The sequence below is a fragment of the Deefgea sp. CFH1-16 genome (assembly GCF_016881365.1).
In the GTDB taxonomy this organism is placed as follows: Bacteria; Pseudomonadota; Gammaproteobacteria; order Burkholderiales; family Chitinibacteraceae; genus Deefgea.
In genome coordinates, this window is the sequence record NZ_WLYT01000001.1 from 1,484,356 (window position 1) to 1,540,193 (window position 55,838).

66 protein-coding genes and 4 pseudogenes (2 of these 70 only partly in view) are annotated in these 55,838 nt (G+C 49.0%); 25 read left to right on the plus strand and 45 right to left on the minus strand.

The genetic code is table 11. From position 1 onward, the window contains the following. From GKO28_RS08190 to GKO28_RS08210, 5 genes are all read right to left on the minus strand, one after another. Positions 1 to 212 carry the 5' portion of a PilX N-terminal domain-containing pilus assembly protein gene (locus GKO28_RS08190; RefSeq protein WP_182075936.1) on the minus strand. Its footprint begins 274 nt before the window's first position, so the window shows 212 of its 486 coding nt (coding positions 1-212); it begins with the start codon at positions 210 to 212; the stop codon falls past the left edge of the window. A gap of 11 nt (positions 213 to 223) precedes the next feature. Beyond that, positions 224 to 1,141, minus strand: coding sequence for a PilW family protein (locus GKO28_RS08195; protein ID WP_182077434.1), 918 nt, complete (start codon positions 1,139 to 1,141; stop codon positions 224 to 226). Then, positions 1,141 to 1,650 carry a type IV pilus modification protein PilV gene (gene pilV / locus GKO28_RS08200; RefSeq protein WP_182075937.1) on the minus strand — a complete coding sequence of 170 codons (510 nt, stop codon included), beginning with the start codon at positions 1,648 to 1,650 and terminating at the stop codon, positions 1,141 to 1,143. Before pilV ends, GKO28_RS08195 begins: the two co-directional genes overlap by 1 nt. A gap of 82 nt (positions 1,651 to 1,732) precedes the next feature. Further along, positions 1,733 to 2,233: a GspH/FimT family pseudopilin gene (locus GKO28_RS08205; RefSeq protein ID WP_182077435.1), complete on the minus strand. Its 501-nt coding sequence runs from the start codon at positions 2,231 to 2,233 to the stop codon at positions 1,733 to 1,735. Further along, positions 2,233 to 5,457, minus strand: coding sequence for a pilus assembly protein (locus GKO28_RS08210; protein WP_182075938.1), 3,225 nt, complete (start codon positions 5,455 to 5,457; stop codon positions 2,233 to 2,235). Before GKO28_RS08210 ends, GKO28_RS08205 begins: the two co-directional genes overlap by 1 nt. Positions 5,458 to 5,750: 293 nt before the next feature. Here GKO28_RS08210 and GKO28_RS08215 point away from each other — a divergent pair, with 293 nt between their 5' ends. The 3 genes from GKO28_RS08215 to GKO28_RS08225 are packed head-to-tail and all read left to right on the plus strand — an operon-like array spanning position 5,751 to position 7,278. Beyond that, complete coding sequence (locus tag GKO28_RS08215) at positions 5,751 to 6,509, plus strand: threonine/serine exporter ThrE family protein (protein WP_182075939.1); 759 nt, start codon at positions 5,751 to 5,753, stop codon at positions 6,507 to 6,509. Between the two features lie 2 nt (positions 6,510 to 6,511). Then, on the plus strand, positions 6,512 to 6,970 hold the full coding sequence (locus GKO28_RS08220) for a threonine/serine exporter family protein (protein WP_182075940.1): 459 nt from the start codon (positions 6,512 to 6,514) through the stop codon (positions 6,968 to 6,970). Further along, positions 6,967 to 7,278: a DUF2845 domain-containing protein gene (locus tag GKO28_RS08225; protein WP_182075941.1), complete on the plus strand. Its 312-nt coding sequence runs from the start codon at positions 6,967 to 6,969 to the stop codon at positions 7,276 to 7,278. Before GKO28_RS08220 ends, GKO28_RS08225 begins: the two co-directional genes overlap by 4 nt. 108 nt (positions 7,279 to 7,386) lie before the next feature. Here the strand turns inward: GKO28_RS08225 and GKO28_RS08230 are convergent, their stop codons facing one another. From GKO28_RS08230 to GKO28_RS08335, 23 genes and pseudogenes are all read right to left on the minus strand, one after another. Further along, on the minus strand, positions 7,387 to 8,172 hold the full coding sequence (locus GKO28_RS08230; RefSeq protein ID WP_182075942.1) for a 5'-methylthioadenosine/adenosylhomocysteine nucleosidase: 786 nt from the start codon (positions 8,170 to 8,172) through the stop codon (positions 7,387 to 7,389). Positions 8,173 to 8,215: 43 nt separating this feature from the next. Next, positions 8,216 to 8,902, minus strand: coding sequence for a 7-cyano-7-deazaguanine synthase QueC (queC, locus tag GKO28_RS08235; protein ID WP_247646437.1), 687 nt, complete (start codon positions 8,900 to 8,902; stop codon positions 8,216 to 8,218). Then, on the minus strand, positions 8,817 to 10,232 hold the full coding sequence (locus tag GKO28_RS08240) for a chloride channel protein (RefSeq protein WP_182075944.1): 1,416 nt from the start codon (positions 10,230 to 10,232) through the stop codon (positions 8,817 to 8,819). The genes queC and GKO28_RS08240 overlap by 86 nt, the downstream gene beginning before the upstream one ends. Before the next feature lie 51 nt (positions 10,233 to 10,283). Then, a complete protein-coding gene (queE, locus tag GKO28_RS08245; protein WP_182075945.1) occupies positions 10,284 to 10,928 on the minus strand; it encodes a 7-carboxy-7-deazaguanine synthase QueE in 645 nt (214 codons plus the stop codon). A 126-nt stretch (positions 10,929 to 11,054) separates the two neighbouring features. Beyond that, on the minus strand, positions 11,055 to 11,798 hold the full coding sequence (gene ybgF / locus GKO28_RS08250; RefSeq protein ID WP_182075946.1) for a tol-pal system protein YbgF: 744 nt from the start codon (positions 11,796 to 11,798) through the stop codon (positions 11,055 to 11,057). Between the two features lie 71 nt (positions 11,799 to 11,869). After that, positions 11,870 to 12,406 carry a peptidoglycan-associated lipoprotein Pal gene (gene pal / locus GKO28_RS08255; protein ID WP_182075947.1) on the minus strand — a complete coding sequence of 179 codons (537 nt, stop codon included), beginning with the start codon at positions 12,404 to 12,406 and terminating at the stop codon, positions 11,870 to 11,872. 178 nt (positions 12,407 to 12,584) lie between these two features. Beyond that, positions 12,585 to 13,859, minus strand: coding sequence for a Tol-Pal system beta propeller repeat protein TolB (gene tolB, locus GKO28_RS08260; protein WP_182075948.1), 1,275 nt, complete (start codon positions 13,857 to 13,859; stop codon positions 12,585 to 12,587). 17 nt (positions 13,860 to 13,876) lie between these two features. Continuing rightward, the gene (tolA, locus tag GKO28_RS21310; RefSeq protein ID WP_182075949.1) at positions 13,877 to 14,773 is read right to left on the minus strand and encodes a cell envelope integrity protein TolA; all 897 of its coding nucleotides are present in this window, start codon (positions 14,771 to 14,773) and stop codon (positions 13,877 to 13,879) included. Next, the gene (locus tag GKO28_RS08270; protein WP_173532718.1) at positions 14,773 to 15,186 is read right to left on the minus strand and encodes a biopolymer transporter ExbD; all 414 of its coding nucleotides are present in this window, start codon (positions 15,184 to 15,186) and stop codon (positions 14,773 to 14,775) included. The genes tolA and GKO28_RS08270 overlap by 1 nt, the downstream gene beginning before the upstream one ends. Positions 15,187 to 15,322: 136 nt before the next feature. Further along, positions 15,323 to 15,982, minus strand: coding sequence for a protein TolQ (gene tolQ, locus GKO28_RS08275; RefSeq protein WP_373281557.1), 660 nt, complete (start codon positions 15,980 to 15,982; stop codon positions 15,323 to 15,325). 328 nt (positions 15,983 to 16,310) lie between these two features. Continuing rightward, a pseudogene (gene ruvB, locus GKO28_RS08280) lies at positions 16,311 to 17,352 on the minus strand (Holliday junction branch migration DNA helicase RuvB). A 37-nt stretch (positions 17,353 to 17,389) separates the two neighbouring features. Then, a complete protein-coding gene (locus GKO28_RS08285; protein WP_182075950.1) occupies positions 17,390 to 17,620 on the minus strand; it encodes a hypothetical protein in 231 nt (76 codons plus the stop codon). Further along, positions 17,617 to 17,838: a hypothetical protein gene (locus tag GKO28_RS08290; RefSeq protein ID WP_182075951.1), complete on the minus strand. Its 222-nt coding sequence runs from the start codon at positions 17,836 to 17,838 to the stop codon at positions 17,617 to 17,619. The genes GKO28_RS08285 and GKO28_RS08290 overlap by 4 nt, the downstream gene beginning before the upstream one ends. A 174-nt stretch (positions 17,839 to 18,012) precedes the next feature. Next, complete coding sequence (locus GKO28_RS08295; RefSeq protein WP_182075952.1) at positions 18,013 to 19,236, minus strand: AAA family ATPase; 1,224 nt, start codon at positions 19,234 to 19,236, stop codon at positions 18,013 to 18,015. A 115-nt stretch (positions 19,237 to 19,351) separates the two neighbouring features. Continuing rightward, the gene (gene ruvA / locus GKO28_RS08300) at positions 19,352 to 19,945 is read right to left on the minus strand and encodes a Holliday junction branch migration protein RuvA (RefSeq protein WP_173532721.1); all 594 of its coding nucleotides are present in this window, start codon (positions 19,943 to 19,945) and stop codon (positions 19,352 to 19,354) included. Between the two features lie 169 nt (positions 19,946 to 20,114). Beyond that, positions 20,115 to 20,264, minus strand: coding sequence for a phosphatase PAP2 family protein (locus tag GKO28_RS22760; RefSeq protein WP_247646736.1), 150 nt, complete (start codon positions 20,262 to 20,264; stop codon positions 20,115 to 20,117). Then, the gene (locus GKO28_RS22765) at positions 20,200 to 20,553 is read right to left on the minus strand and encodes a phosphatase PAP2 family protein (RefSeq protein WP_374220719.1); all 354 of its coding nucleotides are present in this window, start codon (positions 20,551 to 20,553) and stop codon (positions 20,200 to 20,202) included. Before GKO28_RS22765 ends, GKO28_RS22760 begins: the two co-directional genes overlap by 65 nt. Next, entirely contained in the window at positions 20,543 to 20,752 is a 210-nt protein-coding gene (locus GKO28_RS08310; RefSeq protein ID WP_182075954.1) for a hypothetical protein, read from the minus strand. Before GKO28_RS08310 ends, GKO28_RS22765 begins: the two co-directional genes overlap by 11 nt. Positions 20,753 to 20,856: 104 nt before the next feature. Next, a complete protein-coding gene (locus GKO28_RS08315) occupies positions 20,857 to 21,246 on the minus strand; it encodes a hypothetical protein (RefSeq protein WP_182075955.1) in 390 nt (129 codons plus the stop codon). Positions 21,247 to 21,266: 20 nt separating this feature from the next. Further along, positions 21,267 to 21,797, minus strand: a complete 531-nt coding sequence (locus GKO28_RS08320; RefSeq protein ID WP_307839092.1) for a LysE family translocator — start codon at positions 21,795 to 21,797, stop codon at positions 21,267 to 21,269. Between the two features lie 168 nt (positions 21,798 to 21,965). Next, positions 21,966 to 22,487: a crossover junction endodeoxyribonuclease RuvC gene (ruvC, locus tag GKO28_RS08325; protein ID WP_173532724.1), complete on the minus strand. Its 522-nt coding sequence runs from the start codon at positions 22,485 to 22,487 to the stop codon at positions 21,966 to 21,968. Beyond that, complete coding sequence (locus tag GKO28_RS08330) at positions 22,487 to 23,116, minus strand: energy transducer TonB (RefSeq protein WP_203564029.1); 630 nt, start codon at positions 23,114 to 23,116, stop codon at positions 22,487 to 22,489. Before GKO28_RS08330 ends, ruvC begins: the two co-directional genes overlap by 1 nt. A 34-nt stretch (positions 23,117 to 23,150) precedes the next feature. Next, complete coding sequence (locus GKO28_RS08335) at positions 23,151 to 23,354, minus strand: hypothetical protein (protein WP_203564030.1); 204 nt, start codon at positions 23,352 to 23,354, stop codon at positions 23,151 to 23,153. Positions 23,355 to 23,486: 132 nt separating this feature from the next. Between GKO28_RS08335 and GKO28_RS08340 the strand changes: the two genes are divergently transcribed. The 7 genes and pseudogenes from GKO28_RS08340 to GKO28_RS08370 all read left to right on the plus strand — a co-directional run bounded on the left by GKO28_RS08340 (position 23,487) and on the right by GKO28_RS08370 (position 28,159). After that, positions 23,487 to 23,792, plus strand: coding sequence for a c-type cytochrome (locus GKO28_RS08340; RefSeq protein ID WP_173532726.1), 306 nt, complete (start codon positions 23,487 to 23,489; stop codon positions 23,790 to 23,792). 154 nt (positions 23,793 to 23,946) lie between these two features. Further along, positions 23,947 to 24,364 (plus strand): annotated as a pseudogene (gene dksA / locus GKO28_RS08345) (RNA polymerase-binding protein DksA). Between the two features lies 1 nt (position 24,365). Then, positions 24,366 to 24,779 carry a Fur family transcriptional regulator gene (locus GKO28_RS08350; protein ID WP_173532728.1) on the plus strand — a complete coding sequence of 138 codons (414 nt, stop codon included), beginning with the start codon at positions 24,366 to 24,368 and terminating at the stop codon, positions 24,777 to 24,779. 358 nt (positions 24,780 to 25,137) lie between these two features. Beyond that, positions 25,138 to 26,196: a 3-deoxy-7-phosphoheptulonate synthase AroG gene (gene aroG / locus GKO28_RS08355; protein WP_182075958.1), complete on the plus strand. Its 1,059-nt coding sequence runs from the start codon at positions 25,138 to 25,140 to the stop codon at positions 26,194 to 26,196. 232 nt (positions 26,197 to 26,428) lie between these two features. Continuing rightward, positions 26,429 to 27,098: pseudogene (locus GKO28_RS08360) on the plus strand (CsgG/HfaB family protein). Further along, a complete protein-coding gene (locus GKO28_RS08365; RefSeq protein ID WP_203564031.1) occupies positions 27,080 to 27,490 on the plus strand; it encodes a DUF4810 domain-containing protein in 411 nt (136 codons plus the stop codon). The pseudogene GKO28_RS08360 and the gene GKO28_RS08365 overlap by 19 nt, the downstream one beginning before the upstream one ends. 12 nt (positions 27,491 to 27,502) lie before the next feature. Next, positions 27,503 to 28,159, plus strand: a complete 657-nt coding sequence (locus GKO28_RS08370; protein WP_182075959.1) for a DUF799 domain-containing protein — start codon at positions 27,503 to 27,505, stop codon at positions 28,157 to 28,159. Between the two features lie 100 nt (positions 28,160 to 28,259). On the opposite strand, the gene GKO28_RS08375 is transcribed toward GKO28_RS08370, so the two are convergent. Further along, on the minus strand, positions 28,260 to 29,327 hold the full coding sequence (locus GKO28_RS08375) for an MATE family efflux transporter (protein ID WP_182075960.1): 1,068 nt from the start codon (positions 29,325 to 29,327) through the stop codon (positions 28,260 to 28,262). Then, positions 29,227 to 29,613, minus strand: a complete 387-nt coding sequence (locus GKO28_RS08380) for an MATE family efflux transporter (RefSeq protein WP_182075961.1) — start codon at positions 29,611 to 29,613, stop codon at positions 29,227 to 29,229. The genes GKO28_RS08375 and GKO28_RS08380 overlap by 101 nt, the downstream gene beginning before the upstream one ends. 174 nt (positions 29,614 to 29,787) lie before the next feature. Between GKO28_RS08380 and GKO28_RS08385 the strand changes: the two genes are divergently transcribed. Then, positions 29,788 to 30,378 (plus strand): TetR family transcriptional regulator, encoded by a 591-nt coding sequence (locus GKO28_RS08385; RefSeq protein WP_307839093.1) that lies wholly within the window; start codon positions 29,788 to 29,790, stop codon positions 30,376 to 30,378. Between the two features lie 481 nt (positions 30,379 to 30,859). On the opposite strand, the gene corA is transcribed toward GKO28_RS08385, so the two are convergent. Continuing rightward, on the minus strand, positions 30,860 to 31,915 hold the full coding sequence (gene corA, locus GKO28_RS08390) for a magnesium/cobalt transporter CorA (RefSeq protein WP_247646439.1): 1,056 nt from the start codon (positions 31,913 to 31,915) through the stop codon (positions 30,860 to 30,862). 146 nt (positions 31,916 to 32,061) lie between these two features. Continuing rightward, positions 32,062 to 32,247, minus strand: coding sequence for a hypothetical protein (locus tag GKO28_RS08395; RefSeq protein ID WP_182075962.1), 186 nt, complete (start codon positions 32,245 to 32,247; stop codon positions 32,062 to 32,064). On the opposite strand from GKO28_RS08395, the gene GKO28_RS08400 reads away from it, so the two are divergent. Next, a complete protein-coding gene (locus tag GKO28_RS08400) occupies positions 32,242 to 33,522 on the plus strand; it encodes a ferric reductase-like transmembrane domain-containing protein (RefSeq protein ID WP_182075963.1) in 1,281 nt (426 codons plus the stop codon). The genes GKO28_RS08395 and GKO28_RS08400 overlap by 6 nt on opposite strands. Positions 33,523 to 33,582: 60 nt before the next feature. Here GKO28_RS08400 and GKO28_RS08405 read toward each other — a convergent pair whose 3' ends face one another. Continuing rightward, entirely contained in the window at positions 33,583 to 33,906 is a 324-nt protein-coding gene (locus tag GKO28_RS08405) for a hypothetical protein (protein ID WP_182075964.1), read from the minus strand. 383 nt (positions 33,907 to 34,289) lie between these two features. Between GKO28_RS08405 and GKO28_RS08410 the strand changes: the two genes are divergently transcribed. The 5 genes from GKO28_RS08410 to GKO28_RS08430 all read left to right on the plus strand — a co-directional run bounded on the left by GKO28_RS08410 (position 34,290) and on the right by GKO28_RS08430 (position 37,648). Then, positions 34,290 to 35,186 carry a cation diffusion facilitator family transporter gene (locus GKO28_RS08410; protein ID WP_203564032.1) on the plus strand — a complete coding sequence of 299 codons (897 nt, stop codon included), beginning with the start codon at positions 34,290 to 34,292 and terminating at the stop codon, positions 35,184 to 35,186. Between the two features lie 308 nt (positions 35,187 to 35,494). Continuing rightward, positions 35,495 to 35,926, plus strand: coding sequence for a cupin domain-containing protein (locus tag GKO28_RS08415; protein ID WP_182075966.1), 432 nt, complete (start codon positions 35,495 to 35,497; stop codon positions 35,924 to 35,926). 145 nt (positions 35,927 to 36,071) lie between these two features. After that, complete coding sequence (locus tag GKO28_RS08420) at positions 36,072 to 36,839, plus strand: sporulation protein (RefSeq protein ID WP_182075967.1); 768 nt, start codon at positions 36,072 to 36,074, stop codon at positions 36,837 to 36,839. Positions 36,840 to 36,849: 10 nt separating this feature from the next. Next, a complete protein-coding gene (locus GKO28_RS08425; protein WP_203564033.1) occupies positions 36,850 to 36,990 on the plus strand; it encodes a hypothetical protein in 141 nt (46 codons plus the stop codon). A gap of 307 nt (positions 36,991 to 37,297) precedes the next feature. Next, positions 37,298 to 37,648, plus strand: coding sequence for a DUF1428 domain-containing protein (locus GKO28_RS08430; RefSeq protein ID WP_182075968.1), 351 nt, complete (start codon positions 37,298 to 37,300; stop codon positions 37,646 to 37,648). An 829-nt stretch (positions 37,649 to 38,477) separates the two neighbouring features. Here GKO28_RS08430 and GKO28_RS08435 read toward each other — a convergent pair. From GKO28_RS08435 to GKO28_RS08450, 4 genes are all read right to left on the minus strand, one after another. Continuing rightward, positions 38,478 to 38,930: a hypothetical protein gene (locus GKO28_RS08435; protein WP_182075969.1), complete on the minus strand. Its 453-nt coding sequence runs from the start codon at positions 38,928 to 38,930 to the stop codon at positions 38,478 to 38,480. Beyond that, positions 38,927 to 39,571 (minus strand): NACHT domain-containing NTPase, encoded by a 645-nt coding sequence (locus GKO28_RS08440; RefSeq protein WP_182075970.1) that lies wholly within the window; start codon positions 39,569 to 39,571, stop codon positions 38,927 to 38,929. Before GKO28_RS08440 ends, GKO28_RS08435 begins: the two co-directional genes overlap by 4 nt. Further along, positions 39,549 to 40,274: an NACHT domain-containing NTPase gene (locus GKO28_RS08445; protein WP_182075971.1), complete on the minus strand. Its 726-nt coding sequence runs from the start codon at positions 40,272 to 40,274 to the stop codon at positions 39,549 to 39,551. The genes GKO28_RS08440 and GKO28_RS08445 overlap by 23 nt, the downstream gene beginning before the upstream one ends. Positions 40,275 to 40,349: 75 nt before the next feature. Next, complete coding sequence (locus GKO28_RS08450) at positions 40,350 to 41,261, minus strand: LysR family transcriptional regulator (protein WP_182075972.1); 912 nt, start codon at positions 41,259 to 41,261, stop codon at positions 40,350 to 40,352. A 410-nt stretch (positions 41,262 to 41,671) separates the two neighbouring features. Here GKO28_RS08450 and GKO28_RS08455 point away from each other — a divergent pair, with 410 nt between their 5' ends. From GKO28_RS08455 to GKO28_RS08465, 3 genes are all read left to right on the plus strand, one after another. Then, positions 41,672 to 42,013, plus strand: coding sequence for an EamA family transporter (locus GKO28_RS08455; protein WP_203564034.1), 342 nt, complete (start codon positions 41,672 to 41,674; stop codon positions 42,011 to 42,013). Next, positions 42,001 to 42,459 (plus strand): DMT family transporter, encoded by a 459-nt coding sequence (locus GKO28_RS08460; RefSeq protein ID WP_203564035.1) that lies wholly within the window; start codon positions 42,001 to 42,003, stop codon positions 42,457 to 42,459. Before GKO28_RS08455 ends, GKO28_RS08460 begins: the two co-directional genes overlap by 13 nt. A gap of 137 nt (positions 42,460 to 42,596) precedes the next feature. Then, positions 42,597 to 43,055, plus strand: coding sequence for a DUF4234 domain-containing protein (locus tag GKO28_RS08465; protein WP_182075973.1), 459 nt, complete (start codon positions 42,597 to 42,599; stop codon positions 43,053 to 43,055). Positions 43,056 to 43,649: 594 nt separating this feature from the next. Here GKO28_RS08465 and cls read toward each other — a convergent pair. After that, positions 43,650 to 45,074, minus strand: coding sequence for a cardiolipin synthase (gene cls / locus GKO28_RS08470; RefSeq protein ID WP_182075974.1), 1,425 nt, complete (start codon positions 45,072 to 45,074; stop codon positions 43,650 to 43,652). A 458-nt stretch (positions 45,075 to 45,532) separates the two neighbouring features. Here cls and mgtE point away from each other — a divergent pair. The 5 genes and pseudogenes from mgtE (at position 45,533) to GKO28_RS08495 (ending at position 50,809) form a co-directional block, all read left to right on the plus strand. Then, positions 45,533 to 46,972, plus strand: a pseudogene (gene mgtE / locus GKO28_RS08475) (magnesium transporter). Between the two features lie 15 nt (positions 46,973 to 46,987). Beyond that, positions 46,988 to 47,794 (plus strand): peptide chain release factor N(5)-glutamine methyltransferase, encoded by an 807-nt coding sequence (gene prmC, locus GKO28_RS08480; RefSeq protein WP_182075975.1) that lies wholly within the window; start codon positions 46,988 to 46,990, stop codon positions 47,792 to 47,794. Between the two features lie 83 nt (positions 47,795 to 47,877). Beyond that, complete coding sequence (gene grxD / locus GKO28_RS08485) at positions 47,878 to 48,198, plus strand: Grx4 family monothiol glutaredoxin (protein WP_182075976.1); 321 nt, start codon at positions 47,878 to 47,880, stop codon at positions 48,196 to 48,198. Between the two features lie 392 nt (positions 48,199 to 48,590). Further along, complete coding sequence (locus tag GKO28_RS08490) at positions 48,591 to 50,027, plus strand: catalase (protein ID WP_182075977.1); 1,437 nt, start codon at positions 48,591 to 48,593, stop codon at positions 50,025 to 50,027. A 113-nt stretch (positions 50,028 to 50,140) separates the two neighbouring features. Beyond that, positions 50,141 to 50,809 (plus strand): alpha/beta hydrolase, encoded by a 669-nt coding sequence (locus GKO28_RS08495; protein ID WP_182075978.1) that lies wholly within the window; start codon positions 50,141 to 50,143, stop codon positions 50,807 to 50,809. A 185-nt stretch (positions 50,810 to 50,994) separates the two neighbouring features. Here GKO28_RS08495 and GKO28_RS08500 read toward each other — a convergent pair whose 3' ends face one another. The 7 genes from GKO28_RS08500 to GKO28_RS08530 form a co-directional block, all read right to left on the minus strand. Continuing rightward, complete coding sequence (locus tag GKO28_RS08500) at positions 50,995 to 51,738, minus strand: S9 family peptidase (protein ID WP_182075979.1); 744 nt, start codon at positions 51,736 to 51,738, stop codon at positions 50,995 to 50,997. Between the two features lie 9 nt (positions 51,739 to 51,747). Further along, entirely contained in the window at positions 51,748 to 53,001 is a 1,254-nt protein-coding gene (gene hemL / locus GKO28_RS08505) for a glutamate-1-semialdehyde 2,1-aminomutase (protein WP_247646440.1), read from the minus strand. A gap of 835 nt (positions 53,002 to 53,836) precedes the next feature. Then, positions 53,837 to 54,253 (minus strand): GFA family protein, encoded by a 417-nt coding sequence (locus GKO28_RS08510; RefSeq protein WP_182075981.1) that lies wholly within the window; start codon positions 54,251 to 54,253, stop codon positions 53,837 to 53,839. Positions 54,254 to 54,392: 139 nt separating this feature from the next. Next, positions 54,393 to 54,860 (minus strand): CYTH domain-containing protein, encoded by a 468-nt coding sequence (locus tag GKO28_RS08515; RefSeq protein WP_182075982.1) that lies wholly within the window; start codon positions 54,858 to 54,860, stop codon positions 54,393 to 54,395. After that, a complete protein-coding gene (locus GKO28_RS08520) occupies positions 54,860 to 55,252 on the minus strand; it encodes a DVU_2496 family lipoprotein (RefSeq protein ID WP_182075983.1) in 393 nt (130 codons plus the stop codon). Before GKO28_RS08520 ends, GKO28_RS08515 begins: the two co-directional genes overlap by 1 nt. A 56-nt stretch (positions 55,253 to 55,308) precedes the next feature. Beyond that, a complete protein-coding gene (locus GKO28_RS08525; RefSeq protein ID WP_182075984.1) occupies positions 55,309 to 55,731 on the minus strand; it encodes a CopD family protein in 423 nt (140 codons plus the stop codon). Positions 55,732 to 55,772: 41 nt separating this feature from the next. Continuing rightward, positions 55,773 to 55,838 carry the end of a M48 family metallopeptidase gene (locus GKO28_RS08530; protein ID WP_182075985.1) on the minus strand. Its footprint extends 801 nt past the window's final position, so 66 of the gene's 867 nt are visible here — the last part of the coding sequence; its start codon lies off the right edge, out of view; its stop codon occupies positions 55,773 to 55,775.

A 55,838-nucleotide genomic window follows, 5' to 3' on the forward strand; every position in this document is an offset into this window, starting at 1 on the left:
GCACAGGTCTCTGCATTGGCTTGCAATAAAGCACTCCCTTGGCGCAGCCCCTGCTCTGCCGCCTGGTAGGCGCGATTGCGTTCCATGTAATTACCCGCCATTTTTTCATTCATCGTCGTGCCGCGCATGCCATTGACCACCAGGATGGTAACCACCGCCAACATCACTAATGCAATAATCAAGATAAAACCACTTTGCTTATTTTTTCGCATCTTAGTCACCCCTAATTATTTTTGACACGAATAGTAGTGCGAAACATTCGATACAAATGGTGATCATCTTTAGTACCGGTAAACTCAGCCCCATTACAATTTTTGATGTTTTCAGCTTTCTCAATCGACGAATCAGTTTTTTCTGAACGCAAAATCAAACACACTTTGACGGAGACGATTTGTGCTGCACTAACATTTGTCAGCAATGCAATCGGCGAAGGTATCGGTGATGGTGATGGAACGGGAACGGGGGTTGGTGCAGGCGATGGTGCGGGTGCCGGTGGCACATACCGATCAGCAACACAATCTATGGGTTTGCTAGTGTCACAGCGAAACTCAGGCGCGAGGCTGGAACTTGGTGGGCTAGCAGAAGGATTGGGAGTGGCTATCGCATCATCAATACCATATTGAATTTGAAAATCGACCAGCTCGGTGCTGGTGCCAGAACTAGGGGCAATCCAATCGGCACAATCAGGGCAAGGGTTAGGAGTAGCGAGCGGATCCGGAGCGCAGCGCAATATATTATTCACTTTAGCAATCACTAAAGTACGCGGAGTAGGCGTCGGGTTAGGGAACACTGGCGTAGGCGTAGGCGCAAGCCCGCCATCACACGCAATTTGGCTTTCACCGTCGGGCGTAAAAATCACCCCGATCGCCTCACTCGACATCGCAATAATTCGCCCGGGTGTTGGGCTAGGGCCTAGTTGCAATGTAACTCTGGGATCTGGGCGATACCCTGCCTGGCTAACCACTCTTTGCAGCATCGAAATCGCAAAACGACCGTCTTCTGAAAGCTGATTTTGTATTCTTTGCAGATTCGACGTTTGCCGAGTGTTGCTGTACAGCGTGGTCAAAGCCAATAAAGCCACTAATGAAATCGCCATCGCGATCATTAATTCGATCAAAGAAATGCCGTATTGCTTAAACATTATTCAATCACCGTCGTATAGGTGCTCGACAGGCCATCGACAGCAGTCGTTTTCGAGCGGTTATCCAGCCAGCTAATCGACAATGTATACCGATAATAATCGGCAGACTGAGCCGGTGCGGACACCAAGACATACGTTGCTCCAGGCAATTGTGAACGTAAATATTGATTCCAACTGGCCATTTCAGAGGCCACCATATACGGCTGTTTACCGCCTTGATCCGCGCAATCCACCGCATCGTTATTGCTCGTATTCTGCACGCACAGTGAAAAATCAGGCGGCAATGGCATCCCCGATTCGGCATCACTACTCGCCAAAAAAGGACTGCGATTGACACGAATTCGGTCGCCTAAATCGGCTGCGAGGTCGACGGCAATGCTACGATAATAAGCACTTTGATTCATCGCTACCGAGCGCGCTTGCAAAGCGGCCAGCCCCAATAAACCCAGCCCCAAGATTATGACCGACACCATCACCTCGATCAGCGATAAACCCAATTGTTTGTGCATGCTTATGCTCCTGGTGCTGCAACCGGCCGCGGCGACTCGGTAGGCTAAGCCCGCCCTACACCGTATATTCATTAAGACAGGCTTAGCTGCACACCGTGCTGCTAATGCTTTTACTAATGTGACCCGAGAGTGAAACAGTAATGATTTGCTGTTTGCGCCCTGTTGAGCACAGCGTAAAGCTGGCTGCGGCAGTGCTGCTGCCTAGCGTGGAGTTAAACACCACACCCGTATTGAGCATGCTCACGACGACGTCTTTTTGCACTACAAAGCGCTGCAAAACCGTCGTCCCCTGCATGATGATCCAGCCCTTAGACCAATTGCTTGAAGCTGTCGAGCACGCGGTGGCCGTATTGGCATTGTCCACAGGGCATAAAGTGACATCTTGTTTTTGCTTAATCGCTTCCAAACGTGCGCTATTTAAACTGGTGACTAATAAATCACTTTGCGATGACAGGCGTGAATCGCGATATAAACTAATCATATCGGGCGCAGCAATCGCCAATAAAATACTCAAAATGGCGACTGAAATCATCAATTCAATTAAACTCATCCCCACAGCCAACCATGGTTTATTTTTTATCATTATTTAATCTCACGCCAAAGCGTAGTTTCTATTTTAAATCCAGTCGCTTTAGTTAATAATTTGGTTTTTTCTACCTTATCATTACCGATGGTGCCACTGTATAAAGTGCCTTTCCCGGTTGAAGCGGGTTTTGGGATAGGTTTAAATATAGTGATAGGTTTAGTTGACGTGAGTTTTGACGCCGTATACACCGCCATATAATTAGATTCGCGCTGTGCGATTGCCGCACCAGGATTGCCAAGCGCATTACTCTCATCCGTTGGCGTAATTAATTTAGCATCCTCAGCAACATAAGTTAGCTCAGTGGGAATACCGTCTTTTTCAAAACCGCTTACAAATTCTTTGCCACTGCTAAAATCAACTTGATCGGCATAGGTCGATTTGTCATCGAGTGCAATATCGGTGAAACTAGTTTTTTGTGGGCGAGTCTTGCTCTTGTTGGTCGTCACCGATCCGGTATACGGATTCAAACCCATAATCCAGCCTTTGCCGCCGGGCAAGCATTTTTCACTCGCCAGTGGAATACCAGTACCAAAGACCACTTTATCGTCAAAGATCATCGGCGAGGTGACGATGCGCTCGCTACTCACCGGCAAATTAACAAACCAGCCTAATTTACTACTGCTATCGATGCGTAAATCCAACGTATTGCTTGATATTTTGCGGTACACACCGCCACGAATTGCGGGCGTTGTCGCCGTCGCCGTTGCGGCTGAGACGCTCTTAGTTTCAACAATGGTTTGCACTTGCAGATTGGATTCAACAATCGTGTTTGGGCTATCTGCCATTTTATCGAGTACGGCATAAAATGATTGCTGGGTGACATCGCTTTTATCCGCATCACTGAGTAATTTACCGGTACCAAACAGCACTAAATTTCCAATCGGCTTGCCATCGGAGTTCTTAACTTCCAGCACCGCTGGCCGCATTACAATTGGCTTATTTGGCCCCGCATCGTAAATGGGCTTGGTAATGACTTTAAAATTGCTCGGATTATCATCGCTTAAATCAAAGCGCCATAATTTGCCATTGATATCCCCAGCATACACATAGTCCAATACGCCATCTTGCCCAACATCCACGCCAGCAGGCGACGATAATCCAGCCCCACCGGGAACATCAATTTGTTTTAATAATGCGCCGGTATCGGCATTGACAATATATAAAGACGAGCTATTCGCCAGTTGTGGCGAAGCCCCTTTAACCCAATTATTTTCATAGCCATTACTTAAAATAACGGCGGGAACCGCCGTGCTAGCACTGGTATGCACATTGTAAATAACCGGTGCGCCAAAGGCATAACCCATGGTATTGGTGCTAACATCAGTCCATTCCCATTTAATACTGCTATTACTACCTAAGGTCGATTCTGATGTGGCATCAACGGCAAAAAATCCTTTACCGCCTTGCCCTAAGCCGCCAACGAGGATAGTTTTCCAATTCGATCCTATTTTCACATCGGCCTGCCGCAAGCTCCCATTCACATGATATTCATGTGGCGTGCCACCACTTTGGCCGTAATCTGTAGCAGTGAGCGCTTTTAGATTGCCGTACACTGGAGATGGAATATAGCCCATCAGTTCAGTCATATTACTAATGCTAAAAGCGTGCAACATGCCGTCATTAGCACCGATAAAGACGATATTTCTAGCTGAATTACTCGTTTTATAAGCCTCGTAGGCGCTATCGGTGGTCGACCCTGCAGGCTTGCTCACCACAATCGGCTGGCTATCAATAATGTCGCCCAATACGCCATTGGGCCGAGTTCGAAAGCCGGTAATTCCCTCTGTGCCACGCAAAAAATTAACGACATTGCTGCGATCCGTCGTCGCCGTACCCAGAGCCGCCAATTGCGCAGCGGTCATGGCGCCTAAATTGGCGGCTGTAAAATCAAAGCTAGTAGTGGTACTGCCGACGACTTTAGACGTATAAATTTTACGGCTAGCAGCACTCGGAAAAATCGCTTTAGCATTGGGAGTGCATTGTGACGTTGCCGGATTAAAATCACCTGCGGAATCAAGATTTAAGCAACGCAATTCACCATACCAACCACTGGGATTAAATACCGGCTGAAAAACTTTATTGCCCGAGCTAGTGACGTCGGCCTGCGTTGCCACACCACCGGCATTCGAAATAGAAGCCACAATATCATTGACCGCACTGGTTAAAGCGCTAGTGAGTTGTGCTTCATTACCGGCGTTATAATATTTCCCCCCGCCAACCGATGCGGCTGCCGGTAATACATTATTGAGTACCGCAAAACCAACGGTATAGGTTTGCATATTTTGTTTTTTGAATTTCTCATCATCAAATGATTTGCCATCTAAATCATTCAATGGCGTTGCTGTGGTGGATACTCGCATATCTAAATCATTGGCATACTTGGCCACATCACGTAATGCCCTGGGTCGGTTGCTGGTATCGCCAAATGTAGGATTGGTATCTGCTGCGCCCTCTAAAGTCGCCGGGCAATCCGATCCTGAAGCAGTGGTGCAAACATTAAACGTTTTGGCTACCGCAACATTCGATGAATTAATGGAGGTGTAATTAATCGTCGGAAATGTTTCATCATTACTGGCATCACCATCGGTAATGACAATAGTAAAGTTTTTTTGGCAGCGATATTGAATCGGGCTAGTGTAATTACCCAGCCCATTGAGTGATGCTTTACCTTGGAAATATTGGGTTATTTCTAATAGCGCCTCGCCCAATGGCGTCGCAGTTCGACCCACTAAAGAATCAATCCCGCTAATCACATTGCTGCTACTACTGCCAATGGTAGTGACAATTCTTGACCCTGCGCTACGTTCAGAGCCACCAATCCCATTGGGATCATTAACCCGAAATGAAGCCACCCCCCAACGCAGGGTTGAATTATTACTGACTAAGTTTTTAGCCACTCGCTTAGCAACATTCATTTTGGTATTCGGATTGCTGCTATCACTATCAATCCACGTGCGGTAACCATCGGTGTTATTAACGAGGCAGCCGATCCAAATCTCACCCGGAGTGTCGCAACTGGATCCTTTGGCAATCCAATTATTGTTTTGATCTTGCACCATACTGCCGGAGTTATCGATCAGCAGCATGACATTGGGGGTCACCGAGGTGGATAATGTCGGCGGTAACGCGGGATAATATCCGCCAGCAAAGGCCAAATCTTGAAGGGCTAATGCCAATGTTAGCCAAATATAAATCGGCTTTACTTTGAATGAATTATTCATTGCACACCTCAAGCTTTGCTTTTACACCACTAAAAAATTACACACTCACCCAATAAATATATAGTAAAAACCATACGACTAACTTGGTAATTTGCTTGAAAAAGCTTACCTCTTGCTTCGTTCAATTCAGCCATTGGCCTAATATAAGCGCTGTGCCTCACATTTACTGTATCGCCTGATAGTTGGTTATATTTGCTAGTTCAATGGCAGCTGGCGGTATTTGACTGTGGGTTTATGGCGACTTTTTGATCGATCCCAAGATCGATAAGGCGGCTTTGTTTATCATGGTTAACATGAAACCAAGCCAATCTCTCGCGTCCGTACTCACCATCGCTTTACAAGCGGGTTTGCTCGCGCATCAATCGGGGGCGGGAACGCACCGCACTTCTTTAATTATTCAGCGCACAGCCAAAGCACTTGGCGCTGCGCGGGTTGAAGTGATTATTTCTTCCACCAATATTGGCGCCACCATCGAATGGGGGAGTGAGCGCGAGACGGGGTTTCGCAAAGCGCCGCATATGGGAGCCAATTTTGCTTTGCTCACCACGCTGAATCAGTGGCTCTGTGCCGTCGAGCAAGGCGAAGCGAATCCCGAATTAGCGCAGCAAGCACTAGATGACATGGCGCAAAAGCCAGTTCACTATCCGCGTTGGCTGATCATTATCTTGGTGGGTCTATCTTGCGGCAGCTTTGCGGCCTTGTTTGGCGGTGATAGCGCGGCCATCATGATCACCACACTCGGTGCAACGCTGGGCATGATGGTGCGTTTTTACTATGTATTGCGTCATTTCAAACCATCGGTGTTTGCCACTGCCGCCAGTTTTGTCGCACTACTTAGTACCGGACTACTCAGCCATTGGACGCAAACGCCTGAGGCGGCATTAGCGGCCTCAGTCTTGTTTTTAATTCCTGGCGTACCCCTCATTAATGGCGCAGCCGATTTACTCAATGCCAATTATCTTAACGGTATGGTGCGCTTTGCGATGAGTGGCGTGATTGTGCTGGGAATTGCCATTGGGGTGAGCTTAGCATTGCGAATCTTGGGGATATAAAGATGCACACTTGGCTTTTAGAATTATGGGCAGCCCCAGCGGCTTTGGGCTTTGCGCTGTTATTTAATGTGCCACCACGCGCTTTATGGCTGTGCGCTGGCTTGGCGGTTTTGGGGCATGCGGCCAGAAAATGGGTGGTGCTATTACAGGGTGATATCGTTTTTGCCACCTTAGCCGCAGCGATCTTAATCGGCTTAATTGCCGAATGGTGGTCGACTCGGCGCAATGAACCCGCCATTATCTATGCCATCAGCGCCGCAATTCCAATGGTGCCTGGCACGTATATGTATAAATCGGTGCAAGCTTTATTGGGCATTGCCAGCCTACCTGCGACGGAAACCGGTCAAGCATTACTCGTTACTGCGGGAGTGAGTGGTGTAAAAGCCGTGATGATAGTCCTAGCGCTGGCATTTGGCATTGCTGCGCCACTCTTATTGTGGCCAAAGAGGAATTCAACATGAAATACGCCATGATGTTATGCGCTTGTTTAGTCAGCCCAATGGTGGCTGCCAGTTTGCGTTGCAATCAAGCATTAATCGATGTTGGTGACTCAATGCACCGAGTTGAACAATATTGCGGCCAACCCACTGAAGCGCAGCAATACACCATGCCGTTAACGTATATCGATTCTCGCGGCTATCGCCGCAATGGTGGCGAGCAGGTCTATACCGAATGGATTTACAATTTTGGCCCCAATCGCTTTATGGCCAAAGTCCGCTTTATTGCGGGTGATGTAACGCAAATTAATGAATTGGGTTATGGCTACTAAAACCATAGGTATCTAAATATAGCCCTTGTAATTCATAGTATTAATTTAGATACCCATAAAAAAAAAGCCATTCAACAATGAATGGCTTTTTCTTTTCACTCGCTGCAATTAGCGATTGGCATGTGTCCATTGCGCGCAAAACTGGCGCAAAATACCGATGCTGTATTGCGCCGCGACTTCGTCAATAAACAATTTAAAATCCAGCGGTGCGCTGTCATTGGCTTCGTCAGAAATCGTGCGCATAATCGCAAATGGGATTTGGTAATCATCACAAACCTGAGCAATTGCTGCGCCTTCCATTTCAACCGCCAATAAATCCGGCAGTTCAAGCTTTAAGCCCGCCAATACTTTCATATCATTAATAAATTGATCACCACTGCCAATCAAACCATTGACGATATTGACGCGATTTAAAGCAAATTGCTGCTGCGACTCACTGCTAATTTTTATCGCAAATTCATTAGCCAAGAAATGCTCGGCAGCGCTACGCAATTGTGTACTTAAATCAGAGCAGCTATCAAAACGGCTCTTGCCAGTACGGGGAATTTCAAACTTCGGTAGCATTGGCGATACATTCATATCGTGCTGAATCAGCTGATCGGCAATCACAATATCACCAACGCTCAAGCCGTGATCCGCCGCACCCGCCACACCGCTCAACACAATGTGCGACACGCCAAATTGCTGAATCAAGCTAGTTACGGTACTCGATGCCGCCACCTTACCAATCCCCGATAAGACGCAAACACAAGGCACGCCCCATAAAGTACCGGTGATGTATTCACGATTACCCACAGTTTGCGTGTGTGCATCTTGCAAATACTGAGTTAGACCTTGCTGCTCTTCGACCATGGCAAAAACCAAACCAAGGCGACGTTGAATCGAATTTGACATAAAAACCAATATAAAGAGTGGCCATCATCGGCCGAAAAAAAATTTAAGCTGCGTAGCGCGTCGGATCAGCCATATTTGCCGCAGCAAAACCCGCTGCGCGCAAACGACAAGCATCACACACACCACACGCCTCACCTTGATCATTGGCCTGATAACAAGTCACCGTCAAACTGTAATCAACGCCCAATTTTTGGCCTTCAGTGACGATTTCAGCTTTTGACCAACGAATCAGTGGTGTATGAATATTCAGTGAAGAGCCTTCAACGCCCACTTTAGTCGCCAAACGCGCCATTGCTTGAAAGGCCGAAATATACTCTGGACGGCAATCTGGGTAACCCGAATAATCCACCGCATTCACACCAATAAAAATATCATCCGCTTTCAGCACTTCGGACCAAGCCAAAGCAAACGACAGTAACACGGTATTGCGTGCTGGCACGTAGGTTACTGGAATTTCGTTTTCCACTTCAATACCATCGACCGGCATCGCAATATTCGCGTCAGTCAGCGCCGAGCCACCAAAGCCCGCCAAATCAATCTTAATCACCCGATGCTCAATGGCACCTAAAGCTTTTGCCACCCGCGCAGCGGCTTGCAATTCGGCATTATGCCGTTGGCCATAATCAAACGACAATGCATAGCAATCAAAGCCTTTGGCTTTGGCAATCGCCAAGCACGTTGCTGAATCCAAACCACCCGACAATAAAATAACTGCTTTTTTCTTCATCATTTTGACTTCTCTGTTTGACTCGACGCTGCGCGCTTGCCGTTTTACTCAATCCGGCCAGCACTTGTTCAGCGAGATCATGATATAAATTCGTTTTATAAATTCGGGCCACGCTCGAAGCGATCATGGCCGAGATCATGATGGAAATCACCATATCGTGGCCATCGGTCATTTCCATCAAAATAATCGCCGACGTTAGCGGCGCTCGGGTAATGGCTGCCAGTGCCGCCACCATGCCCAAGGCAATCAACTTAATTTTGAGCTCGGGATCAAAAAATGGCACAAACCAACTGCCAATCCCTGCGCCCAAACTCAATGACGGCGCAAAAATGCCACCCGGCAAACCGGTTAAAAACGTGCCTAATTGCCCAATAAATTTAAGCGGCAAAAAGTACCACGCCAACTCAGTATGCCCCGCAATCACTTCGCTGGTAATTTCAGCGCCGCTGCCATAAATCGGCGCGATCAAACCACAGATCCCAATTAAAAATCCGCAAGCAGCAATAAAATAATAGGGATGGTATTGCCGGTAATCCTTTATCTTTGGTGGCATCCAAGTCGATACGTTCACACAAAGCCAAGAAAAAGCCCCGCCAATTAAGCCCGCCAATAGCGCAATCAGCACCAAAGGTAGCAAAATAGAATAACTAAACGGCGGCACATGAATCTTGCCAAAATAAACGTAATCACCTTGCAAAGCCAAAGAGACCAAACCGGCCAAAATCACCGCGCCGAGCAATTTACCCGAGGTTTTTTCTTCTACCGAGCGCGCCAGCTCTTCAAAAGCAAACACAATCCCCGCCAACGGGGTATTAAATGCCGCTGCAATCCCCGCTGCGCCGCCGGCCAAAATCAATTGCCGGCGAAAAACCGGATCATCAATCGGCAAAAGCTTGCGGCAAGCAAACATAATACTGGCGCCGATTTGCACCGTTGGCCCTTCGCGGCCCAACACAAAGCCACTACCAAGCCCCAACACAATGCCGATAAATTTAGCGACAGCAATCCGTAGCGACAATAAACGTTCGATCTGCCCTACATCATGATTGAGCTGCAAAGCGGCTTGCGCCTGCGGAATCCCGCTGCCCTGAGCGCCAGAACCAATGTGCTCCATAATCCAGCGAATCGCCATCCCACCCAATGGCAGCGACAACAAAGGCCACCACCACCATTTTTGCTGCATCGCGCTAAAACCAGCAAAAGCCCAATTGGCTGCGCTCGCCAGCAAAAAAGCCACTAGCCCGACTAGGGCAGCCCCCAACCACAAAGCAATCGTCGTTCGACTGCGGCTAGGTAAATGATAAAGTTTGACCAATACACGCTTAAAGACCATCGGATATCCTAGGTATATTCAGCTAAATTACTATTATCTTGGCTTGCTAGCCTATACCCCTGGCTTGTCACCCCAGAGGATTTTATGCAATTGCACTTGAACCCGCACCGGCAAGCGATCATCAATCACCCATTGCGCCAAATCAGCGGGCTTGAGGCTTTCCCAAACCGGAGAGAAAATCACTGGCGCACGTAGCTCGAGTTGTTCGGCACGCACTTTATCGCGCGCCCATTCATAATCGGCGCGATCGACTAAAACAAATTTGATTTCATCATTTTGATTAACGGCAGCAACATTGGGCCAATGCATATTGTGCATCTCGCCAGAACCCGGCGTTTTGATATCCAACACCCGTGACACACGTGGATCCACCGTATCAATCGGCTGACCACCGCCGGTTTCAACGCTAACGTCAAAACCTTCATCACACAGTTGTTGAAATAAAAGATGCACCGCTTTTTGCGCCAAAGGCTCGCCGCCAGTGACACATATCGTTTTACAGCCAAAATCGCGGATTTGCTGCATGATGACGTCGATTTCTAGCGTTTTGCCGCCGGTAAACGCATAAGCGCTATCGCAATAACCGCAGCGCATAGGGCAGCCAGTTAGGCGAACAAACACCGTCGGTAAACCCATACGGCGAGTTTCGCCTTGCAGCGAATGGAATATTTCAGTGATTCTAAGGGTCGTACGCATTACCAATCTCCTAGCCGGAATACAGTCCGGGGGAATAAAAAACGGCATCGATGATCGATGCCGAGGTGCTATTTTATACCGAAATCATGTTTACAGCAGGTAACAATTCCCCATGAGCATGACGGCTTAATTCGGAGCCATCAAGGCTTTTTTGGCGCGCACTGCCGCATCCGATTGCGGATATTGCTCAATAATCGTAATGAGGTAATTACGCGAGGTCTTTTTATCATTCATGGCTGCAGCTACCGACGCCAAACCCAGCAAAGCATCGGCTGCTTTGGGGTCCGTTGGCGCGTTTTCTACCACATTTTTAAATGCGCTAGTCGCTGATTTATAATCTTTACTCATTGCGTAACTCGTACCCAGCCAATATTGCGCCGCGGGCAGTTTGTCACTTTTAGGAAATTCAGCCACAAATTTATTTAAAGCGGCGCTCGCGTCTTTGAATTTTTTGGCTTGCACCAAGGCCACAGCGGCATCAAAGCTGTCTTGCTCACTGGCTTGTTGGCCGGCTTTAATCTCGGCTTTACCTTGTTCAATCGCGCGTAAACGATTATCCAAATCGATATACAAATCTTTTTGGCGCTGAATCGCTTCATTTAAATTAAATTGCAGCACTTCATTTTGGCCATTGAGTTTAGCCAATTCATCTTTTTGCAGTTCAATTTGGCGTACCAAATTGAGAATTTGTTTATTTCCGGCTTCCAATTGATCAATTCGCATTTGATTTTGCTGCTGCAAAGTCTGCACTTTATTGGTTAAATCAAGTACTTGCTGGCGAGCCACATTGTCATCAAATAAACCGGCCTGTGAATGCGCGCTCCAAGCCAATAATGCCAAAGCAATCAGACTTTTTTTGAAGTGGGTCATAAGTTAATCCGTATTCTTATAAAAAGCACAAACCCCGACCGGCGGGGCTTGTGCGGATGACGCTAGCTGAATCAATCGCCAACTCGCAGTCGATTACTGGCTTTGCTCACCAGCGTAAACGATATCTGCCGACGATTACGCGACCATGCTTCATCAGTATCACCGTTTTCTAGCGGACGCTCTTCACCAAAGCTCACCGCTTCGATTTGGCCAGCCGGTACGCCCAAAGCTTTCAGCATCGAGTTCACGGCTTCAGCGCGCTTTTGACCTAAAGCCAAATTGTATTCAGCGGTACCGCGGTTATCGGTATTGCCTTGCAAGATGATTTTAACGTCTTTGTGGTTCAACAAAAACTTAGCGTGCGCTTGCACCATTTCATTAAAATCTGGGCGAACCACATACGAATCGTAATCAAAATAAACCCGACGTTGTGACAAAACATTGTTTGGATCAGTCAATTCAGGATACATCGACTTACCGCTGGTTTTGCTGGTATCCACGGTTTTGATTTCGCTGCCATTGCCGTCTTTGCCCGCATTACCCGCTGCAGGATCAACAATCGCTGCCGGTGGTGTGGTTGAACAAGCGCCTAACAAGGCGGCCATCATGATACTTAGAGCGATTTTTTCATTTGTAGTTCTCCAATAAAAAATAAAAAACTCACCACAGAGGCACTAAGGCACAAATTCACCACCAAATCCGACGCCTAAGCGCGAATGAAGATGGTTATTTTTAGTTGTCTCTATGCCTCTGTGGTGATCGATTTTGACCTGCTGGTGGATAATATTAGCGCAGCATCGGCCCCCAAGCAGGCTGACGAACTTCACCGTTAGGCGACTTCAAGCGCTGCTTCACTTTGCCATCGCTAGAAACAATCGCCAATGTGCCACGGCGACCAATATCAGTTTCGTACAAAATCATTGCGCTATTGGGCGCAAACGACGGAGAGTCGTCCATATTGCTCGACGTTAAGGTATTGCTACGCCGCGTATTCAAATCCATGACAGCAACACGATACCCGTTATCACGGGTAATGTAAGTCATATATTTACCATCGGGTGAGACTTTGGCGCTGGCATTGTAAGCGCCAGAAAAAGTCAGTCGCTCGGCATTGCCGCCGTTCACGCTCGAGCGATAAATTTGCGGGCTACCGCCACGATCCGATGTAAATAAAATGCTTCGACCATCGGCAGTGAACGTCGGTTCCGTATTAATTTCACCACCTTGGCTGATGCGGCGCGGATTAGTGCCGTCGACATTCACCAAAAAGATTTGGCTGCCGCCATCTTTAGTCAAGACCACCGCCAATTGACGACCATCAGGCGACCAAGCTGGCGCTGAATTACTGCCTTTAAAATTAGCCGCAGTCCAACGCTTACCCGTCGCTAATTCATGCACATACACCACTGGTTTTTCTAATTCAAACGACACATACGCCAACTTGCCACCGTCGGGTGACCATTTTGGCGACATAATCGGCATTCTGGATTTCAATACCGTTTGTGCACCATAGCCATCGGCATCGGCCACTTGCAATTGATAGCTCTTGCCGTTTTTCAACACATAAGCAATTCGCGAAGCAAAAGCGCCTGGGTTGCCAGTGATTTTGGCGTAAATCATATCGGCGATTTGATGACTAATCCGGCGTAATTGATTCGGGCTACCGCGTTTTTCAAACGCAATCAGCTCTTGCTTGCTAGCCACATCAATCAGCCAAAATTTAACCAGTATCTGCCCGCCATCATTGAGCAACTGCCCAATCACCGCATATTGCGCGCCACCGGCTTGCAGCGCTGAATAATTCAGTGCCGAAGGGGTATAAGCCTGCAAGCTAGGATCATTAAAGTTCAGCACTTTAAACACCCCACTGGTATTTAAATCACTGGCAATCACTGGGGTGACCGACTGGCGATCGAGCTGCTCATTTTGAAACGGCAAAATCGCAATCGGATACTGCTGGCTACCGACGCCAACGACTTCGATGGTCATATCCGCTTGCGCCACACTGCTGCTGGCGAGCAAGAGTAAAAAGGTCAACTGACGGAATACACGTTGCAGCACACTATTCTCCTAAGTCATTACTCTTTGGGGGCAAATTCCCAGCGAATATCACGGTAATCATTAAATGTTGCGCCAGCTGGCGGTTTTGGGAATGGCGCATACAACTGAATTGCGCGCTTCACCGCTTCATCCCATTTCGGGTCGCCACTGGCCTTGATTAACTCAATCTGGCGAATCTCACCGCTTGGCAATAAATGAATCTTATACGTCACGCGTGGATTTTGATTGCTTGGGGTATAAACAATCTTCTGTTTAATATCTTGCCCCACGCCACGTGCATAGCCTTCACCCACGCCCGAACCCTTGCCTTTACCCGCGCCACCCGTAGCACCAACGGTGTCGCCAGTGCCACCGACTTTACCGCCGGCTTTAGCGTTCGGATTAGGTTTACTCTGCGTATCGGCACCTAATAAATTATCAAAGCCCAATGCGCTTTCTAATTCGCTCTTCGGTTTTTTCACTTCGGCTTTTTTCGGCGCGGCGCTGGCTTTCGCTGGCGGCACCACCACGCTTGGCTTAGCTGTCGCCACTGGGGTCGGCTTCACGGTAGGCTTGGCGCTCGGTTTAGCGCTTGGCGTTGGCGTCGGTTTGACCGTCGGCGTCGGCGTTGGTTTCACGGTGGCGGTTGGCTTAGCTTTGATTTTTTCTGTCACCACATCCGGCGCTTTGACTGGATCAATTTGCGGCTCAACTTTGGCCACCACTTTACGCTCCGGTTTAGCTTCAACCATAGGCTGGCGTACCGGTGCTGGCGGCGGCGCGCCCCACAATTCGACCACCACCGGATCGGGCTGCTTGGTTTTCCATTGCACAGAAAACAGCAATAATCCGAGCAACAGCAAATGCATCGCAATGGCTAAAACCAGCGCTAGGCCTTGATGTTCAGACGGATAATTGGATTGATTTGGCTTCATTACTGCTGTGAGACCTGTAAAGCAACTCGGGGAATTTCGGCCATGCGTAGCGCATCGGTGGTTTGCATCACTGCGTCGTAGCGCACATTTTTATCCGCAGCAATCACCACTGGGCGCTCGGTACCGGCGGCAGCATCCACTTTGATTTTAATCGCCGCAGCGAGCGCCTTGGCGTCGGGATAAGACGTGACTTCTTGACCGTCTTTGAGCGTAATGGCGCCATCTTTATCAATATCCACCGTCATGGGATTGCCGGTCACTTGCTGGCTCGATTTGCCAGCTGAAGGCAGCTCGACCAAACCCGAAGGCATTCCCGGTGCGGCCACCATAAAGATCACCAGCAACACCAACATCACGTCAACATAGGGCACAACATTAATTTCATTCTTAGCACGGCGAGGGCGACGAGCCATAAGATCAATCCTTAGAATATGGCGGCAATTTAAAGCCACGTCTTAAACCACCAAGACACCGAGGCACGGAGAAATTCAAAATCGAAGCGGTTTTTCTCTGCGCCTCTGCGCCGCTGTGGTTCAATATTTTTTATACTTAGCGCCCAATTTGGCGTTGCAATACATTCGAGAATTCTTCAATAAACGTATCAAAACGACCGGCTAAACGATCTACGTCATGCGCAAAGCGGTTGTACGCTACCACGGCAGGAATCGCGGCAAACAAACCAATCGCCGTAGCCACCAAAGCCTCGGCAATATGCGGTGCCACGGTGGCTAAAGTCGCTTGGCCCACATTACCCAAGCCTTTAAACGCATACATAATGCCCCACACCGTGCCAAACAAACCAATATACGGGCTGACTGAACCGACCGAGGCCAAAAACGAGGTGTGCTTATCTAAATAATCCAGTTCACGCTGGCAAGACGCTCGCATCGCGCGGCGGGTGCCTTCCATCACATCGGATAACTCCATGCCCGATTTTTGGCGCAATTTTAAAAACTCGCTAAAACCGGCCATAAAGATTTTTTCCATGCCGATATTGTTGCGGCTGTGTTTTACCTGTTCATACAAGGCGTTCAAATCCGAGCCGCCCCAAAAGCGATCTTCAAATTCATCAGTATGTTTTTTGGCGGTACTGATGGTGAAATGCTTGGTAAAAATATGCCACCACGACATAAACGACAGCGCCAGCAATAACACCATTACCATCTGAACGACAAAGCTCGCTTGCAACACCAAGCTAATAATCGACATATCTTCAACAGGTGCCATGTAGCAAAACTCCAAATAGGGCTCAGCAAACTCGAGTAACGACTCGATTTCGCATAAAAGTAGAAAAATTGATTGGCAAACGAAGAACGAACAGCGCTAGCACGCGCAGCATTCCAATGCGCAGACTTCGCCGCGCGGTGGTTTCAGCCCAAGCGCCACCACCACAATTAGATTCGATGGCACCGACCAAGCTCTTTAAGAGTGAGCTTGGCGTAAAAAGTTTACTTATTTTACGGGATTTATCATCGGCAAATCGATGAAGTTTTAATGGAATGGCATAAATTGCGTAATATTTACGCGAAGATGTCTGTTATTCGGTTTTTGGCGCTTCCAGACCAAAATGCAAATAGGCACTTAAAGTCGCCATTCGACCCACGCGGCGTGCGCTGCAAAAAGCCTTGTTGAATTAAATACGGCTCAATCACTTCTTCGATGGTGTCGGACGATTCACCAATCGCCGCCGCCACATTGTCTAGCCCCACTGGGCCACCGGCAAATTTATCCAAAATCGCGCGTAACACTTTTCTATCCATCACATCCCAACCGGCATGATCGACGTCGAGCATTTGCAGCGCCGCATCCGCCACTTCGCGCGTGACTTTGCCATCGTGCTTCACTTCAGCAAAATCGCGCACTCGCCGCAATAATCGATTGGCAATCCGCGGCGTGCCGCGCGAGCGCCGCGCCACTTCAAACGCACCCGCTTCGTCCATCTCCACCTGCATCAAGCTAGCCGAACGCGTGACGATGCGGGTTAGCTCTTCCGGCGTATAAAACTCTAAACGCGCCACAATACCAAAGCGATCCCGCAGTGGATTGGTCAACATCCCAGCGCGCGTGGTCGCGCCAATCAAGGTAAACGGTGGCAGATCGAGTTTGACTGAACGCGCCGCAGGGCCTTCGCCAATCATAATATCGAGCTGAAAGTCTTCGAGTGCTGGGTAGAGGATTTCTTCCACCACCGGCGAGAGTCGATGAATTTCATCAATAAACAACACGTCATGCGGCTCAAGATTGGTCAGCAATGCCGCCAAATCGCCAGCACGTTCCAACACCGGTCCCGACGTTTGCCGCAAATTCACCCCCAATTCGCGGGAGATAATATGCGCCAGCGTCGTCTTACCCAAACCCGGCGGGCCAAACAACAGCACATGATCCAGCGCTTCGCCGCGCTTTTTCGCCGCTTCAATAAAAATCTCCAACTGGCCGCGTGCCTTCATTTGCCCGACGTATTCGTCGAGCAATTTAGGCCGTAAAGCACGCTCTTGCGCGTCTTCATTACTGGAAATCTTTTGCGCCGCAATCAATCGATCGGGCGGCGGAGCTGAAAACAGCGAGTCAGTTTCGATCATGAAATTAAAAAAACCATTAAAAATAAATTCAACATCACTATCGAATTTGTTGTTGAATATCTTGAATTAGCGCATTGAGGCTGGGAGAACATGGATTGTCGAAATTTAAATGTGGTGCGATTGCCTTCGCCCATGTGTATTTGTCTGGCCCCGCCACCTCAGTACGTTTAACGCCAATTGCATCTGCCAAAACTTCCCAAGCTCCGATAATGGCGTCTGGTTCAATATTTCTCAGTCTTTGTATCTTCGCCTTTGGATAGGCTTTCAAAACAGCATTTTCATCCGCAATATAAACCAGCTTTCGGTTTCTTCTATCGCTAAACCGAACAGCACCCGATTAGGTCGTTTCGGGAGGCGTTCCAGCATAGCATTTAAATCATGTTGTAATTGACCTGATGGTGTGTCATCGACATCAACTACAACGATGACACAAGCATCATCAGAAAGATAAGAAAACCCCCGCAATTTTGCGGGTAATTGATCCAATAAGCCCTGATGTTTCGGATTTGGCGGACCAAGTAAATCGTCAGGTAATTTTCCACGCCCTTTATGAGCGTGAATTCGAAAGTGAGAAATTTTCCTCTAAGCCGAATTTTCGAGTCAATATTTCACAAAGAGTCGGTACATCTGAACCACCCTCAACTAAAACCTCAAAATAACTCATGGGTTGCCAATTCCAAAGTGGTTGCTATACCAGAGACTTCCCATTGGAATTCCTTCATCAAACATCGCCCGTACTCCCTCAATGTCAGCAGCATTTGTCAGCTGGCTATATCCATCTAGCCCCTTACTTAAAATCCATACTTCTTCCGGTGCCAATGCATCAACGAAATTTGGGGCATGAGTTGTTATGAGTAACTGTGGACCACGAGATTTACGAGCAAAGCTTTTGAACTCACTAGCCAGATCGCCTAGTAATTGATGGTGCAAGCCATTTTCAGGTTCTTCAATTCCAACTAAGGGAGAAGGATCGGGGTCTTCCATAAGTAGCATATAGGCCAGCATTTTTAATGTGCCATCTGACATATCTTGCTGATAGAAAGGCTCTTCATATCCACTCGCTTGAAATGCAAGAAGCAAACGTTTGTCTGGAGCAATCACGGGCTCAATTCTTGTAATACCAGGAATCTTAATGGCGATGCGATCCAGCATCTGTCTAAAGCCATGAGGATTGGCACGTGAAATAAACTGCAAATATTTAGCTAAATTTTCACCCGTTCGATCCAAGTGGGGCTCAGCTCCTGCAATAGGTTGAGTACGTGCAAGCTGTGGAACAAAATATGACAGATACCAACCCGATAAGAAGTTTCGGAATAAGGCTATACGAGGATGATCGGCCAAAGTTCCTAAGGTTGAAATACCTAAAACTTGCCGGTCGCTCATTTTTACTTCAATACGAGCATTTCCTTCCGTGTCCACTGTACCTTCTCCAGACCAAACCGTACCAACACCGTCTGTAGTCTCAAAAAAGGAATGGGGCTGACCGTGAGTTTGCCCTTTTCTTCGTTGTCGCAACCGCTCATGTACAACGACTGGGCGGCCATATTTGTCACAATTAATATGCAATGAATAGCTAATAGGTCGGGCATCGGTATTCTCGCGATACCTAATCTCAAACTTAATTGACTCATCAATACCTTGAGTACGCATCCGCTCAAAGCCGCCACGATGAGGTTTGTCGCACGCGGCTTGAACGCCTTCTTGCAAGCAATCGCCGATAAAGCCTAAAGCATCCATCAAACTGGATTTTCCAACACCATTCGGACCAATCACCGTAATGAAACGCGGCAATACTTTATTTTTACTATCAATTGTAGGCTTACCTAAGGTCACATCGCGTAGAGCGCGAAAATTCTGTATCTGAATGCCTTCCAGAATTGCCATAACTTAGTTCCTAATTTTCGCTGAGTATCTATAGATGATTACAGATAAATTGGGTTTGTTGCACGACTTTAATTATTTACGCGACTTATTTAATCACAAAAAAGCTCGGAGTCAATTAGCCTTTAGCCAGTGATTTGAGCGCCATGCGAATGCCAGTTGAAACATCCGCATCCAGCGGCAGCGTTTTCATCGCCATATTAGCTTCGCGCTCGTTGTAACCTAAGGCCAGCAAGGCGTTGAGAATATCACTTCGATCATCCGGCGTGGTGGCGAATGGCAGACCGCCTGGCGTACTGGTTAAGCTGCTGGTCGCCAACTTGCCGCGTAATTCGAGCACCAAACGCTCGGCGGTTTTTTTGCCGATGCCGGGGATGGTCGATAGGCGCTTAATGTCTTCGGCCGCTACTGCGCTGGCCAATTCGTCAGCACCCATGCCCGATAAAATCGCCAAGGCAATTTTGGCGCCAATGCCCGAGACTTTAATTAAGGTACGAAAGCTATTGCGCTCGTCTTTACTGGCAAAACCGTAGAGTAATTGCGCGTCTTCGCGCACCAATAAATGCGTAAACAGCGTGGTTTTTTCACCCAAATGCGGCAGCACATAAAATGTGCTCATCGGCACATCCACTTCATAACCAACGCCATTGACGTCAATCACAATATGCGGCGGCTGTTTTTCGAGAATAAGGCCAGTAAGACGTCCGATCATGCGCTGATTTCCTTAAAGTGGAGCAAAAGCGTCGCCAACTCATAATCACGACAGTCGGCAACACGGAGCTCTAGCCTGCGGCCGAGCCATCAATGCGCTCAATTGTAACAGCGAATACTGGACGTTCGTTCACTTTGAAATCAGCGCGCTGCAAATAAGCCGCTATCGGCTAAAAATCCCGCATTGATTTGGCGTAGCGCATGACAAAAAGCGCCACAATCAACGTGGCCGCAGCAAAGCCCGCCAGCACATCGCTAAAATAATGCACGCCTAAAACCACGCGCGATAGACCACACACCACGGCGAAAAGCAGCGCCAAGCAATAAAAAAGGCTTTGTCGCTCGGGATAACGCTGCGCAAAAAATAAACGCCAGCCCCATCGACAGCGTCCACGCCGCCATCGAGTGGCCACTGGGAAACGAGGGCGAACTGGCGTGCGCCAAATGTAAAATTTCCGGTCGGGGTCTTTGCACGGTGTATTTAATTGCTGCTGCCAAAGCCCAACATGCACCGATGCTCAACGGTAAACCGATTGCCGCCAGCCGATCAGTTCGCCAAAAGTAGGCTGCCAACACGAAGGCCAGTAACAGCGAACCGCTAAAACTCATCAGCGCAGCCAAGATTTGGCTCAAGCGAACGGGTCCGTTTATACAGCGCTTGGCTCATCGTCACGTCGAGGGTATTTAAGTAAGGATGATCCAGCGCCAAGATGAGTAGTAGCAATAGTGCCATCCCCGCCAGCGCCAGCCATTGAAAACGCCGCACGGCCTGGGTGCGAGGATGTTGCCGTAAGCTAAAAGAGCGCATTTAATTATTCCAAATCAATTTTGCGCGATTCTAACTGAGCTGAAAATGACAATGTAGGTAATAAGTCATACGCATTTAAAACCAAGCGCCGCCATGCGCCCCCACTACGCCAGCACCAACGGTGAGCAAACTGAGCGCGAGTAAAGCGTAATGCAATCGCTGCAACAAGCGCATCGTTTTGCCGCTGAATCAAGCTGTGCTTTGCGCTTTAACCAGCCATGTATCAGCCACGGTTCCAGCACAAACAACATCAACGTGAAGATACCCCACGTGACAATCATCGCCCATAGCCACCAGGTATCGGCCAAGCGCGACCAAGCATTGCTGAGATACAGCATCGCCAAGCCCGAAATCAGCACAATTTGCGTACTGAATTTGGCCTGCAAACCAAAACGATGTTCGAGCTTCTCAAACAAAGCATAATCATTACCGCTGCGGCGCAGCGCTGGAATCAGAATAGTCGTCACAAAGGCCATGCCACAGCGCGTAATCATTGATCGTCATAGGTTTGGCCTTAAGGATGAATAATGAGTTTGAGTCCCAAGGCGATAAAAATCGACCCCGCAATTCGGTCTAACCACGTACCGGCCTTGGCATTGCGACTAAACCATTGCCCAATATGCCCAGCAAAAAAACCCAGCACAGCAAATAGCACCATCGCTTGCACCGTGAATATCGCGCCCAATTGGACAATCTGCCATGCGGCATCACCGCGAGCAGTGATCACAAATTGCGGTAAAAAAGCCAGAAAAAACAGCACTACTTTGGGGTTGATTGAATTGGCGATGACACCGCGTATAAATAATGTCCGCGTACTTTCTTGATGATGATTGCTGGTGATTTTTGAGCCACCTCGACGCTGTAGCGTCTGCCAGCCTAAATAAATGAGGTAGACGCCACCGGCGATTTTGAGCGCGGTAAATGCAATCGGCGAAGCCGCAATCAAGGCGCTCACGCCCAATGCCGCGAGTAAGGTATGACTTAAAACAACCCAGCGCACAGCCAAGACCAAATGCCATCCCACGCAATCGACCTCGCGTTGCACCAATGCTAAGTACCATTAAATTATCTGGGCCGGGCGAGAGCGTAACCAGCAATGCGGCACTCAAAAATGCAATAAATTGTTCTGGTGCAAGCAGCATGAAACCCTCACTTACTCATAGGTATCTTATTACAAATATTAATTACCATGCCTCAGCGAGCAATACCCACACTACGCCATGCGGCCGCGTTTCATTGAGAGTTGATATTCCATCAACTTTTTGGCAATACCGCCGCTGTGTTGGGCGTGAGTGAGAGCGACGCCGAGCGCGTCGGCGGCGTCGGCTTGCGGTACGCCCGATAGGCGCAAATGCCGCTGCACCATCAGGCCAACTTGTTCTTTATCGGCGTGGCCATTGCCGACCACCGCTTGTTTGACTTGCAGCGCGGTGTAGTCGGCCACTGGCAAGTTAGCCAACACCAGGGCCGCCACCGCAGCGCCGCGTGCTTGGCCGAGCATCAACGTGGCGGCAGGGTTGACGTTGACGAACACTTGTTCCACCGCCGATTCATCGGGCTGATAGGTGCGGATAATTTCGGCGATGCCGTCGAGGATAATTTTAATCCGCTCAGGCAGCGGGCCGCCTTGGGTTTTGATACAGCCCGATGCCACATAAATACGATTTTGCCCCACCACATCAATCACACCAAAACCAGTGGTGCGCGAGCCAGGGTCGATGCCAAGGATACGCATCAGTTAATCGATGTCGCTTGGCGCTCAAACGTCCACGTGCGGGTAATCACGAGAATTTGAGCGGGTTTACCAGCGGCGTCGAGCATATCGGGCGGCAGTTTTTTAAACGGCGATGACATTTTTAAAATCCGCACCGCCGCAGCGTCTAATTGCGAATTGCCCGAGGATTTATCAATCTCGGTATGCAGCAATCGACCATCAGCGGCAATTTCTACCGTGACGCGTAGCTGGCCATAGATTTTATTACCATGGCTATCGACCGGATAAGCCAGCGTGCCGACTTTCTCGATTCTTTGCCGCCAATCGTCAGCCCATATTGCTACGCTACTTTGCTTTGCTTGTGGACCAATAAATGTTTTTCGTGGTTTAGTTTGATAAGCATGATTATTCTTTGCGATTTCTGCAGCAAGGCTCGCCATTTTTAGATCTTGTTGCTTGCGGGTTTCTGCCGCCTGTCCCTGACCTTGCTGCTGATCTGGGCTATTTTTGCCGGCGTTACTCAAGCTAGGATTATTTTTTAGCTGGGTTAATAGCTGCTCTGCACGCGCTTCCAGCTGCTTTTGCTGCGATTCGATTTGCTCTAATTCAGGTGATGGCACACGGCTATCAGCAGGCAACGGTGATTTCACCCGATGATTAGCAGCATCAGTATTGCCCCCGCCATCAGAATCTGCCTGAGCTTCGACTTGCGCTTTTTGCGGCTTGCTTGCTCTTAGTTTTTTGATTCACCAGCACAATATCCAAGGGCTGTTGCGATACAAACTGCCGTGGATCGGGCATCACAAATTTGATGCCAAAAATTGGAAAGGCATGCGCAATGATTGAAAAACCAATGGCCATTGCCATAAAACGCTCCCGCCGATCCATTTTCTATTCCTAATCTAAACCCAAGCTTTAACCGCGCGAGTGTAGCACAGCCAACACTCGGCTTACGCAGCACCCTAGGTTTAGAGGAAGCGGAGTAGAATAAAGGAAACACTTATTTCTTTAAGGGATTCGATGATGTTGCGACTGATATTAATTTCTGCCTTACTGGCTACGCCCGCACTTGCGGCTGATGATGGTGCAAAAGTGGCGGCAAAATACAACTGTTTGGCATGTCATTCAATCGATAAAAAGATTGTTGGTCCATCGTATAAAGAGGTCGCTGCCAAGTACAAAGGGCAAAAAGGCGCCGAAGAAATGTTGATGGCCGAAGTCCGCAAAGGCTTGCCAGGCGGCAAATGGGGACCGATTCCGATGCCAGCACAGCAAATTGATGATAAAGATTTACGCACTATCATTCGCTGGGTTTTAGCGCAATAAGACAAAAGATTAACAAAAGTGTGATAAATGGTGTATTGCATAACAATGCGTTGTTGATTAAGCTGCTTCCCCATTTACTGTTTCATCATATGTAAGCGCTGATCAGCAGCGATTACCTCAGTAATGGTTTACAGATATAAGCGAGAAGAGAAACATGGCCAAGCTCACAGAACAAGACATCATCAACTGGAAAGGTTCAGAAGATGATTATATGAATGCGGACCAACTCGAGTTTTTTTCGCGAGCGTTTGGTGCAAATGAAGGAAGAATTGGTCGCCAACGCGACACAAACCACCAATCATTTGCAAGAACAAGAAGCCACCCCTGATCCGGCGGACCGCGCAACACTCGAAGAAGAATACGCACTTGAACTGCGTACCCGTGATCGTGAACGCAAATTGCTGTTGAAAATCGACTCAACGCTGCGCAATATTGACGCCAACAACTACGGTTTTTGTGAAGACACTGGCGAACCAATCGGTTTATTGCGTCTCTTGGCTCGTCCAACAGCGTCTTTAACCGTTGAAGCGCAAGAGCGCCGCGAACGCCAGAAAAAGCAATACGCAGACTAAAATGAATAAGACAGCGCAAGCGCAAGCGAGCGAACTGATCAAACAAACCCGCGCGCGCGTCACCGCAGCGCGGGTTAATATTTTGGCCGTTCTACTCACCGCCCAACGCCCGTTGTCACACCAAGATGTATTAACCACGCTCGACCCCGATGCCGATCGGGTGACGGTGTATCGCGTACTCGATTGGCTAACCGACATGGCTTTGGCGCATAAACTCGCCGGCGACGATCGCGTTTGGCGTTTTTCGGTCGCCTCCAAACCCCATCAACACGCGCATTTTCAATGCACCCGCTGCGGGCGTTTTTACTGCCTTGAGCATGTCAGCACCGATTTATCCCTCACCGTTCCAGCGCAATTTTTAATCGACGCGGTTGAAATCACCGTCAAAGGCGTCTGCGCCAGCTGTTTAAAATAAGCCCGCCCTCTGCCGATTGCCGCGCCCGACTGATTCGTATTGCCCTCTTTGATACTACCTATGGTTTTGTAGCGCGCACCTTGGCGTACACAGTGGCGATGATTTGGCGCAAGTCGAGGCCGATGAATTAGCGATGGTATCCGCGTGCGCAAACCCTAAGGCTTGGCACACCCTGCACATTTGATGAAGCAACACCTTTGCAGGCTTTAATGGATATTTCCTTGAACTGACTAGCATTAGTCTTTAATCTAGGGCCTGTTGACGCTTGGTTTACCCGCAAAAAATTCAACGTCAACAGGCCCTAGGCCTTTTCTAAGAATAAATGCCGTCATGGCAGCCGCTGGCAGGGAAAGATCACATGCAATACCAAACCGACGACGTCCGTATCCGCGAAATTAAAGAATTACTACCGCCAGTGGCTGTGATTGAAAAATATCCAGTCAACGAGCTGGCTTCAACTGCGGTGTTTGAAACGCGCCAAGCGATTCATCACATGCTCACTGGCAAAGATGACCGCCTGTTAGTCATCATCGGCCCATGCTCGATTCACGATCCAAAATCGGCGATTGAATATGGTCAGCGCTTAGTCAAACTGCGTGAACAATATAAAGATCACCTTGAAATTGTCATGCGCGTTTACTTTGAAAAGCCGCGCACCACCGTCGGCTGGAAAGGACTGATTAACGATCCATTCCTTAATGGCAGCTTCAATATCAATGAAGGCCTACGCATTGCGCGTAAATTATTGGTCGATTTAAACAACCTCGGTCTACCGACTGCCGGTGAATTTCTCGACATGATCACGCCGCAATACGTGGCTGATTTAATGAGCTGGGGCGCGATTGGCGCGCGCACTACCGAATCACAAGTGCATCGCGAACTGGCATCGGGCTTGTCTTGCCCAGTTGGCTTTAAAAACGGCACCGATGGCAATCTTAAAATTGCTTTTGACGCCATTAAATCAGCCGGTCAACCGCATCATTTCTTGTCGGTTACCAAATACGGTCATTCAGCGATTGTTGGCACCGGCGGTAATCCGGATTGCCACGTGATTTTGCGCGGCGGCAAAACGCCTAATTACGAAGAAAGCCATGTGCGCGCTGCCGCTGAAGAACTCAGCAAAGCCGGTTTAACCCCTAAAATCATGATCGACTTTAGCCACGGCAATAGCAGCAAAGACTATCGCCGCCAAAGCGTGGTTTGCGCTGACACCTGCGCCCAAATCGCCGCCGGCAGTGCCGCGATTTTTGGCGTGATGGTCGAAAGCCATTTGATTGAAGGTCGCCAAGACGATGGCGCAGATAAAGAGCTCACTTACGGTCAATCAATTACCGATGCCTGTATCGGCTGGGACACCACCGAAACGGTACTGAGCGATCTAGCCCAAGCCGTTGCCCAGCGCCGCGCTTTGGCTTAATTGACGTTGATTTAATCGAAAACTCCGCAAATTTTAAATACACCCCACAAATTGGAGCAATCCATATTTCTGGGGTGTATTTATATCCAAATAAGCAATGCAATTCAGATTTATTCAACGTAATTCAATCAATATTGCAAAAAATATGACGCGGTACTATTCCAAGCAAAAAACAAAGCTAAATGTTAGAATCTCGTAAGTTGGATTCTTATCAAAATGTTTTGGAAAAAAAATGAATTATCGCTCAATGTCATATGTAGTAATCCTTTTGGCCGCATTCAGCGGATGTGCTACTGAACAGTCGCGCAATTTACCTATTACACAAGTAACCAGCGCAAATACGGTTTATTCCGGCCAGCGCGCACCAATTGCAGTAGGAAAATTTGATAATCGTTCCAGCTATATGCGCGGTGTCTTTGCTGGAAAGATTGACCAACTTGGTAGCCAAGCTAAAACAATTTTAATTACTCATTTACAACAAACTGGACGATTTACAGTTCTTGAGCGAGAAAATCTCGCAGAATTAGAGCAGGAGACTAATTTTTAAAAACAAGAAACAGAAATTAAAAGGGGCTGATTATATTGTCACTGGTGATGTCACCGAATTTGGTCGAAAAGAAATTGGTGACATGCAGCTTTTTGGTTTACTCGGTCGAGGTAAATCTCAAATTGCCTATGCAAAAGTAAATTTAAATATCGTTAATACAGAAACGGCTGAAGTTGTTTATTCAGCACAAGGCGCTGGTGAATATGAACTTAACAATCGTGAAGTCCTTGGTTTTGGTGGCACAGCTAGTTATGACTCAACGTTGAACGGTAAGGTGCTTGATTTAGCCATTCGTGAGTCAGTCAACAATTTGGTAAAAGGCATTGAATCAGGTGCTTGGCAGCCAAACAAATAATTTTTGATCAAGGTACAAACACGATGAAAACCATGGTATTCAAACGCGTCACATGCTGGTGTAGTGTGCTTATTTTAGGTTTCTTAATGGGTTGCGCTGCACCACAAAAACCACTCTATAGCTGGGGCAGCTATCAAAAAGAGATTTATGCTTATTTTAAAAATACGCAGTCCAGCCCAACTGAGCAAATCATTGCATTAGAACAGCAAGAGCAAAAAGCCAAAGCGCAAGGTTTGGCAGTTCCTCCCGGCTTTCATGCACATTTAGGTATGCTTTACGCTAATTCAGGTCAAATCGATAAAGTGCAGCAACAATTTGAAATAGAAAAACAGCTTTATCCTGAATCAACAACCTATATGGATTTTTTACTTCTCAATCTAAATAAAAAATAATTGGATACAGTGATGAAGAGAATGATCAAGCTCGCATTAACCCTGCTAATTGCCTTATTGGCAACTGCATGTGCTCATCAACCCTTACCTTATGACTACACGGCGCTAAAAAAAAATAAGCCTAAATCAATTTTAGTTTTACCTCCGGTAAATTCATCACCAGATATAAATGCTAGTTATAGTTTACTGTCGCATCTAACTTTGCCATTAGCTGAATCGGGCTACTACGTTTATCCCGTCGCCGTCGTAAACGAAACCTTTAAACAAAATGGTTTGGTTCACCCAAGTGAGATTCAATCTGTTGAAGCAGCTAAGTTAGTAGAGATATTTGGTGCTGACACAGCACTGTATATCGACGTAGTAAAATATGGCACCAGCTATAACATTATCAGCAGCGATGTCGTCGTTTCTGCCAATGCCAAACTGATGGATTTACGCACAGGAGAGATGCTTTGGAACGGTAGTGCCACGGCCTCTAGCGCAGAAAACCAAGCGGCAAGTAGCAGTCTTATTGCGCTCTTAGTTACTGCCGTCGTAAATCAAATTATCAACACAACTACCGATCAAAGCCATGTGATGGCGGGTGTTGCTAGCTATCGCCTATTAAATCCAAATCGAGTGAATGGACTGCTTTATGGCCCACGCTCACCTAACTATGGTTTGAATTAAGCAAATACTGTACTCGCACTTGCCAGATAGTAATCTCAAGGTATTACTATCTGGCCTTTTTGGATATGCGTATACAGACATACACATTGGCACTATTTAATTAGCCATCGTTTCTCAACCGACGTAACTGCTGCCAAAGCACCAAGCCAATCACGCTGCCGAGCAGCATATTTACCAGCGGCAAGGCCGTATAAATACCGGTAACGCCCCACCATTGCGGCATCAGCCATAGTGCTGGGATCAACAGCAATGTTTTACCCAAGGTCCCGACCATCGCCAAGCGCGTTAGCGCCATCGCTTGCAACGCAATCACCCCCACAATCAAGATGCCATCAAACGGCAAGGCAAAGAGATGGAGCTGTAAAGCTTCGGTTGCCAGCGTAACCAAGGCGGGATCGTTGCCAATATACAGCGACGCAATCGCCGCCGGAAACAGCTGCACGGTGATCAGTAGCACCACACTAATCGCCAAACTCACTCGCAAACCGTAGCTTAAAATATGCGCCAAGCGTTCGTCGTCTTTAGCGCCAGTCGCGTAGCTTAATAAAGGCTGCATCCCCATCGCCAAACCGTGAATCAGCAAAATAAACACTGCCTCGGTATAACCGGCAATCGCATACGCGGCGACATCATTGCCCTTACCGTATTCCAATAGCTGATAATTATGCGCAAACATCAGTAGCGCCAAATTACCCTCCATCAATAAGCTCGAAACGCCCAGTTTCAGCATCGCCGGCATACTGGCCCAATCAGCGCGAAAATCGGCCAACACCAAGCGTAAATGCGCCATTGGGCTAAAGAAATACACCAAACCAGCCAAGGTAATAAAACCCTCAATCAGCAGCGTGGCCATCGCCGCGCCCGCCAAACCCAGCTGAAAATACACCAAAAATAGATAATTTAAAGCGATATTGCTCAAGGCGCTAAAAATCACCAGCGCCGTGGCCAACCTAGGTTGACCATCATTGCGAATCAAAAAGATCGCCGCAATCTGGCCAATATTCACCACGGCGCCCCACAACATAAACCGCAAATACGAGCGCGCTTCATGCAACACACTCGCCGCATTATCGGCATTCAGTAGCACCAGTATCCGCTCCAACTGGCTGATACCAATAGCGGGTAGAGCAATACCCAGCAGGGCAATAATAATCAGCGTATTGACCAAGGTTTGCGCGCGCTGCTGCGGTTTGCCCTGCGCCTTGCAAAATCGAAATCCGCGTTGCCGCGCCCATACTGACCATCGTGCCCAAGCCAATCTGCAGCATTACGATGGGATACACCAAATTAATCGCCGCCAGCGCATGCGCGCCCACATAACGGCCGACAAAAATCCCGTCGATCAATACATCTAAACTGACCACCAACATCCCGGCGACCGAGGGCAGCACATAGCGCCAAAATTGCGTTTTTACCGGCAGTTGATTTAAATCCGCCCTTGCTTGTGACGACATACAATCTCAATGCACGCAGGGTGCAAAGTCAATAAAGTCGCCATCGTAGCATTTAATCAATCACGCACGATTAATTAAATTCATGCAATAATTACCGACTGATTAAGCTGGGTTGAACAAGGGTAATCATGGCCAGAAAAACCAAAGAAGACGCGCAAAAAAACCCGTGACGCAATTTTAGACGCCGCCGAACAAGTGTTTTTTAAACACGGTATTGCCCAAACCACCATGGCCGACATTGCCAATGCCGCCCAAGTGTCACGTGGCGCGGTGTATGGTCACTACCCCAATAAAATCGACGTTTGCAAAGCCATGAGCGATCGTATGCTGGCGCACCCGGCAATGCCGTTCACACCCAGTAGCAGCGATGCGCTGGAAGCCTTGGTGCAAACCGGCATGTATTATCTGAATTTATTTAATCAATCTGGCTCGATTCAAACGGTGATTAGCATTTTGTATTACCGCTGCGAGCGCAGTGCGGAAAACATGCCGCTGATTCGGCACCGCGATTTGATCACCAAACGTTCCATGCATTACAGCCTGCGGCTATTGCGCCGCGCCGTCGCGCAGCAAGCCTTAGCCAACACGCTCGATTTGCGGCTAAGTAATTTGTATCTGCATACGGTGTTTGATGGTTTATATGATTTGCTGCAAGACTTTTACCCCGAGCGCCCCAACGCCGCCGCCAGCGATTGCGAACGCCTGCTACGCAATGCCGTCAGCAGCCTAAAAAACGCCCCGCATTTACAACACAGCGCAGAGTAATCAAGCAGGTATTTGCTTGTGGGTCATATTAATATTTATATGTAGCCATATACCAAATGATGATGGGGAATATTCAGACTGTATGTTGATGGTTTTAAGTGCCTGCGGCACGGCGGTTTTACAGTCGCAGTCCGCGACGGACGCACATCCATAGTTAAACTGGCTTTTATCATCGGGAGATTTCAGATTTGATGCCGTGCCGCGCTCGTCGGTCTGGGGCTTAAACACCCGTCCAAGCGCACCGAGTAAGGAGGGAGACAAACGGTTTTATCGTTTGGCTCACGACAATCGAGGGAACAGCGGAGCTGGGCGAGATCAAAATCGCCTTTCTTTTCCCCTCATTTCTTTGGCGAGACAAAGAAAAGAGGGTCCCCGTCGCGGACTGCGACTGTAAAACACCCGTGCCGCAGGCACTAAAACCCAACAACGCTCAGCAGTATATCTACATAGCCTATACCCAAATTAGGCTACAGCCATATACCTACAGCCAGCCCTTACGCTTAAAGAACCAATACGGAGAAATACCGGATAGCACCATCAGCACCAAGGCGGCGGGGTAGCCCCAGCTTTCGGCGAGCTCGGGCATGTGGGCGAAGTTCATGCCGTAGATTGAGGCGACCAAGGTGGGCGGTAGAAACACCACGCTGGCAATCGAGAAAATCTTGATGATTTTATTTTGCGCCAGATTAATCAAACCCATCACCGCATCCATCAAGAAGTTAATCTTGTCGAACAAAAACGCGCTGTGGTTATTGAGTGACTCTAAATCGCGCAGCACTTCGCGCAAATCGCCCTCTTGCGCGGTGGCCAACACGCGGCTGCGCAGCAAAAATGACAGCGCGCGGCGTGTGTCCATTAAATCGAGGCGCACTTTACCGTTAATGTCTTCGTGGCCAGCCAGCTCGGCCAGCGCTTGGCCCATGATTTCATCGGTCATTTCGGCGCTGCGATCGAGCACTCGGCGGCTCACGCCATCGAGCTGGGTATAAATTTCTTCGAGTACATCGGCGTCGTATTCCACTGCGGCATCATAAATCGCCAGCAAAATCTCTTGCGCGGTGGCAACAAAACCCGGCTGAACCCGAGCGCGTAAGCGAAACAAGCGAAACACCGCCAGCTCGTCTTGACGAATGGTCAGTAAGCGCCCTTGATTCAGCAAAAACGACACCGTGACGTTGGCGTATTCGTCTTCAGAATGCGATAGAAAAAACGAGCTCATATGCACGCCGTTTTCATCAACATAACAGCGCGCCGACTCTTCCAAGTCTTTGACTTCTTCGTCTTCAGGCAGTTCGAGCTTAAACACCTTTTGCACTAACTCACGCTCGTCGTCGGTGGGATCGACCATATCGACCCACAACACTTCGGGGCGCGATAAATCCTCGGGTACCAAGGCAGGTACCTGAATTAAACGACCAGCAGACAGTACAAAGGCATTGAGCATAATGAGCCTTGAAAGGTTAAAGCGGCAAACGCGCCGATTATACGCCGCGCAAGCCGCTGCGCTACAGGCAATTTGCCCTGCTGCACACGACAAATTGCATCCATTCGTACAATCGCCTCCATACCGCCGCAGTCATCAAAACACATAGGATTGGCATAGCCATTTGCGACCAACCCTCAGCAAACACTGTATTTAGCCCGCGCCAATTTGTAAATCAACGACAGGCCATGTTCAGCTAATTAACATAGCTTAAGTTTCACTTCATATTCCCGGCGCTTAATGGCGACTCGGATTAACGCTGCTAGGGTCTGTTGACGTTGGGCTTCCCGCCGCGCTGAATGAATTTGGCTCGCGGCGTTGCGGTTTAAGCCACCAATCAACACGCCACCGAGATGCCCGCCACCGCCAAGGAAATTCAAATGCATATCAAGCCACTGCCGCTGATTTTACTCATCAGCACGCTACTGTACTGCGCCGCCACTTACTTACAAAACGGCATGCCTGTAACTTATTGGCAATGGCGACACGAGCTGGTGCTGCTCACAGGTGTGCAGCTAATGACGGTGATGTCTGCCGCGATGCTCTTGGCCGTACGCCCAGCATGGCTAGAAAACTGGCTCAGTGGCCTCGATAAAATGTATGCGCTGCACAAGCAACTCGGGATTGCGGCGGGGATTTTACTGGCCGCGCATTGGTTAATTAAATTGTCGCCCAAACTGGTGATGGCAATGGAATGGGCTGCGCCACGCATTCGTAGCGGCGCCAAAATCAAAGATCCGCTGGTGTCTTGGGCCAAAGACGTCGGTGAATGGGCGGCATGGGCGATTTTGGCGATGGTGATTTTAGCGCTACTGCGCGCCGTGCCTTATCGCTACTGGCGCAAAGTGCATAAGCTATTTGCCCCGCTATTTTTAATGGGCGCATTGCATGGCCTGATTTTAATGCCGAGCGAATTTTGGCTGACGCCAGTGGGGGGCTTAATGGCGATTGCCTTGCTCGCTGGCTCGCTGTGTGCGCTGTATTCGCTATTTGGACAAATTGGCAAACGCCAACAACACCAAGGCCAGATCCAACACATTGAACAATTAGCCGCCAATCAGTTAGAAGTGACTTGCCAGCTCAATACATGGCCAGGGCATACCGCCGGGCAATTTGCACTGGTGAGTTTTGACCCAGCCGAGGGTGCTCATCCCTATACGATTGCCTCCGCCGATAGGGGGAATGGCCAGCTACGCTTTATCATTAAAGGCTTGGGTGACTATACCCGTACACTCGCACACCAACTGCAGGTGGGTGGCCCCGTACAAATCGAAGGCCCGTATGGTCGCTTTGATGGCAAGGCCAGCGGCGCACAGCGGCAAGCGTGGATTGCCGGTGGGATTGGCGTAACGCCTTTTTTAGCTTGGCTAGAAAGCGCTCAGTTTCAGCAGCAGCCGATTGATTTTTATTACTGTGTCACCCAAGCCGACCATGCGGCACGACTGGCTGAAATCCAAGCCGCTTGCGCCAAAAAACAAATTCGCCTGCATTTAATCGAAAGCGATTTAGGGCAAAGACTGGATATTCGCCAAATCCCCATCGAGCAACTCAGTGATATTTGGTACTGCGGCCCAGCTGGCTTAGGGCAAATGATTCAAGATTATTTAAGCCAGCACGCCAGCGCCCCACGCTTTCACCATGAAGCTTTTGCTATGCGCTAAGCAGCAACGATCAACTGCTTTGACCCGCTGCACCAGCGGGTCTTTTTTTGCCTGCGATGATCAATCAACCAAATTGGTCGCTGCCAACCGCCGCACAAATTCATGCTTAATTAAAATGTCGGAAATAAAAAACACCGTAATACAGCGCCCATTTTGCGTGTAGGCCGCTCGGAAACAAATGTGCTGTGGCAACACGATTTTGTATTCATAAATCACCCGCCCTTCACGCGTGAGCTGATAAGCCGCTTTGATTTGCTCTGGTCGATGCAAAATAATATTGGGTAATTCATGCGTAATATTGAGCTTTACCGCCGCTGCATGCGGTTTAAAACAGCGAAAAAACAGCGCCAAATAACGATTGCTTGCCAGCTTAACTTCCAACATCGGCCTCACCTTATTCAGTCCAACACCTCACTTAGCCTAGATCGCAAGCCACGCAAAAGCGAAAAATTCGCGCCAAACCACGATCTAACCGCCAACCAAAACATCACCAAGCACAAGGTAAAACAACAGAGCCTAGGGTCTGTTGACGCTTGGTTTGGCGGCAGCTTTTTTAAAAAAAGTCAGCCTGATGCTGCGTTACCAAGCGCTGGCGTAGAATGACTACGCTACGCGCTTCGTGCCTTGCCTCAGGCCAAAATCCGCACAAACGCGGTTGGCAAACCAAACGTCAACAGACCCTTTAACTTGACCGCGCGCAGACCGACGCCAAGATAAAACCGTATAATCCACCATCACCAATGCCCACCTTCACGCTGGACGACACCATGCACAATGACCAGACTGCCTCCGCAGAGAAACAAGCCGCCGCTAAACGCAGTACTTGGATTAGCGTGGTGGTGAATGTGGTGCTCACCGCCATCCAGCTGGTTGCCGGTGTTTTCGCGCACTCGCAAGCCTTGATCGCCGATGCGATTCATTCCCTATCGGACTTAATCGCCGACTTTGTGGTGCTATTTGCTAATCATCACAGCCAAAAAGACGCCGACGCCGACCATCATTACGGCCATCAACGCTATGAAAACGCCGCCTCGCTGGTGCTGGGCACCTTGCTGTTGGTAGTGGGCGCGGGCATGTTGTGGTCGGCACTGGGTAAAATCCAGCATCCTGAATCCATTGCGCCGGTTAAAAGCATTGCGCTGTGGGTGGCGCTGGCCGCGCTACTGAGTAAAGAATTGCTGTTTCGCTATATGCTCGCCGTCGCCGAGCGCGTGCGCTCAAGCATGTTGGTCGCCAACGCTTGGCATGCCCGCTCAGACGCCGCATCGTCTTTAGTGGTGGCGCTGGGCATTGGCGGTAATATGCTTGGCTATCATTTTCTCGACCCTATTGCCGCGATGATTGTTGGCCTCATGGTCGGCAAAATGGGCTGGCGCTTTGCATGGGACGCGATGCACGACTTGATGGACCGAGCGGTCGATGCAGCCACCATCAGTAGCATTGAGCAAACCCTGCGCGAAACGCCTCAATTGCTGGGCATTCACGCACTCAAAACCCGCAAAATGGGCGATTTGATTTTGGTTGATGTGCATTTAGAAGTTGATCGCACCATGAGCGTTGAGCAAGGCCATGACATCGCCGTCCTCGCTCGCCAGCGCGTGCTGAGCCAACACAGCGACGTGCTCAACGTCATGACCCACGTCGACCCTGCCGACAAAAAATAAACTGCAATAGCGTATTGCTTGGTCGAGTGTGCAAATCCTAAGGGTTTGCGCACGCCTCCCCCTCGTATCCAGACTCATTGCCACCGCGTGCGCCAAGGCGCCCCCTACACAAGCAAACGCCGAGTTTATAAAACGGGAATGACTGCTGATTGTGGATTTTGTAGGGTGCGCAAATCCACCGGATTTGCGCACGCGAAGATCATCGCCAAGCGTCACAATGTGCATCGCCACAACGAGCGCGTCGCTCTTAAAACACACCGCAAATATTTACTTTATACTTACTTCATTTATTTAAATGGAGTAATAATATGCGTATCGCCTTACTGGGTCTGGTCGGTGTTTTCACAGCGTTCACGGCATTGGCTGCCGATGACCATAGCAGCGTTTACAAAAAAGACGTGGCCGCCAATGTCGTATTTAAAACCAGCACCACCGCCAACGGCCAGCCGATTCATTACAACCACACCGATGACCCAGAAGCGACCATGCTGCAGGTTGAAATCCCCGCCGGCAAAGAAACCGGCTGGCATCAACACCCAGTTTCTGGCTACGCGTATATTTTATCTGGGCAGCTCACGGTGCAACTCAAAGATGGTAGCAGCAGCACCTTTGGCCCCGGCCAAGGCTTTGCCGAAGTCATCAGCACCGCGCACAATGGCAAAAACCTCGGCACCGAGCCGGTTAAATTAGTCGTTGTTTTCACCGGCACCAAATCTCAACCCTTCACCATCAAAGAGTAATCTGCCTTGCTACGCCTGCGGTGCGCTCGCTGCGCCGCAGGCGCAATAATATTTCCCGCTAAACCACCAAAACCGTTGAACCTTTCATCGCGGCCTTACTCTTATTGGCGCGGCCATTCGGGCTGCTTTTATAGAGATGCGACAGATGTTCAAGAAATTGTTTGCCGCCGTAGGTGTGGGCGGCGCGACGGTGGATACCGTACTCGACAACGCCAGTGTTTATCCCGGCAGTACGCTCAATGGTTATGTGTTGATTCGTGGCGGCAGCGTCGATCAGGCGATTGAATACGTCGACCTCGTACTGATGACCGAAGCCGAACAAAAAGTCGGCGATAGCGAAGTGCGCGTGGCGCAAACCATCGGCCAATTTCGCGTCGCCAACGGCTTTGTCGCCACTGCAGGTGTTGAGCGTCGGCTGCCGTTTTCTTTGACCTTACCGCTGGAAACGCCAGTGAATAACGCCTACGCCTTAGCCACTCCGGGCTACGGCTATGCGCCCAATGTCAAAGCGGCAGTGTGGATTCATACCGATTTGGCCATTGCCTCGGCCATTGACGCCAAAGATCGCGATTTTCTCGACGTGCAACCGCTAGCACAAATGCAGCGTCTGATCGCCGCCATGGGCAATCTAGGCTTTGCCCACGTCAGCAGCGATGTTGAAATCGGCACTGCGCGTATCGGCCAAGTGGCCAGCTCAATTGCTTGCTACCAAGAATTTGAGTTCCGCCCCATGCAGCATGGATTTTCGCGCATTCAAGAAGTCGAAATCACCTGCATTAGCCGCGCCGATGGCGTGTATGTGTTGATCGAAGCCGACCGCCGCTTTAGCCGCGACAGCTACACCAGCATGCATATGGATCAGCACTGGCAAAACGTCGATTGGGAAGGTCGTTTACGGATGATGTTGAGCTAAGGGGCCAGAGATGAGCATGAAGCAAAAGCTATTCTACGGCGCACTGACCCTGTTACTTAAATGGGTGATGAAGAAAAAAGGCGGCAGCCACCAAGGCCAAACGCCCTATGGCAAAAAACCGTATTACAAAAAAAAGCGCTGGTTTGATTAAACTGGCTCGCGCAGCAAATTGGACGGGGATAGTGAGTATCCGTAGGGCGGCTTAGCCACAGGCGTAACCCGCCACAAGCCGCCGGCATCACGACTGCTGTAGGGTGACAATAAGCGTTAGCGCATTGCACCTTATCGCTGCAGCTAATGAGTAACTTGGGTAAGTTGGGCTAAGCCTGCGCAGCCCAACAACCGCGGGTAAGGCCGATGTAAATCGACAATTTCAGCTATACCACTAGCAGTCCGTGCCGCGCTCAAAGCAGCATGGACTCAACCTGAAAGCGATCATTTACGTCTAGGAGCTCAATATGTATATCGATGGATTTGTACTCGCCGTCCCCACCGCCAACCGCACCGCCTACCAAGAATACGCCCTCGCCGCCGCGCCACTCTTTAAAGCCCACGGCGCACTTAGCGTCGTAGAAAGCTGGGGCGTGGACGTACCCGAAGGCAAACTCACCTCATTCCCACTCGCAGTGCAATTACAAGCCGACGAAACCGTCGTTTTTTCGTGGATCACATGGCCATCCAAAGCCGCGCGCGATGCCGCATGGGAAAAGCTCATGCAAGAACCGCTATTCGACATCAAAACCAACCCCATGCCTTGCGATGGCAAACGGATGATTTTTGGTGGATTTGAATCATTGCTGGTGCTGTGAGGCCGTAGGCGATTGGATCTCTTAACCGCCACGCGATATAAGCATGAATCAATTATCTTGATGTATCGCCAGCGAAGCAGCATCCATTAAAGCCGGCATGCAAATACATCACACCGTAGGGCGTCAATGAGCACCGCGAATTGCGCCGAATGCGCCGCAAATAAGCATCGCAACGGCGCGATTCGCGTAGCTTTTAGCACCCTACGATTGCGGATTACGAATTAAGCGGGCGCAGTATCGTAGGGCGGGTTAGCCGCAGGCGTAACCCGCCACAAGCCGCGACGACATCACGGCTGCTGTAGGGTGACAATAAGCGTTAGCGCATTGCACCTTATCGCTGCAGCTAATGAGTAACTTGAGAAAGTTGTAAGCCCACGCAGCCCAACAATCGCGGGTGAATATTGAGCGGCATCGCGGTTTCCAGCATGGCGCTCATGCCGCGCGGCACCTACTTTTAGCTGCGCAGAAACTTCGTTTTCTTTGCTTCGCCAAAGAAAAGTAGGCCAAAGAAAGGCGACCCGAACGCGCCCAGCTCCGCTGTGTCCTCGATTGTCACGAGCCAAACGATAAAACCGTTCGTCCCTGACGCACTCGGTGCGCTTACACGGGATCTCAAGCCCCAGACCAACGATCAAGCCATAACATCGATGTATTGCCAGCAAAGCGTTGAGAATCAAAGGCTACAAGAAAATACATCGACACCGTAGGGCGTCAATGAGCGCAGCGAATTGCGCCGAATGCGCCGTAAAAAACATCGCAACGGCGCGATTCGCTTCGCTCATCAGCACCCTACGATTGCGGCTTACGAGTTTGCGACATGGCTTACAAGTTACATAGCAATTTTATCAACGCGTTTTGAAGGAATTAAAGTTAATAAAGATTTTTTCTTATTAGTCTGTAAATGTTCAGCATCTATACTTTCTCTTTTTATTTTCTCGACTAACCTAATGACGAAATCTGATATTTCATTTCTAAAATTTTTATTTTTTCTTACTAATGAATTAAAACTTCGACTGCTAACCAATAGTTCTGGACGATGGTTCATTATACTTAACAACCCGAGCAGCAACTCAAATTCAAATCTATTTTTAATTTCATCTGTAGTTATATCTAGCTTGATTCTATTTTCCTGCTTAGTAATTAAAATTTTAAACCTAGACGTTATTTCAATTAATTTTTCAACACTCAAAGCACTACTAATAATCTTCAAATCGTTAAGGAATTTACCTGCAAATGGATGAATAAAGTATTGCAGGTATCTATCACGATCAATATCTTTCAAAACTTAATTGCTTCTTGCCATTTTGTGTAGCTAGCCACATCAACTTCATGCATTGACTCATAAAATCCTTTAATAAAATCAACATCATTTTGACTTTTAATAAAGTATGCCACATAAAAATCTTGAATACTATTATGAATATAACTGGTATATATTCCATCTTTTGCTAGCAAGCATATTGTCTCTACTAATTCTGTTTTTAATGTTTTCGGATTTACATTAATACCAGTAATTTTCTTTGCTTCAATTGCACAATCTTCAAACTCATCATCAGTTAAGTTTGATTTATTTAGCTTTTCTTTAGAGACATATGAAATACATGAAAAAACCTCTCTAATATCTCCATGAGTTAATCCAGTTATTTTCTCTCTAACAAAAAGCCCTTTGGTTCCATCGTGTGTTTCAGCCAAAACATGAAATATTTTTTCAAAAAACTCAGGTATTGTACTTGGTATTATCGCTACGTCTGTGTAGACAGAAACAAACAGTGTCAGCATTAATGGTGTATCAATAACAGCCTTAACTTGTTTTTCCGCAGCAGACAATGCTGAAATTAAATTATCTTTTCTAGCTGTATCTAATCCCAGTTTTGACAGAAACGCAGAGTGATCTTTTGAATCAATTTTTTGCCAAACGTACAATTGAAGAATCTGGTAATTCACCCATAAAATCTAGTAATGCGCCAGGTCTTGATGAAATTACAACTCTTGTACTAGTATTTTTATTTAAAATAAATTTAATACTGTCTCTAACCTGCATTACAAACTTTCTTTCTACTTCGTCAAGACCATCTAGCAACAATGTAACCTTGGCACTAGCAACAATTTTATTTAAATATTCTAAGTTATTATTTAATGGTAACCCAATATCATCAAATTGCTGAAATAGTATTTTAATAAGATCTTGAGAATCATTGATTTCTCTAAGATTAATTAAAATTGCTACTCTACCTACTTTGTACTCCTCAACAAATAAATGCCTTAAGAAGACAGATTTTCCATGCCCTGCTGCAGCCTCAATTATTAATCTATTTTTCCCTTTCGCTAGAATTAAATCATCTAAATTATCAACAGTAACTTTTGTTCCTTTTCTAACACCATCAAAAATTACTTTGGATGGATAGTAAAAATCAGAAACCAATCTACGTTCTCGACATAAAATTGTAATTAAACTACTATTTGCTTCTACATAACCTAGCGCCTTACCATAAACATCATCAATGTTTATTCCTGCAAATTGTACTTTGATCTGCTTTTTTAAAAATTCATAGATATCCTCAATAGGTTTTTTAGCTAAGCTAACTATTGCAGGGGCATATTTTATTGCTGTTGCAGTCTCAATCATAAAAACCCTACCATTTGTCATAACTCAATCTTAACGCTTTCACAGGCTTAATGTAAGCATATAGAAGCATACAATTTACTTACAAAGCCCTCCCACCAACCAATCCACCAACCCCCTAACCTTCGGAGCCAAATACCGATTCGGTGGATAGAGCAAATACGCGGTGCCTTGGTAGGCGGTTTGCAGTTGCCAGTTGGGGAGTACGCGCGTGAGGCGGCCGTCCAGTAGCGCAGCTTGGGCGGTGAAGTGCGGTAGGCTGGCGATGCCCCAATCATCCAGCGCGGCGGCGAGGCGGATTTCGGTGTGGTTGGCGATAAAGCGCCCGCTCACCGCAACGCTGTGGCTGGTTTCGCCTTGGTATAGCACCCAACGATTGTCATTGGCGTGTTCGCCCAGATAAATACAATCATGCTGGGTAAGCTCGGCTGGCGCTTGTGGCGTGCCGCGTTGCTGCAGATACCCACTGGATGCGACCAAGACTTGCTCAATCGGCATCAGCGCTTTGGCGATGAAGCCTTCGGGTGGCTGGTCGGTAATACGCACGGCTAAGTCGATGTCTTCTTGCAGCAAATCAGTCAGCCGGTCGGTGACAATAAGCTGCACATTCACCTCGGGATAGTGGCGCAAAAATTCGCCCAGCACCGGCTGGATCACTTGTTTGGCAAAGGCTTTGGGCGCCGACAGCCGCACCCAGCCTTGCGGCGTGGCACGCACTTCGCTCACAGCAACGGCGGCGCGGGCGGCGGCGAGCATGTCGGTGGCGTGTTGCACGATGGCTTGCCCAGATTCAGTCAGGCGCAGCGTTCGCGTGGTCCGAACAAACAATTGCACTTTAAGCGCCGCTTCGAGCCGCGAGATTTGCCGGCTCACGCTCGACGGCGGGCTATTGAGCGCGCGCGCCGCCGCCGAAAAGCTACCGCTTTCGACGACTTTGACCAACACCGCCAAATCTGGCAATAGCGCCAGCAATCGATCATTTGTGCTCATCGCGCACAAGTCCTATGCAATTGGAATGGATTATCAATCGCTGAGTATAAATTGATAATACCAAAACCCAATCGAGCCCGATTGAAAAACCCAGCAAAGTGAACAGCTTTGGCGGGCATGTTCAGATTTGGTGTTGATGCTGTGCCGCGCTCGTCGGTCTGGGGCTTAAAACCCGTGTAAGCGCACCGAGTGAGGAGGGAGACAAACAGATTTATCGTTTGGCTCACGATCGATCGAGGGAACAGCGGAGCTGGGCGCGCTCGGGTCGCCTTTCTTTCCCCCTCTTTCTTTGGCGAGTCAAAGAAAGAGGGTCCCTGTCGCGGACTGCGACTGTAAAACAATGTGCCGTAGGCACTTAAAACCATCAACACGTAATCTGAACATTATCTTTTGGCGATAAGGAGAACCCCATGCGCTACCGTTTACCGTTACCTGAACTGATGTTATTGGCTGTGGCGCTGGTGTGGGGCTGTAGTTATGGCGTCGCCAAAATGGCGCTGCTGTATTACCCAGTGCTGGGCTTTTTGGCTTTACGCTTTGGGATTACCTTTGTGCTATTGCTGCCCAGTTTGCGCAATTACCATCAGCCCGCGGTGAAAAACGCCATTCGAGTTGGGCTGCCTTTGGGCGGGATTTTGTTGGCGATTTTTCTGTGCGAAACCTTTGGCTTAGCCAAAACCTCGGCAACCAATGCCGCGTTTTTGATTGCGCTGTGCGTGGTGTTTACCCCGTGGTTTGAGTGGCAAATCTAAAAAAATCGCCCGATATTGGGGTGTGGATCGCCGCGGCAGTGGCGCTCTTGGGCGCGGCATTGATTGCGAGCAATATGCAGATGGCGTTCAATTTAGGCGATGGTTTGATGGTGGCGGCGGCGGTGTTGCGGGCGCTAATGATGGTTGAAACCAAGCGCCGCTGTACGCAATCACCACCGGATATGCTGGCGCTTACCGCCGTACAATCGGGCGTGTTGGCGCTGGGTTGTCTGGTTTTGGCCTTGTCATCGAGCGACGGATTACCGGCTTTGCCGCAGTCGATGACGTTTTGGGGCAGCACTGGGTTTTTGGTGTTGTTGTGTACTTTGTTGGCTTTTTTTGCCCAAAATTATGCCATTGCCCGTAGTTCGCCCTCACGCGCGGCGGTGCTGCTCGGCAGCGAGCCATTATTTGGGCGCTTTATTTGCGGTGATGTATCTGGGTGAGGCTTTCAATGCACAACTGCTTATCGGTGGTGGCTTGATTGTGTTAGCCTCTTTGACTGCAGTGCTACAGCCATGGGCGGGTCGTCGTTGGCGGGTGGCGCTGCTTTAGCCCGATTCATTCCCCAGCAGGACTTATTGTGAACCGTAAAGAAATCATCCAATTGATGAAAAGCCAAAGCACTTGGCGTTTGTATTTGCTGAGCGCGCTCAGTTTAGGGATTTACACGGCGTTTTATATTCAGCAGCAAAGCCAAAAATTGCTGCAAATCCCAAATATGCCGCCGATTTCTCCGCTGCTGATTCAAGGGCTATTTGGCTGCTATATGTTGAGCGCGTTTGTTACCATTGCGTCGTTTTTTGTGCCGCCAGAGCATGCGTTTAATCTCGCCAGCAGTTTATTGAGTATTGCCACGTCGGTATTGGCGATTGTGTGGGCGTTTCAGATGCGTAGCCGTTTTAATCAGATTTTTGCCAGCGAAACGAGCAGCCCCGATTGGTTTCATGGCGGTTGGACGTTTTTGTTTACGGTGTTTTATATCAATTACAAATTCAACACGCTGCATCAAGATTTAGAAGAAATCGGTTACGCCAGCTAAGTCGGCCCCGATTGCACCCAAGCCGCCAGTGATGACTGGCGGTTTTTTTATGTGCTAACGCCCAACATCGCCACCGCGTGCGCCAAGGCGCACCCTACACAATCACGCACCACAAACCGCATAACCGTAGGGTGTGCAAATCCGCAGGGTTTGCGCACGCGGATACACCGCAAATCCAAGAACACACCCACCGCGAAACCACCCCACCATCGCCACTAATTCGGCCCCGATTGCCCCCAAGCCGCCAGTGATGACTGGCGGTTTTTTTATGCGCTAACGCCCAACATCGCCACCGCGTGCGCCAAGGCGCACCCTACACAATCACGCACCACAAACCGCATAACCGTAGGGTGTGCAAATCCGCAGGGTTTGCGCACGCGGATACACCGCAAATCCAAGAACACACCCACCGCGAAACCACCCCTCCATCGCCACCGCGTGCGCCAAGGCGCACCAAAATCTATGCGGCGTAGCCAAACAAAACCGCCGGAATAAATCGGGTGGTTGTTTGATATGGCATGCGGCGCAATGCGCTTCGCTTATTGTCGCCCTACAGAAGCATTGCGACGCACGCGGATGCGGCGTGAAATCGCCTCACAGTACTGGGCCGAGCATGGCGATGGTGTTGTTCCAAAAGCGGCGGTGCATCGGCCATTGCTCGACCATTGCGGCGGTGACGGGCTGGCTTTGCGCCAAATAGTGCGCTTGGCGTTGGCGGATATCTTGGCTGATGGCGGCGTCGTACAGCAGGATGTTGTTTTCAAAATTCAGCTCAAAACTACGCCGATCCATATTGGCCGAGCCGATCAGGCTGACTTCACCATCCAGCGTTAGCGTTTTGGCGTGCAAAACGCCGCCGATGTATTCATAGATTTCAACGCCAGCGGCGAGTAATTCGCCGTAATAGCTGTGGCTGGCAGCGGCGACAATCCATGAATCATTGCGGGCAGGGAAAATAATCGTGGTTTTTACGCCGCGCCGCGCGGTGGCGCACAGCGCCGCTTGCATCGCTTCGTCCGGTACAAAATACGGCGTGGTGATAAATAACTCGCGCTGGGCGGCAAACATCAGCGTCACAAACACCTCGGGCATCGCCGAATACTGCAGCGTTGGCCCAGTGCCAATCACTTGGGCGATAAAACCGTCTTCATTGGCCTGCGGGGTGTATTGCGCGTAGCGGCTTAAGTCTTCGTGGGTTTGCGCCATCCAATCGCTCATAAATAACAACTGATTTTGCTGGGCAATCGGGCCAGTGAAGCGCAGCATAATGTCGACCCACGGGGCGAATTTGGCTTTGACCAAAAACGCCGCATCGGCGCAGTTTTGGCTGCCGCAATAGGTGATATTGCGATCAATCACGACGATTTTGCGGTGATTACGCAAATCAATTCGGCCGCGCAATGGCCGCAATAGCGGGTTACCAATCGGCAGCGCCACCGCCACTTGCACCCCAGCGTCTTGCATCGCTTGCCAATGCGGCGAGGCAATCATCAGCCTCGAGCCCAAACCATCGGCCATGGCGCGGCAGGCGACTTTACGCGCGGCGGCGCGTTGCAAGGCGGCGACGACTTTCAGCCCGCTGTGATCGGTGAGCCAGATATAAAAAATCAGATGCACATGCTCGGTGGCGGCGTCGATATCGGCCACGATGGCGTCAATTGCGGCATCAGAGTCCGCCAGCAAAGTCGCGTGATTGCCCGCCACCGGCACAAAGCCATTCACCGATTGGCCAAAACGAAATAGTTGACTAAATCGCTCAGGAATTTGCTGCGGCCATTCTGTGGCTTGCGCCTGCTGCAACACTTGATTCACTTGATGCAAGCGCGCAATGCGGTGCCGACCAATGCTGGTTTCGCCGAGCAAGATATACGCCAATACCCCCAAACCGGGTAGCAGCATAATCACCACAATCCACGCCACCCGCGACGCCGGCTCGCGCTGCGGCCGCAAAATCGCCCGTGCAATAAATAGTAACTGTATCGCGACAAACACCACGGCCAGTATTTGATTCCAATGCATACATCGCTCCCAGCTTGAATATTGGCAATGTTTAGTTTGGTGTTGATGCCGTGCCGCGCTCGTCGGTCTGGGGCTTAAAAACCCGTCTAAGCGCACCGAGTGAGGAAGGGAGACAAACATGTTTCATCGTTTGGCTCACGACAATCGAGGGCATCGGGGACCGATGCGCGCTCGGGTCGCCTTTCTTTCCCCCTTTCTTTGGCGACGCAAAGAAAGGGGTCCCTGTCGCGGACTGCGACTGTAAACAACCGTGCCGCAGGCACTTAAAATCAACAACACGTCATCTAAATCTACTGAATATTTTGATGCTAACACGCCAGAAGTTATGCTGCGGCAAGCGAATACCCATTGTGCGCGCCTGCAGCGCACCAAATCCGTTTCGTCACGGCCGCGTGCTAAACTGCGAGCCTATCTTCAATTTGCGCGGCATCCCTGCCGCCGCCGACTAGGGCCTGCCTATGACTGTACTTACCCGGAAACCACAAGAGAGCTTGCAAGACAGTTTGCAACAAGTCACTCGGCTTTTAGAGCGGCACAAACTCGTGGAAGGGATGGTACATAAGCAAGAAGGCCCCAAGCATGATTTAGTCGAAAAACTCGTCCACCGACAAAATATCACCGAATTACAAATGAAGTTGGCCGCGCTGCATCCGGCCGATATTGCGCATATTTTAGAGGCGCTGCCACACGCTGATCGTTTAATGGTGTGGGGCTTGGTCGATGCTGAAGACGACGGAGAGATTTTGCTCGAAGTCTCCGACGCCGTTCGGGAATCGTTGCTGGCCGATATGGCGCCGCACGAAATGGTTGCCGCCGCTGGGCAACTCGATACCGACGAGCTGGCCGACTTGGTGCCCGATTTACCGAGCGCAGTGCAAAGCGAAGTGCTCGATACCCTCGACGCAGAAGATCGCGCCGAAGTGCAATCGGCGATGTCGTACACCGAAGATCAAATCGGCTCGCTGATGGATTTTGAGATGGTGACGATTCGCGCGGATATTAAGCTTGAAGTCGTCTTGCGCTATTTACGCCGTTTTGACGAGCTGCCTACACATACCGATAAGCTGTTTGTCGTCGACGACAATGACATCCTTAAAGGGGTATTGCCACTTAACCGTTTACTGGTGAGCGACCCAGACAAATACGTTCAAGAAATCATGGCTGACGATGTGGTGGTGTTTCAGCCATTTGACGACGCCGGCGAAGCGGCGCAAGCGTTTGAGCGTTATGACTTAGTCTCAGCTCCTGTAGTGGATAGCAATCACAAAGTGATTGGCCGCATTACGGTGGATCAAATGGTTGACGTGATTCGTGAAGAATCCGACGCCGAAGTGCTGTCTTTAGCCGGTTTGAAAGAGACGAAGATTTATTTTCTAGCGTCGGCAAGGCGGTTAAAAATCGCTGGCCGTGGTTGGCGCTGAATATTTGTACCGCCTTTATCGCCAGCCGCGTGATTGGCTCGTTTGAGGCGACGATTTCGCATTTGGTGGCGCTGGCAGCCTTAATGCCGATTGTGTCGGGGATTGGCGGCAATACCGGTACGCAAACCACCACGCTGATTATTCGCGGTTTGGCGCTGGGGCAAATTCAACCGTCCAATACGCGGATGTTGCTACTCAAAGAATTGGGCATTGCGCTGATTAATGGCCTGATGTGGGGCAGTGTATTGGGCGTGATGGCGTGGGCTTTATATGGCCAGATTGGTCTGGGCTTGGTGATGATGGGCGCGATGATGCTCAATATGATTGTGGCGGCCTTGGTCGGTTTGTTTGTGCCACTAATTATGCAAAAATTCGGCCGCGACCCCGCTTATGGCTCGTCGGTGCTGATTACCGCACTCACCGATAGCCTAGGATTTTTTTATCTTTTTGGGATTGGCGACGATCTTTTTGATGTAAACCAGAGCCAGCAATATGCCAACGTATCGTGAATTAATTATAAACAGTGCCCTAGAGCGCTTTGATGCTCAGGTGTTGCTACTGCATATCGTGCAAAAAAACCGCGCTTGGCTGATTGGCCATGATAGCGAAGCGGCCAGTGAAGATCAGCAAGCAGCGTTTGCCGCTTTGGCAGCGCGGCGACGAGCTGGCGAGCCGGTGGCGTATATCCTTGGTTCGCGTGAGTTTTATGGCCGCGAATTTCAAGTGTCACCCGCCGTGCTGATCCCGCGCCCAGATACCGAATTACTGGTTGAATTGGCGATTGCGCGTGCGCCGCAAGCCGGGCACATCATTGATTTGGGCACGGGTTCGGGCTGCATTCCGATTACGCTCAAACTCGAGCGGCCAGACCTGACGGTGGCGGCGCTGGATATTTCGCCGGCAGCTTTGGCTGTAGCGCACAGCAATGCGGCCGCGCTGGGCGCTGAGGTGCGATTTTTGCCATCGGATTGGCTGGCAGCGGTGGCTGGCGAGCGCTTTGATTTAATCGTTAGCAATCCGCCGTATATTGATGCGGCCGACGTGCATTTAAGCCAAGGCGATTTACGCTTTGAGCCTAGCGGCGCGCTGACTGATGGGCACGATGGTTTGCAGCACTTGGCACACATCATTAGCGCGGCCCGAGCGCAGCTCAAACCTGGCGCTTGGCTGTTGCTAGAACACGGCTGGGATCAAGGCGCGGCGAGCCGCGAATTATTGCAGCAAGCAGGCTTTAGCGAAGTGCAAACGTGGCGTGATTTGGGCGACAATGACCGCGTGAGCGGCGGCCGCTACGGCTAGAAAATCCATGCTCGGTGGGCTTGCCGCTAACTCGGCATGCGCTTACAATACCCGACTAAATCAATCAAGCTTTTGAGGGCATCATGAGTATTCAAGACACTATTCGCCAGCAAGTGACCGACAATTCTGTGGTGTTGTACATGAAAGGCACACCATCGTTTCCACAGTGCGGTTTTTCATCGGGCGCAGTACAAATCCTTAAAAACTGTGGCGTGAGTTTTGCTGCAGTCAATGTCTTGGCCGATGCTGATATTCGCCAAGGCATTAAAGAATACGCCAACTGGCCAACGATTCCACAGTTGTATATCAAGGGCGAATTTGTTGGCGGCTCAGATATTATGAAAGAACTTTACGCCAGCGGTGAATTGCAAACCATGTTGGCCGAATTTAAAGACGCTGAATAATTTTTGAATCATTCAGTAGAAAATGACACAACGCCGTCACCATGACGGCGTTTTTTATGCAGATTACGATGTGAATTTTTACGTTCATCGGCAATTTATAGCTTGATATAGCGCAAGCCCCTCCTATACCCCCTCCCCGCATAATCCCGCAGCCCTTTATTTAATAAGATTGATTATCAATACCCACCACATCAATCGATATTGCCACAGTGTTAGTAAAAATCAATCGGCATGATCTTTATAATTAAATTTCACTATTTAAAAACGCTACATATACTGCAAACAACTTAGTCAAACCAGAGCGCCAGCGATGCTCAATTTGCTTTTCGAATCCTTCATAGCGTTAGAAGAAATCAGCGCTAATTTTGCCGCCAGCCATTAGGAGAAAGACCATGAGCCAATGTCCATTTCAAACCACCACTGCCGGTGCGCAAATTGCCGACAATCAAAACAGCCTGACCGCAGGTCCACGCGGCCCTGTTTTGTTGCAAGATTGGCAATTGCTGGAAAAACTAGCGCATCAAAATCGCGAGCGTATTCCTGAGCGCGTAGTCCACGCCAAAGGCTGGGGCGCGCATGGCACTTTCACCGTAACCCACGATATTAGCCAATACACCAAGGCGAATATTTTTGGCGCTATCGGCAAAAAAACTGACTTACTGGCGCGTTTTTCTACCGTGGCCGGTGAATTAGGCGCAGCGGATGCCGAGCGCGATGTACGCGGTTTTGCGGTGAAGTTTTATACCGAAGAAGGCAATTGGGATTTGGTCGGCAATAATACGCCGGTGTTTTTTATCCGCGATCCGTTGAAATTCCCTGATTTTATCCACACGCAAAAACGCCATCCACGTACGCATTTACGTTCCAATACCGCAATGTGGGATTACTGGTCGTTGTCGCCGGAGTCTTTGCATCAAGTAACAATTTTGTTCTCTGATCGCGGCTTGCCAACCGATGTTCGCCATATGAATGGCTATGGCTCGCACACATTTAGCTTTATTAATGCTAAAAACGAGCGTTTTTGGGTGAAATTTCACTTTAAAACCCAGCAAGGCCATCGCCATTGGACTAATGCTGAGGCGGCTGCCGTCGTCGGGCAAACTCGCGAAAGCACGCAAGAAGATTTATTGAGCGCGATTGATAAGGGTGATTTCCCACGCTGGACAGTTTCGGTGCAAATCATGCCAGAAAGCGACGCCGACAAAACCAGCTACAACCCATTTGATTTAACCAAAGTATGGCCGCACGGCGATTACCCTTTGATCGAAGTCGGCGTGATGGAATTGAACCGCAATTTGGTGAATTATTTTGCCGAGCTAGAACAAGCGTCGTTTAGCCCATCAAATATCGTTCCGGGGATTGGTTTTTCTCCAGACAAAGTATTGCAAGCGCGCTTATTTAGTTATGCCGACGCACACCGTTATCGCCTTGGTACGCATTACGAATCATTGCCAGTGAATGCGCCAAAATGCCCAGTGCATACCTACCATCGCGACGGCGCCATGAACTTTATGCCGATGGATAAAAATCCAGATGCGTATTACGAGCCAAATTCGTTTGGCGGCCCAGTCGCCAACCCTGCCGTGGCTGAGCCAGCGCTTAAAATCAGCGGCGATGCAGATCGCTTTGATCACCGCGAAGGCAACGATGATTATTCGCAACCGCGCGCACTGTGGGCGATGTTTGATGAGGGCCAAAAATCACGCTTGTATAGCAATTTGGCCGCAGGAATGAAGGGCGTACCGGAATTTATCATTGAGCGTCAATTGGGGCACTTTGCTTTGATTCATCCTGATTACGCCGCCGGGGTACGCGCCGCTTTGAAATAAGCTCGTACTCGTCGTATTAAGCCAATCAGCCCGCTTTGTCGGGCTGATTTTTTATCTGAAAGCCCAATCTTTGTTAGCATAGCGAGATTGTTTGATTTTCTTTTGGAGTCGTAATGAGCACCCTCGCTTGTGTCACCGTTGAAACCGCCCCCAATCCAAGCGCCAGCGTGATTTGGCTACACGGCCTTGGCGCTGATGGTAATGATTTTGTGAGCATTGTGCCGGAGCTAGGTCTACCGAGTGATTTAGCGGTACGCTTTATTTTCCCACATGCGCCGATGATGCCGATTACTTGCAATAACGGCTATGTGATGCGCGCTTGGTACGATATTGTGCATTTTGATCAAATTAGCCGCCAAGCCGACATCGCTGGCGTTGAGCAATCCGTAGCAGCGATTCGCGCCTTGATTGCCGGCGAAAACGCCAAAGGGATACCCACCGACCGTATCATTCTGGCGGGCTTTTCCCAAGGCGGTGCCATTGCCTATACCGCGGGCTTAACTCATCCAGAGGCCTTGGCGGGCATTGTGGCGTTGTCGACTTATCTGCCAGCAGAATCTTTACTGACGCCAGCCACGATAGCCGCCAACCAAAATACCCCAGTATTGGCCGCCCACGGCAGCCACGACCCCGTGGTTGGCATTAGCCTCGGTGAAAAAGCCAAACAATTTGTCGCTGATTTAGGGGTGAAAGTCCAATGGCAGACCTACCCAATTCAACATTCGGTTTGCTTGCCGGAGATTCAATTGATTGGCCAGTTTTTGACTAAGTCTTTGGCGTAAATTCACGCCGCCACCGCGTGCGAAAATCTTGCAGATTTGCGCCCCCTACGATTTGGGCAATGTTCAGATTACGTGTTGTTGGGTATTTAATTGCAGTGCTTTATTTACAAAGCTTACCGATCAATACCCAACAAAAACCTCACTAAGTAATGGTGCGCAAGTTTGCGCACGCGGTGAATCGCGATTTAAGCCAAAACAAAATCAGCGATGCGCTGCCCTAAACGCTGGCGATCGGCTTGCCGAGCGAAGGTATGATCGGCATCAGCCCAAGCTTCAAACTGGCAGCAGGGCAAACACGCCGCAACTTGTTCACCCATCTCCACCGGTACTGCGGCATCCGCTTGGCCATGCACCACCAAAGCGGGGACTTCAAGGCTGGCTAAGCCCGAAAACGGCGCGAGTTGCGCCAATTCTTGGCGAAATTGCGCGCTAATCTCTAGCCCTAAAAAATCCACGCCACCGGCAGCGCCCACCTGTGGATTACTCGCCGCCACCGATTCAACTATTTGCGCCAAATTGGCTGCAGGGGCCAATAAGCACAATGAGCGAATCAATGCCGAATCGGCCAATGCGGTTTGTAATGCCACCAAACCGCCCATGCTAAATCCGAGCAAATGCCGTTGATATAGTGGATAGTTTTTAGCTAAATACGCCAATAAATGCTGGGTTTGTGCCGCTTGATTGGCGACCGAAACCTCAGCAAATGCCCCATCACTCTCGCCGCAGCCCAAAAAATCAAAGCGAAACACCGCAATGCCACGTTCAGCCAATACTCGCGCCAAAGTAAAAAAAAAATAAGTGTATTCCACTCGATTGCCAGTAAAGCCATGCAGCATCAATACCGCTTGCTCGGCTTGCTCAGGCAAATGCGCGCTACCGACCAGCTGCATGCCGGCCATTTCAACGTTTAAAGGCGTAATCGCAGTCATATTGGCCTCTTAGCAGCGACTTAAGGCGATTTTGGCTGCCGCCAAAGTGGCATCAATATCGGCATCGCTATGCGCTGCCGAAACAAAACCGGCTTCAAATGCCGATGGGGCTAAATAAACGCCTTGATCGAGCATGGCGTGGAAAAAAGCATTAAATCGGGTGCGATCAGACGCCATCACATCGGCAAATGACGTTGGCACAACTTCGGCGAAATACACACCAAACATACCGCCAACTGACTGCGCGCAAAGTCCGTGATCTTTGCCTAATTCATTTAATCCTGCAACTAACTTCGCCGTTTGTGCGCTTAACTTCGCAAAGAAACCATCTTGTCTAATTTCGGCCAACGTCGCCAATCCTGCAGCAACTGCAACCGGATTTCCCGACAAAGTACCCGCTTGATACACCGGGCCTAAAGGCGCTAAATAGCCCATGATATCGGCACGACCACCGAAAGCTGCCAAAGGCATACCACCGCCAACCACCTTACCCAAGCACGTTAGATCTGGCGTAATACCATGTAGACCTTGCGTGCATTGCAAGCCAACACGGAAGCCGGTCATTACTTCGTCGTCGTAAATCAACACCGCACCATGCTGCGTGGTTAAATTACGCATTGCCGCGACAAATTGTGCGCTCGGCTGCACCATATTCATATTACCAGCGATAGGCTCAACAATAATCGCGGCAATTTCACTGCCTTGTTCGGCAAATAAGGCCTCAAGCGCTGCCACATCGTTGTAAGGTAAGACAATGGTGTCTGCCGCCACCGCAGCCGGCACGCCAGCGGATGATGGATTACCAAATGTCAGCAAACCAGAGCCAGCTTTCACCAACAAGCTATCAGCATGGCCGTGGTAGCAGCCTTCAAACTTGATCAATTTATCGCGACCCGTAAAGCCGCGCGCCAAGCGAATTGCACTCATCGTCGCCTCGGTACCACTCGATACCAAACGAACTTGCTCCAAAGAGGGCAGCATTTCGCACAATACATCGGCAATTGTCACTTCAGCCTCGGTTGGCGCACCAAAACTCATGCCATTTTTAGCGGTATCAATCACCGCATCGATCACTTTTGGGTGTGCATGACCCAAAATCAATGGGCCCCATGAACCGACGTAATCAATGTATTTTTTGCCATCGGCATCCCAAACATAAGCGCCCTCACCCTTGGTAAAAAAGCATGGCGTACCACCCACCGAGCCAAAAGCGCGTACTGGCGAGTTCACACCACCGGGAATATGTTTTTTTCGCCGATTCAAACAGCTGTTCATTGCGTGTAGTCATTTGTTTTTCCTTCTTAAACAATGGGTATATAGATAAAAGCCTTAATTTATAAGCGTTTTATTCATATACCTACTAAAAAATGTAGGCACCTACAACAAAGTACGTAGCAAACAAAAAACAAGAACATTCTTATGCTTTTGGCAAAAAAGACGCAAATGGCATAAAACCACCGCGTTAATACGGCGGCTTACCCGCAACGCACCTCGTTTTTCTTGTGCCAACTGTAAGCTACAGGCGGCACAAACAAATAAAACCCAAAAATCCGCCAAAATCGAAACCAATCGCCCTGCTCACGCCCTCGATTATGCAATAAAGATCCAACAAAGTGGTCGACCAACATCGCTTCATACAATTTTTGTAAGGCGAAACGATGCATTTAGGCTTTGCGCTGGAGGCCAACAAAGAAAAAAAGTTGATTAGAGCTACAAAACACAGACGAAGACTACTTTTAGCATAAAAACCGCCCGCATTAAGACGCAATATTGCCTGTTGGCGACGATTTATCGCGCAATCCGTGCATTGGGTTTGGCAAAAAAGTTCGAAGCTCATGAGCAATCGACGTGTTTAGCTCGAAACACACGCCAATGCTCAATATTTAATCAGTCACGATAAATAGTTACCCACATAGCACTGATTTTTATACGAAAAATGACTATTTAAACGTATTTTACTGCGGGTTTTCAGGCTTGTTTGCCGTGCTGACTTTGCCGTAATAGCTATTTACTATGGCTATATATGATGGGTATCTGAATATATCCCATATAAATAAAGGCGTGGCGATATATGCATCAATATTTTTGAATAAGAATTCTAGTCTACTGTAGCGGTCGTGCTTTGATCGGCAGGATGATTTACGCCATCGTAGATTTTAATATTGGGAATTTGGTATGGATTAACGCCCTCAAGACAACCGACGTTATAGCCATATAGATGCGGATTTGAGCGGCGTTGATGGTGGGTATAAATCCCGCATACTGAGCAAAAATAATGTTTTGCCGTTTGGGTATTAAATTGATACAAGCGCAAAACGGCTTCGCCCTGAATAATTTTAATCCCGGACAACAATACCGAAGCCACCACCGCGCCTTTGCGTCGGCATATCGAGCAATCGCAATGCCGAGGATCAACAATGCCATCGGGCAAATCAATTTCTAAAACCACCGCACCGCAATGACAACTTGCCTTGTGCTTTAGCTGAATTTTTGTTTCGCCAACCTGCTTAATCATTGGATGTCCTCAACTAACGGTATAAACAAGCCGTTGACGGCTGATTGCCTTGCAACGGACAAAAAAATACGAAAGCTACGCCGCATTGATGCTCGGTTTCGATTTCGTACTTTATCAAAGCTTACTAAGTGTCAGTATTCTACTGGGGCCACGCGCTAAACGGGGTAATTGACAGTGCGCTGTTGTAATAACGCGCATCGCCCGAAACTTCTGCACCTAGCCATTCTGGCTGTGGATAAGTGCTATTTTCGCTAGCCAGCTCAAGTTCTGCGACGATTAAGCCGGCATTCTCGCCATGAAACTCATCAATCTCAAAAGTGTGTGGTTCAATGCTGAGTAAATGCCGGGTTTTATCCAAAACCTGTGGGCAGAGTTTGAGTAATTCGACCGCGTCGGCCAGCGGGATTTCGTATTCAAATTCCGAGCGACTAATCCCTGAGTTTTTGCCTTTAATCGTCAAAAATGCCGCGTCGCCTTTCACCCGAACTCGCACCGTACGCTCAGGGTCGGTGCATAAATAGCCTTGCGCGATCCGTGTACTGCGATGCACTTCACTACGCCAAGCATCATTTTTAAGTAAAAATTTTCTTTCGATTTCAACTGCCATTATTCAACAGCCTGTTTAATTTTTGCTGATTCGCGTAAATGATGTGCACCATCGTCGGCTTGGTAGACGTTTTTATTCCAATCGCTGTCGATTTCAAATACGCCCCAATCCTTGTGCTTTTGATCGACCAATGCTTGCCGTGCTTCGTCGGCGCTGCAATACACGCCCATGCCACGATAGAAATTTTCTGGGTCGAGCAAGGCTGTTGGAAAATCTGCGGGTAAATCAGCTTTCGCCGTCCGTCCTGGCGCTGGCTCACTTTGCTGGCTGGCCAAAATCTCTTTAATTTGATTTGGGCCGATGGCGTAAACGCCGCATTGCTTGGCGGTTGGCGCTGTTTCACCACAGGCGGCAAGTAAGGTAAGCAGCAAAATAGGCAGCATGAATTTCATTTTTTTGAATCCTTTTGTATAAAAAATGGGCTATCTCGCAATGGATAGCCCAAAAATTAAAACGGTTTAACAATCACCAAAATCACGATGGCAAATAAAATCAGCACCGGAATTTCATTAAAAAAACGAAACCACACATGGCTGCGGGTATTTTTATTAGCGGCAAAAGCCAATAGCATTTGGCGACAGGCAATATGGTAGCCGACTAAAATTGCGACTAAGGCCAATTTGGCATGCATCCAGCGCCAGCCTTCTCCCATATAAAAGTCATAAAAACCCCAGGTCCAGACACCAAAAATTAACGCCAAAATGCCCAGTGGCGTCATAAATCGATAGAGTTTATGCGCCATCAAATTGAGCCTAGCTAACTCATCGGTCTGCTTGGCCATGGCTAAATTGACAAAAATACGCGGTAAATAAAATAGCCCAGCAAACCAGCTAATTACAAAAATCAAATGTAATGATTTAATCCACAGCACGGTTGTTCCTTATTTGAGCGCCAATACGCGGGCTAACTGCGTTAAGACGCGTTTTTCTTTGGCTTGGGTTTGGGTTTGTTTTTAGCCGCCTCATAGAGCGGCATCAC

What these genes read in the sequence shown, in the direction of transcription:
- pilV (WP_182075937.1), bottom strand. Translation starts at nt 1,650, where the DNA reads ATGCACAAACAATTGGGTTTATCGCTGATCGAGGTGATGGTGTCGGTC.
- ruvA (WP_173532721.1), bottom strand. Translation starts at nt 19,945, where the DNA reads ATGATCGGACGTCTTACTGGCCTTATTCTCGAAAAACAGCCGCCGCAT.
- GKO28_RS08510 (WP_182075981.1), bottom strand. Translation starts at nt 54,253, where the DNA reads ATGATTAAGCAGGTTGGCGAAACAAAAATTCAGCTAAAGCACAAGGCA.
- GKO28_RS08225 (WP_182075941.1), top strand. Translation starts at nt 6,967, where the DNA reads ATGAAATACGCCATGATGTTATGCGCTTGTTTAGTCAGCCCAATGGTG.
- ruvC (WP_173532724.1), bottom strand. Translation starts at nt 22,487, where the DNA reads ATGCGTATCCTTGGCATCGACCCTGGCTCGCGCACCACTGGTTTTGGT.
- GKO28_RS08420 (WP_182075967.1), top strand. Translation starts at nt 36,072, where the DNA reads ATGTTCAAGAAATTGTTTGCCGCCGTAGGTGTGGGCGGCGCGACGGTG.
- GKO28_RS08500 (WP_182075979.1), bottom strand. Translation starts at nt 51,738, where the DNA reads ATGACTGCGATTACGCCTTTAAACGTTGAAATGGCCGGCATGCAGCTG.
- GKO28_RS08315 (WP_182075955.1), bottom strand. Translation starts at nt 21,246, where the DNA reads ATGATTACGCGCTGTGGCATGGCCTTTGTGACGACTATTCTGATTCCA.
- tolQ (WP_373281557.1), bottom strand. Translation starts at nt 15,982, where the DNA reads ATGTCGATTATTAGCTTGGTGTTGCAAGCGAGCTTTGTCGTTCAGATG.
- GKO28_RS08340 (WP_173532726.1), top strand. Translation starts at nt 23,487, where the DNA reads ATGATGTTGCGACTGATATTAATTTCTGCCTTACTGGCTACGCCCGCA.
- tolA (WP_182075949.1), bottom strand. Translation starts at nt 14,773, where the DNA reads ATGAAGCCAAATCAATCCAATTATCCGTCTGAACATCAAGGCCTAGCG.
- GKO28_RS08210 (WP_182075938.1), bottom strand. Translation starts at nt 5,457, where the DNA reads ATGAATAATTCATTCAAAGTAAAGCCGATTTATATTTGGCTAACATTG.
- GKO28_RS08335 (WP_203564030.1), bottom strand. Translation starts at nt 23,354, where the DNA reads ATGGATCGGCGGGAGCGTTTTATGGCAATGGCCATTGGTTTTTCAATC.
- GKO28_RS08295 (WP_182075952.1), bottom strand. Translation starts at nt 19,236, where the DNA reads ATGGCAATTCTGGAAGGCATTCAGATACAGAATTTTCGCGCTCTACGC.
- GKO28_RS08220 (WP_182075940.1), top strand. Translation starts at nt 6,512, where the DNA reads ATGCACACTTGGCTTTTAGAATTATGGGCAGCCCCAGCGGCTTTGGGC.
- queE (WP_182075945.1), bottom strand. Translation starts at nt 10,928, where the DNA reads ATGCGTACGACCCTTAGAATCACTGAAATATTCCATTCGCTGCAAGGC.
- GKO28_RS08205 (WP_182077435.1), bottom strand. Translation starts at nt 2,233, where the DNA reads ATGATAAAAAATAAACCATGGTTGGCTGTGGGGATGAGTTTAATTGAA.
- GKO28_RS08430 (WP_182075968.1), top strand. Translation starts at nt 37,298, where the DNA reads ATGTATATCGATGGATTTGTACTCGCCGTCCCCACCGCCAACCGCACC.
- GKO28_RS08270 (WP_173532718.1), bottom strand. Translation starts at nt 15,186, where the DNA reads ATGGCTCGTCGCCCTCGCCGTGCTAAGAATGAAATTAATGTTGTGCCC.
- queC (WP_247646437.1), bottom strand. Translation starts at nt 8,902, where the DNA reads ATGATGAAGAAAAAAGCAGTTATTTTATTGTCGGGTGGTTTGGATTCA.
- cls (WP_182075974.1), bottom strand. Translation starts at nt 45,074, where the DNA reads ATGCATTGGAATCAAATACTGGCCGTGGTGTTTGTCGCGATACAGTTA.
- GKO28_RS08395 (WP_182075962.1), bottom strand. Translation starts at nt 32,247, where the DNA reads ATGCATTTGAATTTCCTTGGCGGTGGCGGGCATCTCGGTGGCGTGTTG.
- GKO28_RS08380 (WP_182075961.1), bottom strand. Translation starts at nt 29,613, where the DNA reads ATGTCGTCACAAGCAAGGGCGGATTTAAATCAACTGCCGGTAAAAACG.
- GKO28_RS08520 (WP_182075983.1), bottom strand. Translation starts at nt 55,252, where the DNA reads ATGAAATTCATGCTGCCTATTTTGCTGCTTACCTTACTTGCCGCCTGT.
- GKO28_RS08415 (WP_182075966.1), top strand. Translation starts at nt 35,495, where the DNA reads ATGCGTATCGCCTTACTGGGTCTGGTCGGTGTTTTCACAGCGTTCACG.
- GKO28_RS08230 (WP_182075942.1), bottom strand. Translation starts at nt 8,172, where the DNA reads ATGTCAAATTCGATTCAACGTCGCCTTGGTTTGGTTTTTGCCATGGTC.
- grxD (WP_182075976.1), top strand. Translation starts at nt 47,878, where the DNA reads ATGAGTATTCAAGACACTATTCGCCAGCAAGTGACCGACAATTCTGTG.
- GKO28_RS08215 (WP_182075939.1), top strand. Translation starts at nt 5,751, where the DNA reads ATGAAACCAAGCCAATCTCTCGCGTCCGTACTCACCATCGCTTTACAA.
- GKO28_RS08310 (WP_182075954.1), bottom strand. Translation starts at nt 20,752, where the DNA reads ATGCGCTCTTTTAGCTTACGGCAACATCCTCGCACCCAGGCCGTGCGG.
- GKO28_RS08425 (WP_203564033.1), top strand. Translation starts at nt 36,850, where the DNA reads ATGAGCATGAAGCAAAAGCTATTCTACGGCGCACTGACCCTGTTACTT.
- GKO28_RS08445 (WP_182075971.1), bottom strand. Translation starts at nt 40,274, where the DNA reads ATGATTGAGACTGCAACAGCAATAAAATATGCCCCTGCAATAGTTAGC.
- GKO28_RS08455 (WP_203564034.1), top strand. Translation starts at nt 41,672, where the DNA reads ATGCGCTACCGTTTACCGTTACCTGAACTGATGTTATTGGCTGTGGCG.
- GKO28_RS08405 (WP_182075964.1), bottom strand. Translation starts at nt 33,906, where the DNA reads ATGTTGGAAGTTAAGCTGGCAAGCAATCGTTATTTGGCGCTGTTTTTT.
- GKO28_RS22765 (WP_374220719.1), bottom strand. Translation starts at nt 20,553, where the DNA reads ATGAGTTTTAGCGGTTCGCTGTTACTGGCCTTCGTGTTGGCAGCCTAC.
- GKO28_RS08410 (WP_203564032.1), top strand. Translation starts at nt 34,290, where the DNA reads ATGCACAATGACCAGACTGCCTCCGCAGAGAAACAAGCCGCCGCTAAA.
- GKO28_RS08495 (WP_182075978.1), top strand. Translation starts at nt 50,141, where the DNA reads ATGAGCACCCTCGCTTGTGTCACCGTTGAAACCGCCCCCAATCCAAGC.
- prmC (WP_182075975.1), top strand. Translation starts at nt 46,988, where the DNA reads ATGCCAACGTATCGTGAATTAATTATAAACAGTGCCCTAGAGCGCTTT.
- GKO28_RS08400 (WP_182075963.1), top strand. Translation starts at nt 32,242, where the DNA reads ATGCATATCAAGCCACTGCCGCTGATTTTACTCATCAGCACGCTACTG.
- GKO28_RS08195 (WP_182077434.1), bottom strand. Translation starts at nt 1,141, where the DNA reads ATGTTTAAGCAATACGGCATTTCTTTGATCGAATTAATGATCGCGATG.
- ybgF (WP_182075946.1), bottom strand. Translation starts at nt 11,798, where the DNA reads ATGACCCACTTCAAAAAAAGTCTGATTGCTTTGGCATTATTGGCTTGG.
- GKO28_RS08240 (WP_182075944.1), bottom strand. Translation starts at nt 10,232, where the DNA reads ATGGTCTTTAAGCGTGTATTGGTCAAACTTTATCATTTACCTAGCCGC.
- aroG (WP_182075958.1), top strand. Translation starts at nt 25,138, where the DNA reads ATGCAATACCAAACCGACGACGTCCGTATCCGCGAAATTAAAGAATTA.
- pal (WP_182075947.1), bottom strand. Translation starts at nt 12,406, where the DNA reads ATGATGGCCGCCTTGTTAGGCGCTTGTTCAACCACACCACCGGCAGCG.
- GKO28_RS08515 (WP_182075982.1), bottom strand. Translation starts at nt 54,860, where the DNA reads ATGGCAGTTGAAATCGAAAGAAAATTTTTACTTAAAAATGATGCTTGG.
- GKO28_RS08490 (WP_182075977.1), top strand. Translation starts at nt 48,591, where the DNA reads ATGAGCCAATGTCCATTTCAAACCACCACTGCCGGTGCGCAAATTGCC.
- GKO28_RS08350 (WP_173532728.1), top strand. Translation starts at nt 24,366, where the DNA reads ATGAATAAGACAGCGCAAGCGCAAGCGAGCGAACTGATCAAACAAACC.
- GKO28_RS08450 (WP_182075972.1), bottom strand. Translation starts at nt 41,261, where the DNA reads ATGAGCACAAATGATCGATTGCTGGCGCTATTGCCAGATTTGGCGGTG.
- GKO28_RS08370 (WP_182075959.1), top strand. Translation starts at nt 27,503, where the DNA reads ATGAAGAGAATGATCAAGCTCGCATTAACCCTGCTAATTGCCTTATTG.